The 57358-nt window shown below is 44.1% G+C and carries 44 protein-coding genes and 6 pseudogenes; 26 read left to right on the top strand and 24 right to left on the bottom strand.

Annotated elements, in window-relative coordinates; translation table 11 throughout:
- Positions 1 to 481: 481 nt before the first annotated feature.
- Positions 482 to 754, bottom strand: a pseudogene (locus AC5RDS_RS06080) (AraC family transcriptional regulator); the annotation flags it as partial.
- 8 nt (positions 755 to 762) lie between these two features.
- On the opposite strand from AC5RDS_RS06080, the gene AC5RDS_RS06075 reads away from it, so the two are divergent.
- The 5 genes and pseudogenes from AC5RDS_RS06075 to AC5RDS_RS06055 all read left to right on the top strand — a co-directional run bounded on the left by AC5RDS_RS06075 (position 763) and on the right by AC5RDS_RS06055 (position 4463).
- The gene (locus AC5RDS_RS06075; RefSeq protein WP_049782840.1) at positions 763 to 963 is read left to right on the top strand and encodes a nitroreductase family protein; all 201 of its coding nucleotides are present in this window, start codon (positions 763 to 765) and stop codon (positions 961 to 963) included.
- A 170-nt stretch (positions 964 to 1133) separates the two neighbouring features.
- Positions 1134 to 1736, top strand: a pseudogene (locus AC5RDS_RS06070) (maltose acetyltransferase domain-containing protein).
- A 77-nt stretch (positions 1737 to 1813) separates the two neighbouring features.
- On the top strand, positions 1814 to 2410 hold the full coding sequence (locus AC5RDS_RS06065) for a GNAT family N-acetyltransferase (RefSeq protein WP_013611550.1): 597 nt from the start codon (positions 1814 to 1816) through the stop codon (positions 2408 to 2410).
- A gap of 468 nt (positions 2411 to 2878) precedes the next feature.
- The gene (locus AC5RDS_RS06060; RefSeq protein WP_013611549.1) at positions 2879 to 3517 is read left to right on the top strand and encodes a hypothetical protein; all 639 of its coding nucleotides are present in this window, start codon (positions 2879 to 2881) and stop codon (positions 3515 to 3517) included.
- A gap of 193 nt (positions 3518 to 3710) precedes the next feature.
- Positions 3711 to 4463, top strand: coding sequence for a hypothetical protein (locus AC5RDS_RS06055; protein ID WP_013611548.1), 753 nt, complete (start codon positions 3711 to 3713; stop codon positions 4461 to 4463).
- A 406-nt stretch (positions 4464 to 4869) separates the two neighbouring features.
- On the opposite strand, the gene AC5RDS_RS06050 is transcribed toward AC5RDS_RS06055, so the two are convergent.
- The 9 genes and pseudogenes from AC5RDS_RS06050 to AC5RDS_RS06010 all read right to left on the bottom strand — a co-directional run.
- Positions 4870 to 7242 carry a DNA/RNA helicase domain-containing protein gene (locus AC5RDS_RS06050; protein ID WP_013611547.1) on the bottom strand — a complete coding sequence of 791 codons (2373 nt, stop codon included), beginning with the start codon at positions 7240 to 7242 and terminating at the stop codon, positions 4870 to 4872.
- Entirely contained in the window at positions 7239 to 7577 is a 339-nt protein-coding gene (locus tag AC5RDS_RS06045) for a MazG-like family protein (RefSeq protein WP_013611546.1), read from the bottom strand. Before AC5RDS_RS06045 ends, AC5RDS_RS06050 begins: the two co-directional genes overlap by 4 nt.
- Positions 7578 to 8014: 437 nt before the next feature.
- Complete coding sequence (locus AC5RDS_RS06040) at positions 8015 to 9334, bottom strand: hypothetical protein (protein WP_087384280.1); 1320 nt, start codon at positions 9332 to 9334, stop codon at positions 8015 to 8017.
- A gap of 4 nt (positions 9335 to 9338) precedes the next feature.
- On the bottom strand, positions 9339 to 11480 hold the full coding sequence (locus tag AC5RDS_RS06035; RefSeq protein ID WP_087384277.1) for a DUF262 domain-containing protein: 2142 nt from the start codon (positions 11478 to 11480) through the stop codon (positions 9339 to 9341).
- Between the two features lie 4 nt (positions 11481 to 11484).
- Complete coding sequence (locus tag AC5RDS_RS06030; RefSeq protein ID WP_306445167.1) at positions 11485 to 13353, bottom strand: DUF262 domain-containing protein; 1869 nt, start codon at positions 13351 to 13353, stop codon at positions 11485 to 11487.
- 524 nt (positions 13354 to 13877) lie between these two features.
- Positions 13878 to 14102, bottom strand: a complete 225-nt coding sequence (locus AC5RDS_RS06025) for a hypothetical protein (protein WP_140398595.1) — start codon at positions 14100 to 14102, stop codon at positions 13878 to 13880.
- A gap of 230 nt (positions 14103 to 14332) precedes the next feature.
- Complete coding sequence (locus AC5RDS_RS06020) at positions 14333 to 14494, bottom strand: hypothetical protein (protein WP_229032425.1); 162 nt, start codon at positions 14492 to 14494, stop codon at positions 14333 to 14335.
- Positions 14491 to 14937, bottom strand: coding sequence for a DUF4143 domain-containing protein (locus AC5RDS_RS06015; RefSeq protein WP_228026174.1), 447 nt, complete (start codon positions 14935 to 14937; stop codon positions 14491 to 14493). Before AC5RDS_RS06015 ends, AC5RDS_RS06020 begins: the two co-directional genes overlap by 4 nt.
- 214 nt (positions 14938 to 15151) lie before the next feature.
- Positions 15152 to 15301 (bottom strand): annotated as a pseudogene (locus AC5RDS_RS06010) (AAA family ATPase); the annotation flags it as partial.
- On the opposite strand from AC5RDS_RS06010, the gene AC5RDS_RS06005 reads away from it, so the two are divergent.
- On the top strand, positions 15257 to 15421 hold the full coding sequence (locus tag AC5RDS_RS06005; protein ID WP_228026175.1) for a hypothetical protein: 165 nt from the start codon (positions 15257 to 15259) through the stop codon (positions 15419 to 15421). The pseudogene AC5RDS_RS06010 and the gene AC5RDS_RS06005 sit on opposite strands and share 45 nt — an antisense overlap.
- Positions 15422 to 15780: 359 nt before the next feature.
- On the opposite strand, the gene AC5RDS_RS06000 is transcribed toward AC5RDS_RS06005, so the two are convergent.
- On the bottom strand, positions 15781 to 16356 hold the full coding sequence (locus AC5RDS_RS06000) for an ORF6N domain-containing protein (protein ID WP_087384270.1): 576 nt from the start codon (positions 16354 to 16356) through the stop codon (positions 15781 to 15783).
- A gap of 246 nt (positions 16357 to 16602) precedes the next feature.
- On the opposite strand from AC5RDS_RS06000, the pseudogene AC5RDS_RS05995 reads away from it, so the two are divergent.
- Positions 16603 to 17527: pseudogene (locus tag AC5RDS_RS05995) on the top strand (BRO-N domain-containing protein).
- 177 nt (positions 17528 to 17704) lie between these two features.
- Here the strand turns inward: AC5RDS_RS05995 and AC5RDS_RS05990 are convergent.
- Together AC5RDS_RS05990 and AC5RDS_RS05985 are read right to left on the bottom strand one after the other, a co-directional pair.
- Complete coding sequence (locus tag AC5RDS_RS05990; protein WP_229041821.1) at positions 17705 to 17959, bottom strand: DUF1016 N-terminal domain-containing protein; 255 nt, start codon at positions 17957 to 17959, stop codon at positions 17705 to 17707.
- A pseudogene (locus tag AC5RDS_RS05985) lies at positions 17960 to 18079 on the bottom strand (integrase); the annotation flags it as partial. It abuts the gene before it with no gap.
- Between the two features lie 256 nt (positions 18080 to 18335).
- Here AC5RDS_RS05985 and AC5RDS_RS05980 point away from each other — a divergent pair.
- Positions 18336 to 18851 (top strand): hypothetical protein, encoded by a 516-nt coding sequence (locus AC5RDS_RS05980; RefSeq protein ID WP_195305668.1) that lies wholly within the window; start codon positions 18336 to 18338, stop codon positions 18849 to 18851.
- 467 nt (positions 18852 to 19318) lie between these two features.
- Positions 19319 to 21016 carry a hypothetical protein gene (locus tag AC5RDS_RS05975; RefSeq protein WP_195305667.1) on the top strand — a complete coding sequence of 566 codons (1698 nt, stop codon included), beginning with the start codon at positions 19319 to 19321 and terminating at the stop codon, positions 21014 to 21016.
- 585 nt (positions 21017 to 21601) lie between these two features.
- Here the strand turns inward: AC5RDS_RS05975 and AC5RDS_RS05970 are convergent.
- Entirely contained in the window at positions 21602 to 21829 is a 228-nt protein-coding gene (locus AC5RDS_RS05970; protein WP_087381393.1) for a helix-turn-helix domain-containing protein, read from the bottom strand.
- A 197-nt stretch (positions 21830 to 22026) separates the two neighbouring features.
- Here AC5RDS_RS05970 and AC5RDS_RS05965 point away from each other — a divergent pair, with 197 nt between their 5' ends.
- The 9 genes and pseudogenes from AC5RDS_RS05965 to AC5RDS_RS05925 all read left to right on the top strand — a co-directional run bounded on the left by AC5RDS_RS05965 (position 22027) and on the right by AC5RDS_RS05925 (position 34151).
- A complete protein-coding gene (locus AC5RDS_RS05965; protein WP_262893862.1) occupies positions 22027 to 22155 on the top strand; it encodes a hypothetical protein in 129 nt (42 codons plus the stop codon).
- 60 nt (positions 22156 to 22215) lie between these two features.
- Positions 22216 to 22779: a hypothetical protein gene (locus AC5RDS_RS05960; RefSeq protein WP_306450697.1), complete on the top strand. Its 564-nt coding sequence runs from the start codon at positions 22216 to 22218 to the stop codon at positions 22777 to 22779.
- A gap of 147 nt (positions 22780 to 22926) precedes the next feature.
- The gene (locus AC5RDS_RS05955; protein WP_306450698.1) at positions 22927 to 26199 is read left to right on the top strand and encodes a SusC/RagA family TonB-linked outer membrane protein; all 3273 of its coding nucleotides are present in this window, start codon (positions 22927 to 22929) and stop codon (positions 26197 to 26199) included.
- Positions 26200 to 26202: 3 nt separating this feature from the next.
- On the top strand, positions 26203 to 27708 hold the full coding sequence (locus AC5RDS_RS05950) for a RagB/SusD family nutrient uptake outer membrane protein (protein ID WP_306450699.1): 1506 nt from the start codon (positions 26203 to 26205) through the stop codon (positions 27706 to 27708).
- Between the two features lie 76 nt (positions 27709 to 27784).
- The gene (locus AC5RDS_RS05945; protein ID WP_306450700.1) at positions 27785 to 28450 is read left to right on the top strand and encodes a hypothetical protein; all 666 of its coding nucleotides are present in this window, start codon (positions 27785 to 27787) and stop codon (positions 28448 to 28450) included.
- A 41-nt stretch (positions 28451 to 28491) separates the two neighbouring features.
- The gene (locus AC5RDS_RS05940) at positions 28492 to 28941 is read left to right on the top strand and encodes a hypothetical protein (protein WP_146752587.1); all 450 of its coding nucleotides are present in this window, start codon (positions 28492 to 28494) and stop codon (positions 28939 to 28941) included.
- Positions 28942 to 29142: 201 nt separating this feature from the next.
- Positions 29143 to 29961, top strand: a pseudogene (locus AC5RDS_RS05935) (ATP-binding protein).
- 77 nt (positions 29962 to 30038) lie between these two features.
- Positions 30039 to 31913: an MrcB family domain-containing protein gene (locus tag AC5RDS_RS05930; protein WP_113028399.1), complete on the top strand. Its 1875-nt coding sequence runs from the start codon at positions 30039 to 30041 to the stop codon at positions 31911 to 31913.
- A gap of 3 nt (positions 31914 to 31916) precedes the next feature.
- Positions 31917 to 34151 (top strand): DUF2357 domain-containing protein, encoded by a 2235-nt coding sequence (locus AC5RDS_RS05925; RefSeq protein ID WP_306450701.1) that lies wholly within the window; start codon positions 31917 to 31919, stop codon positions 34149 to 34151.
- Between the two features lies 1 nt (position 34152).
- Here AC5RDS_RS05925 and AC5RDS_RS05920 read toward each other — a convergent pair whose 3' ends face one another.
- The 4 genes from AC5RDS_RS05920 to AC5RDS_RS05905 are packed head-to-tail and all read right to left on the bottom strand — an operon-like array spanning position 34153 to position 40319.
- Positions 34153 to 35103, bottom strand: coding sequence for a hypothetical protein (locus AC5RDS_RS05920; protein WP_140398513.1), 951 nt, complete (start codon positions 35101 to 35103; stop codon positions 34153 to 34155).
- On the bottom strand, positions 35090 to 38356 hold the full coding sequence (locus AC5RDS_RS05915; RefSeq protein WP_306450702.1) for an ATP-binding protein: 3267 nt from the start codon (positions 38354 to 38356) through the stop codon (positions 35090 to 35092). Before AC5RDS_RS05915 ends, AC5RDS_RS05920 begins: the two co-directional genes overlap by 14 nt.
- Positions 38353 to 39003 (bottom strand): condensin complex protein MksE, encoded by a 651-nt coding sequence (locus AC5RDS_RS05910; RefSeq protein ID WP_195360376.1) that lies wholly within the window; start codon positions 39001 to 39003, stop codon positions 38353 to 38355. The genes AC5RDS_RS05915 and AC5RDS_RS05910 overlap by 4 nt, the downstream gene beginning before the upstream one ends.
- Positions 38985 to 40319 (bottom strand): hypothetical protein, encoded by a 1335-nt coding sequence (locus tag AC5RDS_RS05905; RefSeq protein ID WP_087381402.1) that lies wholly within the window; start codon positions 40317 to 40319, stop codon positions 38985 to 38987. The genes AC5RDS_RS05910 and AC5RDS_RS05905 overlap by 19 nt, the downstream gene beginning before the upstream one ends.
- A gap of 569 nt (positions 40320 to 40888) precedes the next feature.
- Here AC5RDS_RS05905 and cas6 point away from each other — a divergent pair.
- From cas6 to AC5RDS_RS05880, 5 genes are all read left to right on the top strand, one after another.
- Positions 40889 to 41551 carry a CRISPR-associated endoribonuclease Cas6 gene (cas6, locus tag AC5RDS_RS05900; RefSeq protein ID WP_087381403.1) on the top strand — a complete coding sequence of 221 codons (663 nt, stop codon included), beginning with the start codon at positions 40889 to 40891 and terminating at the stop codon, positions 41549 to 41551.
- A 2-nt stretch (positions 41552 to 41553) separates the two neighbouring features.
- Positions 41554 to 42102: a hypothetical protein gene (locus AC5RDS_RS05895; RefSeq protein ID WP_022159674.1), complete on the top strand. Its 549-nt coding sequence runs from the start codon at positions 41554 to 41556 to the stop codon at positions 42100 to 42102.
- Positions 42063 to 44228: a CRISPR-associated helicase Cas3' gene (cas3, locus tag AC5RDS_RS05890; protein ID WP_229032378.1), complete on the top strand. Its 2166-nt coding sequence runs from the start codon at positions 42063 to 42065 to the stop codon at positions 44226 to 44228. Before AC5RDS_RS05895 ends, cas3 begins: the two co-directional genes overlap by 40 nt.
- Positions 44229 to 44309: 81 nt before the next feature.
- Complete coding sequence (locus AC5RDS_RS05885; RefSeq protein WP_022159672.1) at positions 44310 to 45590, top strand: hypothetical protein; 1281 nt, start codon at positions 44310 to 44312, stop codon at positions 45588 to 45590.
- 12 nt (positions 45591 to 45602) lie between these two features.
- Positions 45603 to 46664 carry a CRISPR-associated protein Cas7/Cst2/DevR, subtype I-B/TNEAP gene (locus tag AC5RDS_RS05880; protein ID WP_046403487.1) on the top strand — a complete coding sequence of 354 codons (1062 nt, stop codon included), beginning with the start codon at positions 45603 to 45605 and terminating at the stop codon, positions 46662 to 46664.
- Positions 46665 to 46862: 198 nt separating this feature from the next.
- Here AC5RDS_RS05880 and AC5RDS_RS05875 read toward each other — a convergent pair whose 3' ends face one another.
- Entirely contained in the window at positions 46863 to 48158 is a 1296-nt protein-coding gene (locus AC5RDS_RS05875; protein ID WP_087381404.1) for an HNH endonuclease, read from the bottom strand.
- A gap of 361 nt (positions 48159 to 48519) precedes the next feature.
- Entirely contained in the window at positions 48520 to 49212 is a 693-nt protein-coding gene (locus tag AC5RDS_RS05870; RefSeq protein ID WP_087381405.1) for a YczE/YyaS/YitT family protein, read from the bottom strand.
- Between the two features lie 259 nt (positions 49213 to 49471).
- Between AC5RDS_RS05870 and AC5RDS_RS05865 the strand changes: the two genes are divergently transcribed.
- Positions 49472 to 50746 carry a uracil-xanthine permease family protein gene (locus AC5RDS_RS05865; protein ID WP_175315869.1) on the top strand — a complete coding sequence of 425 codons (1275 nt, stop codon included), beginning with the start codon at positions 49472 to 49474 and terminating at the stop codon, positions 50744 to 50746.
- Here the strand turns inward: AC5RDS_RS05865 and AC5RDS_RS05860 are convergent.
- The 4 genes from AC5RDS_RS05860 to AC5RDS_RS05845 form a co-directional block, all read right to left on the bottom strand.
- Positions 50733 to 51065: an MGMT family protein gene (locus tag AC5RDS_RS05860; protein ID WP_118122251.1), complete on the bottom strand. Its 333-nt coding sequence runs from the start codon at positions 51063 to 51065 to the stop codon at positions 50733 to 50735. The genes AC5RDS_RS05865 and AC5RDS_RS05860 overlap by 14 nt on opposite strands.
- The gene (locus tag AC5RDS_RS05855; RefSeq protein WP_022159666.1) at positions 51049 to 52215 is read right to left on the bottom strand and encodes a DUF4468 domain-containing protein; all 1167 of its coding nucleotides are present in this window, start codon (positions 52213 to 52215) and stop codon (positions 51049 to 51051) included. Before AC5RDS_RS05855 ends, AC5RDS_RS05860 begins: the two co-directional genes overlap by 17 nt.
- A gap of 95 nt (positions 52216 to 52310) precedes the next feature.
- Complete coding sequence (locus tag AC5RDS_RS05850; protein WP_046403495.1) at positions 52311 to 52814, bottom strand: methylated-DNA--[protein]-cysteine S-methyltransferase; 504 nt, start codon at positions 52812 to 52814, stop codon at positions 52311 to 52313.
- Between the two features lie 147 nt (positions 52815 to 52961).
- Positions 52962 to 54368, bottom strand: a complete 1407-nt coding sequence (locus AC5RDS_RS05845; protein ID WP_118108353.1) for an MFS transporter — start codon at positions 54366 to 54368, stop codon at positions 52962 to 52964.
- Positions 54369 to 54598: 230 nt separating this feature from the next.
- On the opposite strand from AC5RDS_RS05845, the gene AC5RDS_RS05840 reads away from it, so the two are divergent.
- Both AC5RDS_RS05840 and AC5RDS_RS05835 read left to right on the top strand, forming a co-directional pair.
- Positions 54599 to 56839: an inorganic phosphate transporter gene (locus AC5RDS_RS05840; RefSeq protein ID WP_046403497.1), complete on the top strand. Its 2241-nt coding sequence runs from the start codon at positions 54599 to 54601 to the stop codon at positions 56837 to 56839.
- 165 nt (positions 56840 to 57004) lie between these two features.
- Positions 57005 to 57358, top strand: a 354-nt coding sequence (locus AC5RDS_RS05835; RefSeq protein ID WP_494222259.1) for a transposase, incomplete at its 3' end; no start/stop codon positions are given.

Below are 57358 nucleotides of genomic sequence, written 5' to 3'. Positions count from 1 at the left end.
TTGAACTAAGGTAGAATTGAAACCCGTAAACTCCAAATACAACCCCTTTATAGAGCATCTTTTAATTGAACTAAGGTAGAATTGAAACATGTCTTTTCCATATTTTTCTTTTAAAGAATGAGTCTTTTAATTGAACTAAGGTAGAATTGAAACTCCATACCGATAGCTAAACGCCATTCTGCAATACTCCTTTTAATTGAACTAAGGTAGAATTGAAACTGCCAGATCGGTTAGTTCATTGATACCTTCAATCCCCTTTTAATTGAACTAAGGTAGAATTGAAACTGGGTTGGGGTAACAACGGATGGGGAAATGGTGGCTTCTTTTAATTGAACTAAGGTAGAATTGAAACTGGAGAATGTCCCAGAAAAATAAGCTTGTGGAAATCCCTTTTAATTGAACTAAGGTAGAATTGAAACTGGACTCAACCTGGCATGTTTTTATTAACCGTCCCGGATAAGGGTGAGATTCCGAAATGTCAGTTTGTCGCCGGGGTATTGATCTTCTCGGAACGATGAATATTGGATTGAATATATTGCAGGATATTCAAAGCTCTTTCTTCCGGACATTTATTCATTTGCCGGGGAAGAAACAGGGCGATATTGCGGGCGACAACAATGATGGTGGTATTGATTACCTGGGCGATAATCTTTTTACTGTAGAGATTCCGGTTTACGTACTTCCGGATGATCGTTTCTACCAGCGATTTATCCGTTTTATGGCGTAAAATACAGCCGGGTTGATGATTGGCATGTTATAAAAGTGAAGCACGAAAACAGCAAGTACGGCAATGCTACGATCGGTAATGGTTTGCCGGCGCTCCGGTGTATATTGTCATTTTGTATCGATAAAGTGGTTGGCTGGGTACGGAACCCGGATAAGAAGAACCATGCAGATATCGGTGCGGCGATAGCGGCCGAACATATTTGTTTGGCTGTAGCGGTACAGGGATTAGGGAGTTGATGGGGTTATAATTTCGATCCGGACGGGTGAAATCTCGATTGTAGTTACCGGATGGCAGGAGCCTGTCGTGATCATCTCCCTGGGGTATGTAAACGCTTCCCGGCATGTGTTTCTGTCAGGAAACCGGTGAATGAGATAGTGACTGTACTGTAAACCGGATAGTTTGGCTTATGAAAACAGAACTGGAAAAATGTCTGGCCGGTGAGTGGTATGATTGTCATGTTCCCGTTTTTCCTGAGCTGAAAAGAAAAACACATTGTTTTATTGATGAAGTATAATTTCTTACCTTATGAAAGGAAAGAGGAAAAAAGGTTTTGTTGTGCGGGATGTTCGGAAGTATCGGTACAGGGGGGAGCGGTCGGGCATGCTTTTAGTTGAGGTTATGGTTGTAATATTCATATAGGTGATCGGGTGGTGGTAAACACTGGTTGTACCTTTGTCGGTTTTAACCGGATCGCACTCGGGAAGCGGGGGCTCATCGCTTCCGACGTACGGATTTATACGGCTAGGTATCCTGTCGGCTTGGACGAACGCCTGACTCCTGTCGGGATACCGGAAGGTAGCGAATATATCCGTCATACTTTTGCCTTGCCGGTGACGATAGAGGATGGTGGCTGGATCGGAGGAGGTGCAATAATCCTGCCGGGAGTCACTATCGGTGAAGGTGGTGTTATCGGGGCCGGAAGTGTCGTTGCCGAAAATATTCAGGCCAATAGTCTTGTTCCTGCCGGATGATACGTGAAATCAACAGAGGCAAGATGAGAGGGGATTAAATACTCGGGAAACCGGTTAGGCTGAATCTGAAATTAATCTATATCTTTGTTGGGTTAATCCTGACTATTGAATTTATATGAAAAAACAATCTTCATGTCCGTCAGCCTTGAATAGGGAAGAAACAGGCTATTCTGCACAGATAGGACCGGATTTTTTTATCCGTGAAGCTACTTTGGCCGATGCCGCTATCATCTGGCAGACGATATATGATAATCGGGTATATTTGCGTACGTGGCTTCCTTTTGTCGATGGATTGAAGGAGGTGGCTGACGAAGAAGCGTTTTTAAATGAACAGCTGGCTCTTCCCTATGCTGATCGGAACATCGTCTTTGTTATCGGCCAGGGCCACGAATTGTGCGGACTGGTGGGGTTTGTCATCACCGATAATATTAATCATCGCACCGAGATCGGTTATTGGTTGATCCCCGAATATCAGGGCCGTGGTATAATGACCCGTTGTGTTCGCCATCTCTGTGAATGGGCGGTCAGCGAACGGGGAATGAACAGTATTCGTATCCGTTGTGCAGCCGGAAATGCACCTAGCAATGCCATCCCCCGCCGCCTGGGTTTTACCCTTGAAGGCGTTGAGCGCGAAGGGGAATTGATGGCTGACGGGCAATATGTGGATTTGAACGTTTATAGCATTCTGAAGAGAGAAATAGAAAATTGGTAATCTCGTTTATTTTTGTTATCTTAGTACTTCAAATATAAAGGATTATTGGCTGATTTCATTAAACAAATAGTCTTATAATCAAAATGTAGATTTATCTGGATTAGCGTTATTTCGTTCCTGATCAGTGTCACCTTGCAGATTCCGGATAGGTGAAATCCTTCGGATTTCTGATTGGCGAACCTTTGGTGCTGGAGTGGCATTTTTATCAGGAACGAAGTTCCGCCAAGTAGCATCGGAGATGTGCCGATCAGCGAAGTACTAATCAGAAACCGTAGGTTTCCGGGTACAATGGTATATAAACGCCATGACCTTTTAGAAAAATCTCCGGGTACTACCGATCCATTGGTGATCATAAAAAAACGACTGTGGGGTGTCGACTTAATAAATTTTAGTTTATAAATGGTGATTAAGGAGGGTTATTGGGAGAGAGATTTCAATAAATGTAATTTTTTATAAATTCAAGGGGTTATGAGAATTGCGAAAAATGAACTGTTAGCAGGAATTCCGGTTTTGAAAATCAGGGATTATTTTCGGCTTTTATATTCCGGTTTGATGACAAGGGATGGCTTGGCAGAACGTTTCAATTTGAATGAAAAAGAGACGGAAGGTTTAGTTGGTGAATTGCTGTCTAAGGGATATATCGAACCAGCAGACAACGGCATGTATCGTTTGACATTGAAAGGAAATGCTTTAAGCATAGCCCGTTGTATGGCTCCCATTAACCGTGAAAAAGCAGATCGGATCATGCAAGAATTTCTGAAACGGGTAGAAGAAGTAAACCGGGATGATTTTTATCCATATCGGGTGAGCAAACTGGTATTGTTCGGTAGTTATCTGAATCCGGAACAAATGGATTTGGGGGATATAGATATCGCCTTTGAATTGGAACCGAAGATTAAAGATTACGATGAACTTATGCGTTATAATGATCAATTGGTGGATAAAGCCCGTAAAGAGGGCAAATCTTTCTCTTCTCTGATCGATATCCTCGGCTATTCTGAAAAGCTGGTCATATTGAAGTTACGGAATAAAGAAAAATACATCAGTCTCCACCGAATGACCGACGGGATCTTGCAAATAACGGCATGTCGGCAAATTTTTCCTTAGATGCGGGTAGGATACATCGATCGCTCATATTGAAGCCGTTCTTTTTTCAGGGGAATCGGTTTCATGTTTTTTTCCTTTCAGAATGAGGTTGTGGTTGTTAATGGTTTATAACGGAGAAACAGAAGATGATATGGAGAGATATCGTTAAAATAAAGATGTTTGGAACTGTGGGGCCATTTTTATAAATTGAAGTATGAAAAATTTTATCGGAAAATACCAACAACAAGAACAGGAAAATCAGGTATTTCTAGGGAAAAAATTAGAAATACAGGTTAATTTATTCATACAGGGCTTTAATTGCCAGGAACAAATGACATTTTATTATCTCAATGCTTTAGGCATGTGGGAATATAACGAACGAAATTTTGATAAGGTACTGATGCAGGCTTGTGTAAAGATTTCTTATTTGTTGTACAACGCTCATCAGCTTCTTTTAAGAGGAGAATATGGTGTTGCGAATATTTTGTTGCGTCAGGTCTTTGAATATCTGGTTATCGGTAAATATTTCTATAAGCAACAGAATGAAATATGGGCAGAAAAATGGTTGGAAGACAGGAAATATGAGGTGTATGATAAAATTTTGCGGCTTTTGAAAATACCTGATAAAAAGCATCTGTGCGATTTCTGGAAAGTATTATGTAGTCTGGCTCATGCTACTCCTTCTTCACAGCAGATAAGCTTGGACGGTCAGTTTAATGAAATAGATATTGAATTGAGTTATAATGTAGTGCTTATTTTACTCTGTTGTAAACATGTATTGGTAAATTATTTCTATTCGAATAGGAAATTAATGCGGTTAATAAAATTAAGTCCTGAAGTAGCTAAGGAAATGGTGGATTTGAGACAAAAGTCCGCCGCTTGGATTAAAGAGACGACATCTCTATTTTCAGAAGATGGCATAAAGGTTTTGAAAGATTATAAGAGGTATTGGGTATTTAAAAAATAGGATCGAATTGTGATCCTGGCTTTATAATATTGGCCCTGTTCATAATTTTGTGTAAATGGCGACAGGATTCAGTTGTAAGTTCTTTTATAGCTGTATTCTGTATCGGTTATCATTCCTTTCCGAATCCCTTCGGTTACATCGAAAATGACATAGGATTGATGGACGGCTTTTACGGACCAGAATAATATCGATGAGGATACCCGGATGCAAATTGAATTAGTTGATCAGGCTTTGACGGAATTGCAGGTAAAATATAAGCTGCAGGAAGAAATAAAACGTCCGGGGATTGGCCTTTATTAAGCCGGAAGGTTGAAGTTTAATAATCGAACTGATCTCAATTACTGATGTTGGAATAGAAACTTAAAAAACTCAAACCGGACGAAAGGTCCGTCCCGGAATCCCTTTTTTATTTTACAATCCCGATAAATTCCCCGACGACGATAAATCCTTCTTCATTCCTGATTTCAATAGGCTGATAATCCGGATTCAGAGGGTAAAGGATTATTCTTTCATGCATCCATTCACCGGTTTCCGGATCCTGTTTTTTCTCACTGCTGTATTTTTTGATCGAATAGCTGCCACCATTTTCAAAATCGTAATGTTCCGGATGTTGGACCAGGACAATTTTACCGATCCGGGAACCCACAATATTTGCACGGAATACGCAAAAATCCCCGTCCATGATTCGTGGCTCCATAGAGTGGCCGTTTGCCTGGATGATAAACATGCCTGAAGTCAATTTGCCCATGCCTTCTGTTTTGATCCAGCCTTCTTCTTCTGCCTGCTGCCATTCACCGAATTTACCGCAGGCGGCTTTCAGGGTGTAGAGCGGCAGGTAATCGATGTATTTGACGTCGTCATTGACTTCACGTTCAATGCGGGGGCCCTGGGGTTCCGGCAATGAAACTACCTTCGCTTTTTCTTGAGGAAGTTCAAGTTGTTGCCTGAAGTAATTTTCCAGTGGTTTGTCACAGAAATAGACGTAACAGCCCTTCATTCCCCGGGTAAGTAGGGTTCGGTAGGTATTTTTTATCAATTCTTCTGCAAGCTGTGCGGCTTGTGCCGGGGTACGCCCCACCTTGATCCCTTTCACGGAACTGTCCATCCGGGAGCGTTTCGTTACGTCTGTGACCACTTTACCGTTTTCATAGCGCAGGTCATTGCCGATAATCACGCCGGCATAATCCAGTTCGAGGCCCTGGCAGGTATGTATGCAGCCGATTTCATGAATAGAGTTTTCCCCGATAATCCAGGTACTCCCGTCTTTTTCGAGATTCCATTTCATGGCGAACCCGAAGTCAGGAATGTTCACATCAGTGGCTTCCGGGTTTCTTTTACTTTTCCAGTCCCAGCAATAACCTGCCACCATCCGCGATTTGTTGTTTGTTTTGTTTTTGTCTTCGATGGTTTTTCTCAGTTCATTCGGGTCACTGAATATCCGGAAATCGAAATCATCCTGCGATAAGCGGATGTTGGCCGTATCGTTGATTTGCAGGGTATTGTCCAGCCAGGCAAGATAACCGTCCGAACCGTTGCAACGGAATTGGGAAGATAGTTCGAGTTTCTTTATGGATGCATGGCAGGAGCGTGCTGTTTTTTCAATATAGGCAGAGTCTCCGATGTCCTTGATGTGTACCCTTTGATGGTCATCGACAAAGAAAATAACACATTTGGCTGCCCCGATAATTTCGCGGACCTGGTCTTCTCCCTGATTTTGAAACAATCCGCTCTTTTGGTTGAGGCGGTGGGCTTCGTCGACGATAAGCACGTCGAAAGTGTTGGCTGGCGTGTTGTAGAAAGTGCCGGATCCCCCGAACATATTGTAAATCTGGTTTTTTCGTAACGTTCCGGCCAACTTTGCCGCATACACAGCCCGGGGTGCTGCGTTTTTGGATACGTAGCGGGAGACCAGCCTGTTTCGGGTGGTCTCCACCAGCAGGTTGATTGCCACTACGCTTTTTCCGGTTCCCGGTCCGCCTTTGACAATCAGTACCTGTTTTTTGTCGGCACTTGCTTTCCGGATCATGCTCAGGGCTGTCTCATACACCACTTTCTGGTCATCCAGCATGATAAATTCCTGGTTCCCCTTGAGCATGGAAACCAGGTTGTCTGCAAGTTGCTTGGAAGGACGGAGGCGTCCATTTTCTATTTTGTACAGGATATCCTTTGAGTCACCGTATTTGACGTACTTTTTAATAAATTCCCTTAATTTTCCTGCGTCAGATTGGAAAAAAGGAGGGGCTTCGGTAATATAAGGTTCGTAGCGGGGATTCGTGATGATTTGGTCCTTCGGGTAATTATGGAGATAAGCGCAGGGGGTCAGCGTGATTTGCTCGTCCCGGACGGTCTGGTTATAATCCTTGATCAGCGTGGCATATGACCATGCCTGATAGGAAGGGTGTGCCGTCTCTGAGACACCATGCTGGAAACGGGTTTTTACCAATGCATCTTTATCCGTTAATTCAGCCGATGACCATTGCTTTAGTTCAATGATAACGACTTGTTCCTGTTGTACTTCATTTAGCCCGGTAATGATGAAATCAATCCGTTTGGAAGTCAGGGGAATCTGAAATTCAATGGAAATACCGGCATCTGCTGGGATGTCAGGATCTTCCATGATCCTGTCCATATACGACATCGAGTTTTTCCACGATAAGGTTTCATTGGCAGAAGTACTCCGGCCCAGATGGATTTTATATGCTTCCAGAATTTTTTTATCGATCTCATTGCTGAAAACATCATCCCGGAAACCTTGTTTGGTCGATTGGTATACAATCATAGTTCCGTATATTTTTTAGCTGTCCCTTTTGCTTTTTCTACCGGATATTTCTCCCCGTTCTTCCGGATTTTTTCCAGCACAATGTCGAAGATGTCCAGATGGTGCTTCTCGGCCAGCAGTAATGAATAAGTCAGTACGTCCGCCAATTCCTCTTTCAGCCGTTCCGGGTTTACCTCTTCGGCCTGGCTTTCTTTTTTCCACAAAAACAACTCGTTCAATTCCGATGCCTCCAGCAGTAGCGCCAGTGCCAGATTTTTCGAATCATGAAACTGTGCCCAGTCCCGTTCATCCCTGAACCGGATCAGGGCCTCCACCACTTCCTTGTATTTATCCATATCCCTATTGCCAAATAATTTTAACCAAAAATAAGGAAATGTTTTGAGTTGGGGAAAATTATAAAATGAAATGTTATATTTAAAAGAGAATATTCTGTATTAATCGAAGATTATGGATAGAAATTTTGGTGTTTTTACACCTTGGTAATCAGTTGACGGGATTAGATCGTCGGAAATTTATTGGGATATCCGGGAAACCGGACGAATTATCGATTGTTTTATTCTAATGATCATCCCGGGGAAAATGGACTTTAGAATTCAAAACAGTTATGACATCTTCATCCGGTTTGGTAAATGAAATCACCTCGGTTGTCGGTACCCTGGCGGTTTCGTTTAAAGAGAAAAAAACAGATCGAAGCTGATTTCCCGTTTCGATCGGATTAATAATAAACTTTGAAAATCTAACCGGACAAAAGGTCTGCCCCGGAATTTTTACATCATCCATCATCACAGTCCGGTTCGTCGCCGTGCTTGCTCTTTTCCAGATAATGGAAGCCATGCATATCTGCATCGAAGGCAATAAACAGAAACCGGGATCGTACCGGTAAGTTTGCACATTGCTCGATGGCACGGTCAAAATAGTCATATAGCTCTTCCAGACGGTGAGTTGACTTTTTCTGCAGAATCATAAGCCGCAGGCTGGCATTGGCTAAGAGTAATTTCTGGAAATCGTATTTTATTCCGGAATAGGGAGTCGGGCTGTCTTTTTTCCGCTTAGATTTCCATTCACATTCGGCAATCAGGGGACAGGAGGTGATGACATACCTGTCGTCAGGGGCTCGGGTGTACCACATGAAATCATATAATAATTCGGATTCTTTTGGGGCGTCCTGCGTTTCCAGCCCATTGCAATGGAAAAGATAGCCTTTGCTGTTACCTAGCCGTGCCAGTGTGTCTTTGATTAACCGGGTTCGCCGGGTCCGGTCTTTATCCTGAAAGAATTCAGGCAGGCATTCCGTTATTCCGTTGAGGATTAATGTGCAGTCTGCGTGGCGGGCAGTCTGTACCGGATTTGCTGCATTATAGGTTTTCCATAATACAGTCTTCCGTGACGAAAGGTTGTTCAATGCCTCTGCCAGGGATTTTGATTTATACCCCAGCCACTCTTTTATCTGTTCCTCCGGATTTTCACCTTCCCATTTTTCCAATGAATGAATATGAGAAAGGAGGACATTTTCTTTGTCTTTAAATTTGTATTCTTTCAGTCCGGTCAGGGAACGCAGGTTTAGCTTCCTGTATCTTCCGGCATTTTTGCCCGGTCTGATCCGTTCGCCGTGAAAAATGGGGCCTGATGTCCATTCATTTTCCGGAGATACCTCCAATACTTCCTTGTTTTCTAATTCTGAGTGGGGTGTTGGGGGCTGGTTAAGTATTTTTTTTGCCACGCGGTGAGGGCCGATGATAACCTGATCGTTTATTTTAGCACTTCGGATCAGAATGCTGTAGCACAGGCCGTTCCGGGTAGAGAGGCAGAGATCTGTTCCGCCCCGGTTTTTGTCGATGGTGTCGGTTGCTCCGAGGCGGTGGAAATATAGTTTGCCGAACCGGTCATACTGCAACGCATGGCAGTGGCAGGAGCTGTCTTCAAATTGATCCCCGTCATTGTAATAAGCCTCCACTTCAAGGGGATAAAGAAAAATACCCTCTGTAATTTTCAGTCTGAATCTGGAGAGCAGTTGGCTGTTGATTTCCTGCAATAGCTTTACTTTTTGCGGGCTTGCTTGGAGGGTTTGGATGAGTTTGTGCAGTTTTTCCATGATGTCAGAGGATTTGGGTCATTTTTTCAAGAATACCTATTCCGGCTTCAATCAAATCTTCTTTCAGGTCGACAGGAATAAAAAATAGTTTCTCTTCCCGGTTTGGTTTCAGGGGATACCCTTTAAATTGTTCCTCCACAAATTCAGTTTTAACTTTATCGGAATATTTGATACACCATCCATGCTGTTCCGCACAATCCAGCGTCAGACCATTCTTTAACTCTAACCATTGATTGAAATCTTTGGTAAGTGGGTAATATTTGTAAACCAGATACCTGAATAGGTTGATGTGATAAGAGCTCATCCGGTCTTTATTGATGACATCAATCCAATAGTTATCCCATCCTGCTTCGAAGAAGATAATGTTATGTCCGTCATGCATGGCTTGCAGGGAATCCGGATATTTTGCGATATAATAGCGGGAATCTTTTTTGTTCAGGTCATAGTTGGTAAGGTAGTTGTCTATGATCTTCCGGAGTTTGTCATATAGGGAGACAGGACTGTCATCTTCGGATAGTTGATCGATTAATCCGGAAACTACAGGGTAGGATTTGGGGGTATTCATGATGTCTTTCCATCTGTCGCTAAATCCGAAGCACCAGTTACGTCCTCCGGTATTTATGGTATAGTCGTTGATGGTAGTTAATGCCCTTGCAATCAGTGAATTGTCGATAATATTCTGCTGTGGAGGGGTGGACAAGGGGATCCGGATATGTTCCGGTTTAAACAATTCCTGGAACAAGCCGAACCGCTTCCTGAATGTATTTTTGTCGGCAGTTGTCCAGGGCTGACGAATGGCGTCGTTGTCTGAGAATTTTTCATACCAGATGCATTTTAACGAACCGTTCGTGACGGGATGTGCCTCTGCCTGCCAGAATAGCTCTTCAAGTTCCGGGTCGCCGGTTTGCCTGTAAATGTTGATCTTATTCAGTTCGTGCTGGTCAAAGACATTTTGTAATTCTTCCGGAGCCTCCTCTTGCTGGGTGTGGATGAAATCGTAGAACGGCAAATTTGAATTTCTGAATTTCCGCAGGAATTTTAGTAAAGGTACATTGTTGACCAGTTTTCTGCGGCAACCGTTTTCAAGGGTTTTGTATATCCGTAGCGGATCGCGTTCATCCCTGTTTTCTTTTACGTATACGGTTAACAGGCCTTTTAGCACGTATAGGTCCCCTTTTTCGAATAGTTGCTTGACTTGTTCCGGGTATTGCCCTTTTATTTTTTCCAGGGCTTGGTAGTAATCTGAAATGGAGGAAAGGGTGAGGGATACTTCAAGGATATCTTCTGCCGGTTTGATTTTGTCGTGCTCTTTGCAGGAGAGGAGCTCTATAACCGTACGCAAAAAATTATTCATCCCGGTATCCACCTGCCTGATATCTTCCCCTTCATTCAGGGAATAGAAAAATTCTTCCCAGGTATCCCATTGTTTGCCATATGCATGATAGGCTGATTTTAAACCCGATTCGCAGAGCTTCTCAAAAAGCAAGGGTTTTATATTTTCGTAGGGTTGTAATATTTCTCCCCGGCTGTTCATGGTGATGTAGAGTTCTTCCCCCTGGGAGGTGTCCTTTACGTTAAAGTACCAGAACCGGACCTTCCCGGCTATCGTATCATATAAAGGCCCGGAATTCTCTCTCAGTTTTTCATCGATGATTTGGAGGGATTTTAGGATGGTTTGGATGGAAGGATCGTTGTCGTAGATGGTGGTATACCATCCTTTGTTTTTTATTTGTTTTTCGATGCCTGTTCCTGTAAACCATGTGTTATCGGAAAACAATTTCCGGAGGAAATCGTCTGTGGTCGACCTGACCCGGTAGGAAAAGCTCATGTGCGTTCCGGAACATTTCAGCAGGCCGTTAAAATCAGCTTGCCTCTTTTCTTTTATAGATAAATAATAGAGGATCAGTACTAAAGTGGTAAACCGTTGCTGTCCATCGATCAGAAAACAGGTGGAATGTGATGCCTGTTCCGGCATATAGGAATACAGGAAACCGACGTTTATATCCGTTCCGGCCGTTGTGATATCCCGGATGAATTGTTCCAGCAATTGTTTGTTGTTACCCCAGACATATTCACGTTGGATTTCGGGGATGACGATGTCTTGTGTGCTTAAAATATCCCTGACACTTAAGGCTTCCATTTTCATGATCTTAATTGTTTTGAGTTAACCATGCATTGAAATTCTTTCCTATTTCTTTGGCGATTTTATCCGTATTCCGTTTAATATCTTCCAGTGTCCACCGGTTTAGCGGGATGCCGGTGGCTTCCCTGGCATCGATATCCCCTTTCATAAATACGGCGAGGGTATGGGGACGTACATATTTTTGGTTCATATATTCCTGGAAAATTATAGTCCGTTTGTGGGCATAATCGGCATTCCCGTAGCTCCGGTTGATCCTGAGGTCCAGTAAAACCATATTGCCGATGGAATTCAGGCCGGCAGAATTCAGGAGGTTTTGCAGCTGGGTGAGTTCCTGTTCGGTCAATTCTGCATCGGAATGATTCAGGATTTCCTGCATCTGGGACCGGATATCCTTGAAATCTTCGGACTGGGCAAATTTTTCCCAGTCTGTTTTGATCGTGGCAATTTCCCCGTTATCCTTGCGTGGGGTTTGGGAAAGGATATGCTCTTTGTCTTCCCCGTCTTTCTGTCCGGATTTGCGGGTAAAATAGTCTGTCGGTAATTTTTTTATGGACTTGGAATCCAGTATCCGGAAAATATCCAGCAGGATCAGGATTTGGTATAGTTCCTTGTCATTATTGTACCAGTTCTCCCTGAAGTCAGAAATTGCTTCTGTCATTGTCTTCAGGCATTTCTGGTAGTCCGGAGCTGCTTTTTCTGTTTCCTCCAGATACCTGTCCAGCATTCTGGTGGCTATTGTATGTTGTATGTCTTTCAGGAATTTATCCCTTGAATTCAATGTTTTCCATTGGGTGTAAATGTCGCGGAATGGAGTCTGTGCTTTGAAATTGAAGAACAGGAAACCCAGGTAATGGTACAGTTCCTTGTCATTATACCAGCGTTGCAGGATGGCATACATTTCCTGTAGTTCGAGGTACATTTCCCAGCGGTCGTCATCCGGGTTGCCGTTCGAGTTTTTGCCATATTCAAAGAAGCTGAAATTCAGCGATTCCTTTTCGTTTCTCCGGTATTCGTAATAGAGCAGGTAGAGCAGGTTTATAGGCAATGTGGTAAAATCAAAGCGGTTGATGCGTGCCATCCCGATGGTTTGGTCTGAGATGAATTGCTTGAAATAATCTGCTGTTTTTCCGAACCAAAGGTTCATCAGGTCGAGTTCCATGCCCATGCGTATGCGGAATTCACGGACTTCGCTGGTGGCGGAGGTGCCGTGGTATTTTTCTTTGGCTGCCCGGGTCATCAGGATTACCCTTAACAGATCGGCACCGTCCAGGTTAACTTTTCCGCCATTCAGGCTGGAAAATATTTTCTCCTCTTTGTCGTCGACGACATTGACAATTAGTTTGACCCGGGATAGCAGGATTTCCAGAAATTTACCTTTGTCTGTTGCGGTGTTTTCTTTAAACCATGCCTGGATGCTCCGGGCAACTTCCCTGATATAATACTGGTCTTTTCGTTCGGGGACCGTCTCCTTTTCCCAGATGTGGCCTGTGAGAACCTGTTTTGTTATGAATTCGTGTGTCTCCGGCCGGATAGAATATTGTAGCTTATTTTCCAGGAGAAGAGGAGTGCTGTCGGTTTCATGTTGTAGAAAAGAGAGCAGGATCAGTAATGTGGTCAGGCGTTGTTGCCCGTCTACGACATGGAAACAGTTTGCGTTTGTATTTTTTACCAGGGTAATGTTTTGCAGGCAATAAAATGTAGCTTCAGCGTTTCCGGTTTCCTGCCGGAATTTCTCAATATCGTTTAATAAAGCCACTATATTGGCTTCGTTCCATTTATATCCTCTTTGGTATTCCGGGATGTTGTAATATCCGGTCAGTTCTTTACGCAGGAAGTCGGAGAATACTTCCTTTACGCTATAAATTAATTCGTCCATAGATTTGAAAATAAATTAGTTATCGTTTAAACAACTCCGGATTAACCTTTTTGTCAGGTTTTCCGGTAATGATATCACACCAACCCTTTTGCATCATGAAATTGTAACTTTTCCTTTCATCTCCGGAATGGATTGGAATTACCATCATGTCCCAATATTTATTTTAATTTTCTTTGCTAAATAATTTTAACCAAAAATAAGGAAATGTTTTGAGTTGGGGAAGGGATCGTATAGGAAATTGAAACAGGACTTTTGCAAATGTTTATTTGCCAGAGTATAATAGCTTGGTTATGCCGGAATTAATGATTAGGTCGGTTATTCCCTGGCAGTTGTTTTAACGGATCTTTAGTTCGCTGGCGGCAAATTCCGGCATATCTGAATACGTGTTGTCGTGGGGTAGATTTGCAGGTTATATAAAGTAAGATATTGAATAACGATGACATAAAAAGAAACTATAAAAACCTTTTAAGAAAATTTATTATCAAAAACATATTTCAACCTGTATATGAACGTTGTATAAGGCATTAAGCGATAGTAACCAAATTGATTTTACTGATGTGATTCTTCAAGCCACAGAGATATGTCGTACGTATATATTCTCGTTGTTTTTTCCTCTTAGGAATTCGGCCGTGCGCTGCTGTATACGGGCATCGGCAAGCTGTTTGTCGGACACCGGCCTGTATTCCGGCCGATCGATGAACCGGTAGTTGTTGGGGACAGGCAACTACCGGTTCAAATGTTTTTTCCATACTCATGGAGATTTTATTCAAAGATGGTGAAAAAAACTGGACCTGTAGCGTTGGTTTACAGGCTTTTATGGGTTCGCCATCTGCGAAAAGGCGGCCGGAGACTTTTCTGCCGGAAATATCATTTTACGTTTCTTCGAGTCCATCATAGGAGGTTTATTGTTATATGCGAAAGACCGTTTTGCATGTGTTTCTGAACCGCCACTCGTAGAGAGAAAGCCGGCGATAGAAAATCATTCCGGCACATCATCCAGATGGGCATAATTCAACAGTTTGATCTCTCCTGCGGTATTTTCGAGTGTCCCCGCATACACGACGGTTTTGCCCGCTACCGGTTCCTTGATCCAGTTGTCCATCTGTTTCAGCGCCTTCTCGAAATCTGTGCGGTAGGTCATGGCCGACTTGATCTCGATACCGTACAACCCCGAACTTTTTTCAGCACGAGATCGACCTCGTTTTGGTTCGAGTCCCGGTAGAAATAGAGGTTGCTTTCCTTGCCCATGTTATACCGCTGTTTCAATGCCTCCGTCACGATGAAGTTTTCGAACAGTGCTCCCCGCATCTTGTCCCGTGCGAGCTGCTCCGGCGATTCGATGCCGAGCAGATGGCAGGTAAGCTCCGTATCCATGAAATAGAGCTTGGGCGTTTTGGTCAGCCGCTTGCGTGTATTCTCGAAATACGGGGGCAGCAGGGTTACGGTATAGGGCGCTTGCAGTACGGGCAGCCAGGCCGTTATCGTGTGGGAACTGACACCGATCTCGTTGGCCAGTTCCGAGGCTTTGAATAACGAGCCGATGCGCTCGGCACAAAGCCGGATAAATGTATGAAACTGCATCATATCCTTGATTTGCAGCAAATCGCGTACCCTTGTCCAGGTAGGTTTTCACATACGCCGGATAGAGGAATTTAGGCATGTTGCGTCCCGAGCAGATTGCCGGATAGAATCCGCTGAACAATAGATCGTCGAGCGGCGTACCGGTGGCTGTTTTCCGTATTTCGGCGCAGGACATGGGGAGCAGCTCGAATACGGCGGTACGCCTCGCCAGCGACTGCGTAATCTTCTTCAGCATGGCGAACTGCGAACTACCCGAAAGGACAAAACGCCGGTTGGTATCCTCGTCTACCATACCCTGAATATACGACAATAAATTCGGGGCATGGTGTACTTCGTCGAGGAGCATGCCTTCCGCGTACTGGTTCAGAAAAGCGATCGGGTCGTTTTCGGTAAAGCTCCTCACGTCGAGGTTTTTTCCTTTGATTGTATTGAGAATGATACGGAATTGATGGAAGGCTTTTCGGATAGCTCGATGGGGTGGTTTTGAATCTGGAGCATATTAAAAATACCTGCCTTTATTACCTGATAAACTCGCCGGATGCTAAGAGGGAAAAAGGAGGAAACCGGGAAAGAGCTGAACAGGTTGGACGCATTTTGCCGTGACTTTGCCTGGCATAAACAATTTATTGCAGAGAAAGCATTTGATTTTGAAAGTTTTTTGAATCGTTGCACAGAGAATCAGAAAGTGCAAAAAACGGGAATTACTAACCCCTAAAGGAAGGAGGTGTAAATACAAAAATAGATGCGAGGATTCTGCTACAAAACTTATACGACAATAGAGTTGTCAGTTATAAAAAAGAAAAGGGATATAATTTTTCAGAATATTCAGATAATATAAAAACTCAATTAATCTTCTTCCGGGCGGATAAAACCGATAGGGCGGTGCGGTTTGTCTGACAATTTCTGATGTACCTGCAATTCTGCCAGTGTCTGATTGATGAGTTCAAGTTGCATGCGGGTGTCTTCGTTGATGTCGTTCTGGTCGGTGAATATTTCTTCGATATATTGCTTTAACTCCTTTACTTCTTTTTGAAGCAGGGAATGTTTATCTGGCGGGGGATTGGCTATCAATTGACGAATAGCAACAAAAGCACGCATAATACCTTTGTTTATTTCAATGGCTGTTTCAGAGTTAAGTACGCTGCTTAGCATAGCAATTCCCAACTCTGTAAAAGCAAAGGGCAGATATTTGATATTACTCCCACGGCTCTTGTTCAAGGTGCCAATTTGGCATCTTGAAAGTTCATCACGCGTAACCTCAAACATAAAATCTTCACCGTCAAAACGTTTCTTATTTCGTCGGACAGCACGTTTTAATTGTGCGGTTTCCGTTCCATACATTTGTGCGAGATCAAAATCCAGCATTACCCGCTGTCCGCGGATTTCATATATTTTGCTCTGTATGAGTTGTAAGTCTACCATAAGCACATAGTTTCCGGATTGAATCCTATAAATTTATGAAAAATACTTTATTTATCAAAGAGGGGAGTTTCTGGGAGAGACTACTGAATTACAAGAAAGAAGTGGATGACTGGATAAAAATAATTTGAAAAATGGAAAAGGTTGATTTTGACATGTTTAGTTTTTTTTATATTTAGGTGTATATACTAGGGAATCGTGGTCATGGGGTAGATTTGCAGGTTATACGAAGTAAGATACTGAATAACGATGACACACAAAGAAGCTATAAAAATCTTTCAAGAAAAGAAAGTTCGTACTATCTGGGATAGTGAGCAGGAAAAATGGTATTTTTCTATAGTTGACGTTATCTCTGTACTGACGGACAGTGCTGATGGACGTAAATACTGGAATAAGCTGAAACAGAGGCTAAAAGAAGAAGGAAATGAAACGGTGACAAATTGTCACCAGTTGAAAATGCGTGCCGCTGATGGGAAGATGAGAATGACTGATGTTGCTGATACCGGGCAGTTATTCCGATTGATTCAATCCATTCCATCTCCCAAAGCCGAACCGTTCAAATTATGGATGGCGCAGGTTGTCCGGGAACGGTTGGATGAGATGCAGGATCCGGAACTGACGATTGACCGGGCGATGATGGAATATAAGAGATTAGGGTATTCTGACAATTGGATCAACCAACGTCTGAAAAGTATTGAAGTACGAAAAGATCTGACAGACGAACCACTGACAAACCGAGAGCAGAACTGTGTTTACACAAGTTTTGCCGAGGTGCGAAAGAGGAAAGCGAAGCCAATGGAAAAGGAGAGGATTGAAAGAAGGCATACAATTTGCCACCCTCACAGATATTATCACTCAGGCATGGGCTGGCATGACTACAAAAGAATACAAGGATTTTAAAGGGTTGAAAAAAGAAAACCTCCGGGACAATATGTCAAATATAGAACTGATCCTGAATATGCTTGCAGAAGCTACCACTTCCGAGATTTCAAAGGAAAAGAAGCCCGCTACTTTTATTGAAAGTAAAGTTATTGCCAAACAAGGCGGGCAGGTGGCCGGAAATGCACGAAAGGAAATAGAATCCCGTACCGGAAAGGACGTTATTACGCCGTTGAATGCAAAAGATTATTTGGAACTCGATAAACAATCTGAAAAGGAGATTCAAGAGGAGTAAAATTATGCCGGGAAGTTAAAATTTAAAAATTAAATTCATTACAATTGCTAGGGTTGGAATGGAAACTTTAAAGATTCAAACCGGACGAAAGGTCCGTCCCGGAATTCCTACACGGCAATTCGGCAAGTGAGGCTTTCCGAATTGGCAACTGTTCTAATTTGGCAAGCGGCTTACACCCTAACCGCTCTCCTTTTGCTTGATTAAAATGTCGCTACCGATTTTCCAATAAAGAGCAAGCAATTCTGCATTGACGCCAAGGATAGCTTTCAATTTGGATTGCTCAATCAATGAGATAATTTCTTTCCTCCAATTATTGTAATCTTCGGAAAGCATATCTTGTTTTTCAGTCGTTTGCGGTACTATTATATCGTTGCTGATTGTCCATGCGTTTAGACTATAAAGGTACTGAAAGTTAGCCAATTTTCTATTCAATTAAGTTAGGTATTTTCTGTGTGCCAATTTTATGTTGGTCTGATTGACCATAGCATAGCGCAAGGTGGTGTCAATCTTGATATGACCGGGTAAGCGTTGTACTTGCTCTATCGGCATTCCATTTGGAAAATGGGAAAGATGAATTTTGAGAAATATAGGAGAATGTGTACCTTTGTAAAAGAACATAAAAGATGCGAAAGAGTTCGCACACAAATATAGTAAACATCATGATCACTTAGACTAAATTCGGGAGGGAGATTTATGTTTAATAAATACAAAGAACAACGCAGATTGTTTGAAAACTTTAACCGGATGAAAGGTCCGTCCCAGAATTCCCTAAATTAAAGTAAATAATGTTTCGAAAATTAAAGGTGATATGAAAGTTCTGATATATAAAAGGACACATAAGGGTGATCCTGATTTAGATGGAGTCTTTGGTACGCAAGATTGTATGGGAAGAATTCGAAATTGGAATTATGATGCTGTGATCGGGATAGGTGGTATTGCACCTTGGAAAAAGGATGTCGATATAAAATGTAAAATTAATTGGATCGGATTGGGGCCTAAAAAGATCGCTTCTACAGAACGAGGAAATATGATTGCTTTTGCTCACTTTGAGTTATATGAAGGGCAAGGAAAAAATATAAAAGACAATTATCCCCATCTTTTTGAATATATGTATGGAAAGCGGAAAAGATTTTCTATGTCTTCTGATTTACCTAAGAATGTATTTAAAGAAGTTGAAGAGATTTTGGATTCAATTAAAAATAGTCCTCCTTCAAGAATTTATGAGGTTGAAAATAGGAATAAGTTAGTCGTAAAGAATCTTGATCTGTCGAAATGTACAGGGTGTAGTGGAAGTAAGAGAATTAAAGGTGTAGTTCAAGAATAATATATGATTATAAAATGAAGAAACATTATCGGGAATATTTAAGGTTTAGATGAAAATCTGTTGGACTACTTCAATACAGGTAAAAATAGGAGGGATTGTAAAGACGTTCAGTCGATTGGCTTTATAATGTCGGGCAGTTGAAGTTTAAAAATAAAACTTATTACAATTGCTGATGTTGGAATGGGAACTTTAAAAACTCAAACCAGGCAAAGGTCAGTCCTGGAATTTCTATAGGCTTTAATCCGTTGATTTAAAAAGCTGACGATGCATTACACCATATGTCATCACGTTATATCGGAAAGAGGTGATTAAGTGATAAAAGAGTGTGGTGGCACAACACATCATATATGAGAAATGCCCCTATGATTTCCCATTGCATTATAGTATGATAATGCCATAAAAAACTATAAATAATGGTGTATTTACTGTTATTTGAATAAAAATTTTTTCTTTGTAGAAAAAACGCTATGAACGAATATATTAGATTGGAATATAAAGATTGTTTTTCCGAACGGCCGGATGAAATTTTGCATTATCTTAATGGAATTTCTAAAGAAGTTTTACTCAAATTATGTAGCCTATTCCTTTCAAGGGGAGAGGAAACAGTAGAAGGTTTCTTCTCAAGCTATTTTAATGCAGAAAATAATGAATACATAAACGAGATATGGAGAAAATTATATCAGGAAAAATCTGATATTAATAGATATATAATAACCAATATAGAAAGTACGCTTCGCTTATATGAATTTGTATTTGACAATATTACCTATACGGAAATCACTCTTTCTGAGGCGGAAATTGAAATTAATATACTAAAAGTATATCTTCTATTTAACGAACAAGAAAATAGAGGAGATGATATAGCTAGTGAAAGTACAAAAGACATTAAGCAGAATCGAGTAAAAGCACTTTTGTTAACCCAAATGTTTCAATATTTTGATATAACTAATTATAGTTATAAGCAAGAATTATTAGTGCAAACAGAGAAAGCTATTTATTTATATAACTATTTAGCTGAAGAATTACCAATATTATATAATAAATACATTGAATATCATGATTGTAAAAATTGGCAGGAATTAATGTCCCATATTACTGCGTTTGCATATATTTATTATGGACGAAAAGATAAAAACTCATATGTCAATTTAATAATAGATCCCAATGATGATTCCTATGAGTGGAAGTGTACTTTTATTGAACGTTTAACAGCAGAAAATGAGATAGAAGATATAGATTTTCGTATTTTACGCAGCCATCCTTTCTATAAAATTGAAGCTGGTGAATTTTGCGTTGTATATGGGTATTTTTTGCTGGAACTTATCTATAAGGGAGTTTATTTCAAATTGAACGAATTAAATAATCAACTATCCAAAGAGGATAAGATTAAAGGTTTTAGAGCTTTTTATTGTGATCACTTTTCAGAACGAACTTTATTGTATAACGTTCTTTTTGATGTTTATGCAAAAAAATATATTCAAAAATCTGGAGAAGAAATTAAAAATACTTACAATATTGATGCTGAGCCAGATTATTATATTCGTAATGGTAACAAAATCTACTTATTTGAATCAAAAGATATTCTTATTCCATCAGAAGTTAAAATTTCAAATGATTATACTAAAATTACAGCAGAATTGAAAAAACGCCTTTATTATGAAGAAAAAGGAGATGGAAGTATAAGTAAAAAGGCTATTCTCCAATTATTATATAATATCAAGAAATTGTTAAAAAAGAATGCAGAATGGGATTCATGCTATAAAGAAAATAGAGTCAAAATTTATCCTATAATTATCCTCCATGATAATATATATAATTGTCCTGGAATTAATGATTTGGTCAACCAATGGTTTGTTGGAGAATTAGAAAAAATGAAGGATGAATATAATATATCTCAGATAGAAAAAATTACAATCATCAATATAGATGTATTTATTGCATATCGAGATTTCCTACAAAGACCAGAAGGAGCTTTAGATAAACTTATAACTTCTTATCATTCTTATATTTCTGATGACATATTGAAGAAGGCAATTTCAGAAGAAGATGCTATCAAAAAATATAAAGATAGAAATGGATCCTTTGAGTATTATTTATCTACTCTATTTACTCCAGACTACAAAAAATTATTGATGATGGCAGGGGAAAAATATCTTGTAGAATAAATTGGGTCAATATGATTGTAAAATATCCGAAGACTTATTTTAGAATAATCAAGATTTGTTCTGACAGTTTTTTGTCCAATAGTAAACTGACTGTTAGACCAAGTCTTGACTATTACACCTCCTTCTTTGGGGAGGTGTAATACAAAAACAGATGTGAAGTTTCTGCTTCGAATTGCTCGCTGTAAAACTTGTACAATAGCAGGGGGGCAGTCATCAAGAAAGAAAGGGAATATAAAAATAATTTGAAAAATAAGAAAGATTTATTTTGATATGTCTATAGAAATTTATATGTTTGTTACGACTAACATTATCGTTCATGGCGGGAAAACCTGCCATTCTATGACAGGCATTTTTTATGCCTGTAACTTCGATATACGGCGGTTTTCGTACCCCTGTGTCGGAGTGTTAATGCACCCGCAGCCGTGAGCGGTGTTAGTCAACAGGAAAGGCGAGAACTGTCCGTATTTATTTTGCTTTTCCTTTTGCTTGACAAAAAAGCATTATTTGTAACACGTATGAGTCTGAGATATATACAAAAAAATGTAATGATAAAGACAATAAGTGAATTATTTTTATATCAAATAGTTAAAGGTATTTTTCTGGAAAAAAGTCACGTATTGAACAGTCAAAAATTTTTGCAATTTCATTAAGATGGTCAATATTATAAGCAGTATCATCATTTTCGTTCTCAATATTCCTTATGAAACTTTGAGATACATTTAAACAATCTGCAAGATAGCGTTGACTCATTTTTCTCTTTTTACGCTGCTCTTTAACTTTTTGTACGATATACAGTTCTATCGCCGATTTCATGTTCTATATTTTGTTTTATAACACAGTAAAGAAAGGGCGTTTTATTAAATAATAAGAGCATGTATAGGTGCTTAATACAAGAAGCCGTTATTTAAATCAATAGATAAGGGTACAACAAATCCTGATTTTAAATCAAAAAAGAGGAGAATATGGCAAACACGGCATGATTGAGAGTAATAAAATTAAAATAATGGTGTATGCAAGAAAACAAGAATTTACATGAGAAGGAAAACAGACAACGCTGCATTAAAAATACCTGGCGGTGTGGAATTTATATCAACGCCCTGTTAAATAAAAGGTATGGAACCTCCTGCCTGACTTATTAACCCAATTTGAATAGAGAGTTTTTAATCATTTTTAGTTATAAACCGAATAAAACTTTAATTATGGAAAACGAACAACACCCTGACATTTTTCAACCGACAGTAAATCAGTATTCAGTTTCAGAAGAAGAAACCTTCCGGCGGGGAAACTCCGGTATGACCGGGTCCGGTCTGCCCAAAGGCTTTATTTCAACGGATAATGAACCATTGAAACACTTTTACCTGCAAATGTCGCGGATGATGTGTCCTTCGGTTACCGCCGACTCAACGGAATGTGAAATATTACACATTCTTTATACCCGCGTAAAAAAGAGCTGCAAGCTATTAAAATTACTCGACACCCATCCGTGGAGCGATATCGATCCCTTCCTGATCAAGGCCTGCAGCTTTTATCTGTTCACGGATTTGTCGGATTCCCAGAAGGAGAAACGGCGCCTGAACAATATCCTTTACCGTCAGAGCATTTTTACGGGAAAGATTTCGGAACTGCATGACCTGATCGCCCATGACCTGATCTTTTTCTGCCGGGTAAAAACGGACCTGGAGGAAATGTTGCGTATCGATCCTTCCGATCCGGCCTGTATAGATCCGGTTCTGTCCGGAAAGGATACAGGGACGATAAAATAAACGAAACAATGCAAACAGGGAAGGAGGTGAACCGGAAAAAAATGAAGATTCCATAAAAAAACAGCGGGGGACTGGGTGACATTGGCGTGCCCGTCCAGTCCTCCCGCCTCAATTAACATTATTACTAATATTAACACCGACAAAGTTATGCAAAAAAACGCATGCAGCGTTGGCCTGAGCTTACGAAAGCAACGGCTGACCGCCATTATTTTCTGTTTATTGTCTGCTTTTACCCTGCCCGTCCCTTTGCAGGCAGGAGTGCCGCAGCAACAATCCACTTATCCGGTCAAAGGTCTGGTGACCGATGCTAAGGGCGTTCCCCTGCCGGGCGTGACCGTCCGTTACGGAATTACGGGCGGGGTGACCGACAACGGTGGACGTTTTTCACTCCGCCTGCCCGAAGAGCGCGGCAGGCTGACCTTTTCGTGTGTGGGCTATAAGACGGTGACGGTGGGTTACCGTGCCGGAGAAACGCTCCGTGTGCGGCTGGAAGAGAGCCGTGAATCGCTGGAGGAGGTGACGGTGGTCGCCTACGGGGAGCAGCGGCGCGGACAGGTGTCGGGCTCGGTGGCGACGGTGGATGCCGCCCGGCTGCAGAACAAGCCCGCATCCAACGTGCTGACGCTGGCCAAGGGCCAGATGGCGGGGGTGTATATCGCGAGCCAGTCGGGTGATCCGGGCGGCAACGATGTGAGCATCATTGTCCGCGGTGCGAACGACCTGGCAATTGCCGGCAACCGTAACCCGCTGTTCGTGATCGATGGGGTGATCGCCTCGGACGACGCCAGCCTCAAGGTGGGCGGCAACCCGCTCACCTCGCTCAACCCGGACGACATCGAAACGTTCACCGTATTGAAGGATGCCGCAGCGGCAGCCATCTACGGCTCGCGGGCAGCCAACGGGGTGGTGATCATCACGACGAAAAAGGGCCGCTACAACCAGCACCCCCTGCTCTCGGCCAATGTCAGCCACACCTTTATCCTGCAGCCCCTGCTGCCGGAGCGGATCGGCGGGAATGCCGAGCGGCGCGCCCGTCTGGAGGCGATGAAAAATTATGCGGGAGTGTACTACGACCGGGAAACGGATTCCTACCGCTATCCGGAAGGTTACGCCCTGGGCAAGCCTTACGATTATTTCTGGAACGAGGGCAACGGCGCGGACATGACCGTGTATCAGGACAGCCTGAACCCTTTCTATAACAATTCCACCGACCTGATGGCATATTACCTGCGCCCCGCCCATGCCACGAATGCGAATATCCAGGTCCGGGGCGGGGCCGAGGGAATCGCCTATTCCGTCGGCCTGGGCTTCTACGATGAGGCGGGAACGCTGCGGGGTACGGGCAACCGCCGCTTTTCGGCCTTTTCGAACCTGACCTTCAAGCCTGCGCACCACCTTTACGGCAATTTCCGCTTCTACCTGGCCTATACCGACAACAACCGCTCGCGCAAAGGGGTGGATGCCTTCAATCCGGCGCCGACGGCTTATTCCACGCTGCCGGACTTCCTTTTCACCTCGACGGTGCTGCCCGGTCCCGGAACGCCTTATTTCGGCGAGCTGACCCGCCGCTATGAGAGCACCAGGGAGAAGAACGACAGCTACAAGCTGCGCACTTCCTTCGATCTGACGTACGAGATCGCCGACGGCCTGGCACTGAAATCGGGCGTGGCGGTCGATTATCTCCAGAACAACCAGAACGTTTTCCTGCCGAAGGAGGTGAACGAATACGGTAAAACCTATAGCAGCGGCACGATCGCCCGCCATCTGATGGTGCTCAACGAGAACCTGCTGACCTACCGCCGGACGCTGGGCGGCAGCCACCATGCCGATCTGCTGCTCGGTTTTTCCGTTCAGCAGGACGAGATGAACAATAACACGGGCAAGGCGCTCGGGGCTGCCTCGAACACCATTCATTACGCCCCTTGGTACTCGCAGGTGTACGATGCGGAGGCCCGGCTCGACCTGAAGGATTATTATTCGGATTATGAGAAAAAGACGATGGTGGGCCTGTTCGGCCGCCTGAACTACAATTACAGGGAGCGGTATTATGCGGGCTTCACCCTGCGGCGCGATGCTTCGTCGACCTTCGGCGAGGATGTGCGTTGGGGCTGGTTCCCTTCGTATTTTGTGGGGTGGACGTTTACGGAGGAGCCGTTTATGCAGGCGCTGAAACCTTGGCTGAATTACGGTAAGCTGCGCTTCTCGCAAGGGCGTACGGGCCGTATCTTCGAATATCCCTATCTGGCACAGGGCGAACTGGATCAGGGCGCTCCCTATTTGGGGCATCCGACTGTGGTCCCCGAATGGTGGGCAGGTGTCTCGAACAGCGGCCTGACCTGGGAAAAGACAACGGAATACGATGCGGGGCTGGACCTCGGGTTGCTGGACAACCGCATCGGCCTCACTTTTGATTATTACCTGAAACGGACGCGCGGGTTGCTGTACAATCCCCCGACTCCCGGCACGCATACGGGTTTCCTGGCCCCGTGGCGGAATATGTACGGCATCGACAACGAGGGCGTGGAGCTGGAGGTGAAGGGTGAACTGGTGCGCGGGAGGACCTGGCAGTGGAACCTGTCGTTCAATGTAAGCAGGAACCGGAACCGGCTGGCTAAGAGTTTGAACGGGCGCGATTTCCAGAATACGGCGGCCCGCTTTGCGAACAACCTTTCGGTGATCGGGCTGCCGCTTTACGGGATTTATGCCTTCGACGACCGGGGGATTTACGGCCGCCGGAGCGACGTGCCTTCTTATTATGAGGACGGGGTGAAGAAATACCTCCGCGGAGAGGGGAGCGCCTACTACCGGGCGGGCGACCGGATCATCACGGACGTGGACGGCAATGGTCAGATTTATAATTACGGTACGCTGGCGGAGGACCGTATATATATCGGTTCCCCCCTGCCACAGTTTCAGGGCGGTATTTCCACGGATCTGACATGGAAGGGGCTGGATGTGACCGTGCTGTTCAATTTCGTTTGCCGCAAGTGGGTGCTGGATGCTGCCCGGGGGGCTTCGCTGGGGACTTACCTTGCGCTGAACCCGGCCGATATGGCTCGTCCTTATTTGGTGGAGAGTCTCGACGGGCTGTTCTGGGAGCATCCGGGCGACGGTGCGCCTTATCCGGCCAACCGGATGGAGAACGGGCTGTATAATTTCGCCACCAACCTGGCCTCGAACGCTCAGCGGATCAGCTACCTGAAACTGCAGGCGGTGACGGTGGGGTATACGCTGCCGGAAGCGGTGCGGAAAGCGACGGGTTTCGGTGCGCGGATCTTCATAAGCGGTGAGAACCTTTTTACGCTGACGGATTACCGGGGCGGCGACCCGGAGACGGTGGACCCGTATACGGGAGTGGACAATTACAACGCCTATCCGCTGTCGCGCCGCTTTACAATCGGACTAACCTTAAATTTTTAAACGATGAGAAAACAGATGATCGGATATATCGCAGGACTGGCTTTATTCCTCCTGTCGGGATGTGACAGTTTCCTGACGCAGTTGTCGGAGAATAATACGACGGTAGCGAACCATTTCCGTAGCGAAGCGGATGTGGAAGCAGCGGTTTATGGCATGCACGCCCAGTTCCGTGAGGTACTGGGAAGTTTTACGCAGGACTACCGCGACCGCGGTCTGCTACTGGATAATTTCGGCCTTGCCCGGTGGCGGGAGGCCAATGAGCATAACCTTTCGGGCTATACGGCTACAGCCGTGGAGTTCAGCTGGATGTACGAATACAAAGCCGTGAGCGCGGCCAATCTGGTGATCGGTAATCTTTACCGGGCCGATCTTCCGGAGGAGCGTTACCGTTTTTATATGGGTCAGGCGCTGTGTATCCGTGCCTGCCTGTATTTCCAGATTATCCGGTTGTGGGGGGATGCGCCGCTGGTGCTGGAATACGAGGATATCTCGGAGAAGGGGCGCACGCCCTGGCGGGAGATCGCCGGGCATATCGTGGCGGACCTGCTGCTGGCAGCGGAATACCTGCCTCCTGCGGATCAGTTGAAGGATCCGGAGGGTAAACCACTTACGGCCCGTCAGATCCCGGGGCGGGGGACGGCGTATGCCATATTGGCCGAAGTGTATGCGTGGATAGCGGGCTACGGGCAGGAACCGGAATATTATGCGCTGGGGATCGAAGCTGCCGGGAAGGTGATCGGGGACCCGAATTACCGTCTGGTGGCCAGCCCGGAGGAGGTATGTACGGAGGTGCTTGCCGGAAATTCTGCGGAAGGGATCTTCGAGGTGTGCTATGACGACAGCCGGGGGGAGTATAAGGATTTCGGGAGCTATATCGGGGGGACGGTCGAAAAATGGCCGGTGCTGAAAGGGACGACCCCTGCCTCGCGGCGTAAATTCTTTATCCGCAACGGGACGGTGGAAAGGCTTTACACGCCGGAGGATCTGCGTTTACAGGCCTATTTTGCCGATTTCTTCCGGATGAAGGAAGAGCCGGTGTCTGTGACACAAGGAGCTGCCTATATTCGGATGTGGCGGGAGGTGGAATACTACTCGGGCGGAATTTATGACGGTACGCCGCGTACGCTGTTAGCGAACGATATACTGATCCGCCTGCCGGACATCCTGCTCCTGAGGGCGGAGATGAAGGCGGCGACGGGTGACCGTGAAGGGGCCGTTGCCGACCTGGATGTTGTCCGCCGCCGTGCGGGCGTGGCCGGTTATTCGGAGGCGGAGGGTGACCTCCGGCGGGCGATACAGCTGGAACGCGACAGGGAGTTGCTGTTTCAGACGGGGGTGCGGTATTTCGATTATATGCGCAATCACACTTATAACCTGCTGAAAGGGGGCTTCCGTGATCTGACGGAAACGGATGTGGCGGCCGGGGCTTTGTTCCTGCCGGTATCTCTGGATGCGATGAACAATAACCCGAAGGTGAAACAGACGGCTTACTGGGTAGGAAAGTTTTGAGCCGTCGATTTATAATCTGTGTTTTCCTGCCGGGGGATGCCTTCCCGGCGGGAAAACAATAAAAAATATATGGAATATGAAAAATTATATGATAGGAATAATGTTCGTCATCGCTTGCGGAACAGGCGGTTGTGAAAAAGATACGTTCCACGATACAGGTCTGGCTAACGGGGTTTACGACGGCACGGCCTGGGAATATATGCAGGCGGGGCACGGCAACTGGGACTCGCTGGTGATCATGGTCCGGAAGGCCGGGTTGGCGGACCTGTTCGACGGTAAAGACCCGGATTGTCCGCAGATGACGGTGTTCGGTCTGACGAATCTGAGTATCGTGCAGTTCCTTTTGCGAACGACGGATGAGGAGGGGGAGCTGGTTTACCGCTCGGTGGCGGATATGCCGGATGCATTGTGCCGGGAGATTCTGTTGTCGTATGTGATTGCAGGACGGCATGTGCGGGTGGATTTCCCGTATGAGGTGCAGGGTACGCTGGAAGGGGGAACGGTTTTTGAAACCCTGAACGGTCTGGATTTGCGGGTGTACCGGGTGAAAGGCAGCTGGCAGGGGATGCCGGACATCGGAGCGGACGGCATCGGTTTCCACTTCCTGGAATCGGGTCATACGTGGCACGTGGCCTCGGGGGATATCATGACCGATAATGCTGTGGTGCATTCGTTGTCGACCACCTTTCAGATGGTCGACCCGGTGGTAGACGGTGGTGAGGAGAGGACAGGAGGACGTTGAAGGGAAATTCGGTTAAAATTCAAATGATAAAAGAATATATTATGAAAATAGGAATATTAGGAATGCTGATCCTGGCAGGGATCGGATTTTACAGTTGCGATGATATCACCAAGGGATATCTGGAAACGGGCGAAGCCGGGTATGTCACCGATACGCTCCGGATTGCCGCCGATCCGGGTAGCAGGGATACGATACCCTATCAATCGGAGAAGATACAGGGGGTGATCGGTACTTTCCCTATATACTATGAGTTGGCAGCCTTGCGGGATGACTCGGGCCGGGAAGTGAGGGCCGGGATCGCCTCGCAGGTGGAGGTGGTATTGACCGGGGTGTTCCGGATCGCGAAGGAGCATACGATCCCAGTGGGCACATACAGGGCCGACCTCCGGGTGTGGAACCTGGGACGTAGCTTTGTGTTGCCGGGGATATACACGATAGTGGTGGAGCCTGCTGCCGAAACGGCTGCTTCCGGAAGTAGAGAAGAAGGTTAGCGATAGAGAAAACCTTGCCGCGATGGCTATTAGCGGCCATCGCGGTTTTTCTTTTTGTCGGTTTCTGTGTTTTATTGGATTTTGATTATTGCTTTATAATAATTGTATTTGTATCAATTAATTTTGTGAAGTGTGACCATTCTGATAAATCTTTTCGTAACCAGCGGGCATGTTTCTCCCGAATATTTTTGTGACCGGTAGATGGAAAAGTTGATCCGGGAGATCAGTAATGGTAATAATCTGGCTTTGATTTCCACCCGCAGAATGCGGTAAAAGCGGACTGATAGAACATTGATTCAGAAATGAGTCTATAGTCCGTCCATACTATACTTTTTTTTGTGGATATTTATGCGATAGCTGCGTTGCGGGATTTCGTTTTTCTACTGAGTAAGGTGATTCTCGAAGGTTTAAAGCCAAGGGTAAAAGAGCCTGTTTTATTTTTGCGGGCAGTCGGCGGCATGTCATGGGAAATATGTTCCTGAGTGCCTCCCGTCCTTTTTATCAGCGTGTTTCGATGATGTATCTGGAAAGCATTGCTTTGCCTGAATACACGGCTTTTGCCATCCGGCATTTCGAACAGGGAGGAAAAATGATTGTACCGGAAGTGGTGGAAGCGATCTATCGGCAATTTGAAGGAATCACCTGGTATCTGTAAAAGATGCTGAATGTTTTGTACAGTTCGACTCCTCCGGGAGGGAATTATACGCGGGATATGATTTTTCCGGCCCTCGACAGTGTAATGGATTTTTTTAATATACCTATCTGGAAATGTTGTACCGGATGCCTGGAAAATAGAAGGAATTGCTGATTGCTCTGGCTAAGGAAGGCAAGGTCCGTGCTGTCACTTCCTGCGAGTTTGTCCGGAATTACCGTCTGTCCTATCCAAGTTCCGTACAGTCTGCCCTGCGTGGCCTGCTCGAAAAGGATTTTATCACGCAGGAACAGAGGTGTATATCAGATATACGACCATTTTTGGGAATCTGGCTGAGGGGAGAGTTTTTTTATATATCATATTGGTAAAATATGAATCAAAGTAATAATTTTGAAAATTATATTATCTATCTTTGAAAAATGGAATCAAAACAGAGTCGATTATTATGAAAGAATTTAGTACGATCACTCGTGAGCATATTTTACAAGCTATTCAAAAAATTCGGAAAGAAGGAGTACCTAATCATGCACAGTCGTCGACTTACGACGTTTTATACGAAGGTGAACGATTTCCTCCGAAATTGGTGGTTTCTTATGCTAATGTTTTTGCTAATGGGGAGGAATTGGATCGGAATAATTTTTCTGGAGGGAAGGAATCCAAATGTTTTAAGCTGTTGGAAAATAGAGGTTTTCAAATTGTAGATAAGAAAAAGAAAGTAGTTGTGGATCAGGAGAAAAGTTTTTCGAGCGATTTGAAGAAATTTTTGGCACAGTCACAAGCAGGGGAATTGAGTACAAAAGGATATAGGAAAAGTTTCCAGGGTTTGAAGGTTAAGGTAAGTTTTGGACAGGGAGGTTTTGCACGAATACCTTGGATTTCTTTTTTATATGAAGGACAGACTACTAGTCAAGGAATTTATCCGGTTTATTTATATTACAAAAAATATCAAAAGTTGGTATTGGCTTATGGAGTGAGTGAAACTTATCTGGCTCACCAACAATGGGCTGTACCCAAAGAGGCGGTGACTATAAACACTTATTTTGAAAAATTTGATATTGTTCCTGAGAGATATGGAGAATCTTATGTTTTTAAAGTATATGATACTTCTCAAAAGTTAGATTATGAGAGTATGGAAGACGATTTATTGCAAATTATTGGAGAATACAAACAGCTGATGGAGGGTGGGCCAATGAAAAAAAATGAGAATAAGGAGTTTAAGATAGAACTGTTAAAAACAGCTTTGCTGCAAACGGGTTTGCTCTTTGAAGATAAGTTACTCAACCGTTTTGTGACGGCTCTGTTGGCTAAGCCGTTTGTGATCTTGACGGGATTGGCGGGTTCAGGGAAAACGAAATTAGCTCAGGTGTTTGCTCAATGGATTTGTGAGAAGAAGGAGCAAGTGTGTATGGTGCCGGTGGGGGCGGATTGGACCAACCGGGAACCTTTGCTGGGATATCCGAATGCTTTGAGCGAAGGAGAATATGTAATGCCTGAAAACGGGGCTTTGGAGCTTTTGATTCAGGCCGGTAAGGAGGAGAACCGGAATAAACCTTATTTCCTGATTCTGGACGAAATGAATTTAAGCCATGTGGAACGCTATTTTGCTGATTTCCTCAGTGTGATGGAATCGCAAGAGGCTATTCCTTTACATCCGGATACCGAAATTTGGAAAAAATGCAGGGTTCCTGCTAAAATCAGCTTGCCGTCGAATTTGTTTATTATCGGTACGGTGAACATTGACGAAACGACTTATATGTTTAGTCCGAAAGTACTGGACCGGGCCAATGTGATTGAGTTTCGGGTAACAGCCAGAGAAATGGAGCAATTCTTAAAATACAAAGTCCCGGTTGATTTAAAAAAGATTCAGGGTGAAGGAGCTGTAATGGGGGAGTCTTTTGTGGAGATGGCTGTCCATAAGGGATTGCAACCCAAAGAGAGTGAAAAACTGAATGAAACGTTGCTTCATTTTTTCAGTCGGTTGAAAAATGCAGGGGCGGAGTTTGGATTCCGGAGTGCTAATGAAATCTGTACTTTTGTGGCTATTGCTGATCGGCTTGTTCCGGCGTGGACGGAAGATGAAGTGATTGATGCGGCAATTATGCAGAAATTGTTGCCTAAATTACATGGTTCCCAGCGGAAATTGGAAGGTATTTTGCGTACTCTGGGTGAATTGTGCCTGAATGAGGGGCAGAATGTGGAAGATTACTTTGTAAAGGATAAGCCGATAGCTGGGGTAAAATATCCTTTATCTTTGGATAAATTGGCCAGAATGTACAAAGGGGTAGTGAATAATGGATTTGTCAGTTATGCAGAGGCTTAGGGGATGAACAGGCTGGATATATCCGTAACGTTGAATGATGGTCAGACAGTTTCCCTGGTACTGTTTGGACAAGAGGGGACCTTATTTGAAATATCGCAGGAGGAAGCGCAGGCCTATGGGGAATCGTGTTGTCAATTGGTGGAAGGCAAGAGCTATGAGTATGGGATAGATGCCGGTTATCACCTGGAAGGAGAGGTCGTTTATTCCTCCCGGTTGAACGAATCCACAGGGATTTTACAGACTGGGAACCAGGTGGGGATGTTATCTGTGGCAGTTTGCCGGGGAGAGAAATGGTGCGGAGAAGTTCAGTTGGAAGTTCGCTCTGTTAAAGAGACTTACCGGGAAGATTATCGCCAGATGCTGGAGGAGATCACGGAACATTCCACAGAACTGTTGATGTATTGTAATTCTCCGGTCTGTCAGTATTTTGAACCGAGCCCATCGGGTGATGCGCAAATCTTATATCAACGGTTTGCCTTTATCAAATCGCTCATTGATTCCGCGGAATTTGCCAACGCTATTCATCAGATTTTCTCTTCTCCCGTGACTTGCTGGGATGAAAACAAAGAATTAAGAAGCGTATGCGGAGTAAGAAGATTGGATCGTCAGGCTCTGAAGCAAATAAGGTGTTCTGCCCAGCGTATAGGAATTCCCGAACGACATCCGCTTTACGGAAGGTTCAGTACATTACCTGAAAAGATTGAAACCAGAAGTTTGAGGGAAACGGTGGATACTCCTGAAAATCGTTTTGTGAAATATGCCCTTTCTACTTTCTATACTTTTTGTAATACTTTCGTTTCACATAAAGCGGCGGGTGATCGATTGAAAAAAGAGGGGAAAAGAGTGATTGCTTTCTTGTCGCAGTATTTGAATCATAGTCTGTTGAAACAGGTCGGGATGCCCGATTTGTTACCGCTGAATAGTCCAGTGCTACAGCGTAAAGAAGGGTATCGGGAAGTTTTGCGGGTATGGCTGATGTTTGACCTGGCAGCTAAGTTGGTATGGCAAGGAGGAGATGATGTGTACAAGGCCGGTAAAAAAGATGTCGCTAAATTGTACGAATATTGGTTGTTTTTCAGGTTGCTGCATTTGGTGGAGGAGGTTTTTTACTTGAAGTTGCAAAACGTAGAAAAACTGATTGTTCCTTCGGAGGATGGGTTAGCTTTGCAATTGAAAGAGGGACAGCATGTTGCTCTATCCGGAGTGTATGAATGTGAATCACGGCGGTTGAATATTGAATTTAGCTATAACCGGCGTTTTAAAGGGGGTACGACCTATCCGGAAGGAGGAAGCTGGACGTTGGAGATGCGGCCTGATTATACGTTAACGATCTGGCCTGTGGGGATTACGCAGGAGCAGGCCGAACGGGAAGAACTGATTGTTCATTTGCATTTTGATGCAAAATATCGTTTGGGTAAAGCAACTCAATTGTTTGATGTGAAGCAGAAAACGGGTGACGATCCTCAGTATTGCCGAAAGGAAGATATCTGGAAAATGCATGCCTACCATGATGCTATCCGGCGCAGTGCAGGAGCCTATATTTTATATCCTGGGAGTGGTTCTTTTGAAAAAAGAGGCTTTCATGAAATCTTGCCGGGTGTCGGGGCATTTGCCATTAATCCTTCCAAATATAGTCAGGGAGTAGAAGACTTGAAAGATTTCCTGAAAGAGGTGGTGGAACATTTCCTTAACCGGACCTCCCAGCGTGAAAAAATGGCCTGGCGTACTTATGAAATCTATAAAGAAAATCAACCAGCGATAGTAAAGGAACCGTATCCGGAGTATATTGGTGCCAACCGGGGATTATTCCCGGATGAGACGAGGGTGTTGGTTGGGTTTTACAAGAGTGAAGAGCATTTGAACTGGATTTTAAAGCATCGGTTATACAACGTCCGGACAGGGACACGGACAGGTTCTCTTCAGTTGGATACTGCTTTAATTGCTGCAAGATATTTATTATTGCATACAACCGGGGGATTGCATATGGCGCGGTTGTATCGTATTGTTCCCGGTGGTCCTCGGCTGTATAGTCAGCATGATTTGCTGAAAAAACATTATCCGGCATCAGAAAAGGAAACCGTGAAAGAGCATTTTTATCTGGTATATTCCATCAGTGAGGTAGAAGAACCGGAATTGAGGGACAGGACGTGGGATGTGGCGCATTTGTCCGGATATGAAGGAGGGAGAATGTCAGCCCGGCCGTTTGTGGTGACATTAGAGGAGTTGATGAAAGGGTGAGTTAAGTCAGCTTCACCATTTCGATCAACTCACAGGTCTCTTCTTCCACCCATTCGTCCTGGGCGATCAAATCCTGGATGAGCGAAATGGCTTCCTGGCTGTAGGCGGATCGGATCAGGCCGGAAAAGGGCTGGTCGTGTTTCCAGCGGCTGTTGTGTTCCGGGGAATCGACGGATTTGCGCAGGATGGGGGAAGGGTAGAGTAGGGTGATGGATTTCGATTTCCGGGCGAAACGGTCTTGCAGGCGTTCGTAGATTTTCAGGCCGTCGTAATCCCAGTCGCAAGAGTAGTAAAGGGGGAGGGTGAGTTTATGGTCGGGGATATAATCGATGTTACTGATGTTGTTACCACCGACGTACCAGAGTTCGATGTGGTTGTCGCGGGCGATACGGGGTGTTTTCAGAAAGTTGAGGTTTTCGCAGAGGACAATGTGCCGGGCGTCGGGACAGTCGACTACAAAGCGCCATTGCAGGATTTTAGGGTCCTCTGCCGGAAATTGCTCGATTTCCAATAGTTGATAGACGGCTTCGAGCAGGCTCCGGTGAGTTTCCAGGTATTTGGAACCACCGTAGGTGAAAACCCGGGATGAGAAAGTCCGGAGAGTGGTGAGGGATTGCTGCAATTCGGATTTGTTTGCGGCAATGAATTGCAGGGTGTTGATGTCGTTGAGCGTGTAGGATCGGCGGGCATCGTGTTCCAGGCCTGCTGCGCTCAGGAATTGTTCGGCATTTTGAAAATCGGTTTTAAAATTCTTTTCGTAGTATGCGGCGAAACCGTTACAAGGTTCCAGATAATTGGCATTGCTGAGCTTTCGCCGGAGCAAGCGGCGGGTGTGCGTCAAATAATCTACAAAACCATCTGAAAGGATCGTAGAAGGGGTTTTCCTGTTTTCGTACAGGGCATTCAGGGCTTTGAGAATGCGCCATTTGATCTGACTGTTATTCATAGGCATCGAACCAAGTGATTAAATCTTCCTGGATATCTTCCCGGCTGAAAATGGCCATCGGGGAATAGTTGACTTTGTCGTCGGTGTCCGGATTTTCGTGCAGGATATAGATGAAACGTTCGTTTTCCTGATAACGCCCGATCGGGTTGATGGAAAAGCTGATGATCTGGTAATCGAATTCCTGGGCGATGTCGTAGAGCAGGTCGAAATTGGTCCCGAGTCCTTCTGCCTCATCGATGGGCATAAAACGGAGACCTGTATTGGCTTTCCCTTGTTTCTGGTTACCGATGATCGTCAGCCGGGCGATACAGAGGAGGGCGATGGCTGCATAGGTCTGTCCGGTGCTACCTTTGTTCGACTTGCCTTTGTCGTTGTGCATGATTAATTTGAGTTCCAGATAATTGTTCGGATTGAGCAGGTCGTCGACCCGGACTTTTTCCTTCTTGCTGTGCGTCAATTCCTGGAAGGCATGGATCAGTTTTTCGCCGATGGAAATATCGTCTACCAGTTTGTCTTTGATACTGGGATTAAAAAGGTCGAACTGAGTACCGGTGCTGTCCTGGAATTTGTTGAGCCATTCGGGTGGAAACAGGGTGGAGTTGGTACATTCCAGGTTCAGACGGTTGTTTCCGGTGATGGTTTTTTCGCCCGAATGGAAAAAACGGTTGATCCGGCGGACTAGCTCGCGTTGCTGGCTGATCTGATTCCATACATCTTCGAGAATGCGGCTGATTTTTTCTATTTTCTTGTCGTTGAGTTCCCGGTTTTTGTCGTTGATCCGTTTCAATTGTTTTTCAATGGCTTCGATGACTTCGTTTTCCAAGGGTTCTTCGCCCTGGAAGATTTCGGGTAACAGGTTCATACTGAGTTCCCGGAAATCCCGGAAAGTCTGAAATTTATAGCTCTGTGAAGACAAATAGGTATCGACAATGAAATCAAACTGGGTAATATAGACGGTATCCGCTTTATGAAATGCCTCCTTTTTTTCGGCTGTCCGGGCAGGTGCAGTCCGGGAAATATCCCAGTCGGGTAACGGCGGAAAATCAGCTGGGTAGGCGTTCTGTTTGACTTTTAGTTCTTCTTCTATTCTTTGTAAACTTTCCCAGTCGGTTAAGATTCGGGGATATAAGAGGAGGTTTTCCCGGAATGTCAGGTTGTATTCGTCCTGAAAGCATTCATTTTTATCGTCGGCGTCCAAATAGAAACTAAGCTCATATTCTTCCGGGCTGGCTGTCGCGGAGAGTTTTCGTGCAATTTGAGGTATAGTAGTGCCTGATTCTGAATTTTTTAACTCTTCTCTGAATCTTTCAACTTTGGGAGCCAGTTTATTTAATAGCGTTTTGATTTCAGTTTGTCTGCTTTCGTAATCTTTGTAAAGCCGGCAGGCTTGCTGATACTCTTTTTTGATACTGGATTGCCGTTGCAGATTCCGGATATAATGGTCGAATTCGTTTTGGGGAATATGAAGGGCCGGGATTTCCCGGAATTCATTTTGGGGCTCGGCAGACTGATAAAGCGTCAGGATTTCATTCAGATTGGATAAGGAAGAAAGATGCTCTTTCAATCGCGTTTGCTGGCGTAGTTCCTGGGTAATACGCTCCATGCGTTTTTTCAAATCCGTGGAATATTGCCTGAAATAATCTTCAATCCGGCTCTGGTCGTCCGTATTGAAAACCGGATGAGAGGAGTAACTGACAAATTCGCGGACACCCTGGAGATTGATCCAGAAGCCGTGCTCTTCCTGTTCCAAGGTTGGATGATTGAATAATTCCTCCGGATGAGGCAAGTAACGGTTGCGGGCTTTAGGAGAAATGGGTTTATGCCGCTTCAGGTCCTGAAAGTGGATAATCAGACTTTCTTCGGCACGGTTTAGCGGACGATGAAGGGATAATGCCCATCGGGCCAGGGAATCCGGATTATCCAGGTCACTGAATTGCTGAAGCGATTGCCCGATTTCAAGTTCATTCCGCAGAGCTTCGGTATGTTGGAGAAAAGCTTGTAATCCCGCCTCGTATCCTTTTGTCCATTCGGAATGCAGAAAACTGTCGAGCAAATCCTTTTGTTGCAGCTCTTTCTCAAAGGTGGTTAACAGGGTATGGCGTTTCCAGGACTGCTGATATTGAGTGTAAAAGCGGGTTAACTCGCGAAGGTCGGTCAGTCCGGTTTGTTTTTGCAGGGTGATGGCTTTCTCCAGTATTTTATTTTCATAGCCTTGAAGGGTGTAATCTTCCAGTGCCCGTTTTGTTTGTTGTTCGATAAGGGGTTCCTCCTCCCGGGCTTTAGCAATGTCTTTGTCAGCCTGCTCCATTAGTTTACCGAAATTTTGCCGGGCAGTCAGATAGTGGGTCAGATTGTCGTGCAACTGTTTGCTCAGTTGGGACGTTTGTTGGCGGAGGTCCAGAATTTCTTCCTGACGGTATTCCTGTTCGGTGATTTGCCGGTTTTTCAGATGTCCGTATAGAGTAGAAAGGGCTTTTTCTTTGTCGGTCAGGATTTTGATGGTATTCAGGTTTTGATTATAATTGAAGATCGTGTCCGTAAAGTCTTTCAGGGCATCTTCGTATTTCTTCCGGTTTTCCTTTATCTTTTCTGTTCCGAAAATAAACTGTTTCAGGTTATTGCTGTTGGAGGTGTCTATGGTTTTGCCCCTTGAAAATGAACGGATCACGCTGGCATAGTCCTTCAGCGTTTTTTCATTGGAAGCCAGATCGAGCGGTAAAATATCGTGAGTGTAAAGAATCCGGTGATAGGGTTTAACCGTCTCCCAATAGGACAGAAACAATCCTTTTTCTTCCATCTGGCTTAGCAAATCATCCAAAGGGCAAATATTGCCTTCCCGTTTAAAATCTTTGGTTTGCAAAGGCTGGCCGATGGGCAACAGATTGGCCTTGGGATCGCTGCTTCCCTGTATGATGAAAGGTTTGGTGCGTTTGCTGTTGCTTTCCAGGTAACAACCGATGACGATGTAGTGCCGGGACTGGATTTCAATGTTCAGGAAAGTATAGCCGATGTCGATTCCCTTATGGGGAGTACGCAGCACCAGTCCGTCCAGTTCCCTTTTTTCGTCCATCGTCCGGGTAGCTGATTCAAACATTTCGGAGCCGACAAAAATGAGTTGCAGCAGATCGGCAATGATGCTCTTGCCGGAGCCGCTGTCACCGACGAAATCCGTCCGCATATTGTGGAACAGGTAATCATTCTCGTAATGGTGGATCAATCCCAGGGTAGACAGGCTATAAATGCGTGGATAATTTTTCATTTTTCGAGTGCTTGTTTGAGCAGGTTATCGATGTCGTTGATCTGGTCGCTATAAATCAGGGCAAGCCGCTGGAAGGCGGGGAGGATTTCAAAACGGTCCCCTTCGAGTTCTATCCAGCCGATGCGGTTGAATTCGGCAAAGGCACTTTGGATGCACTGGTCGATTTTCTCGTCATTGCGCTGAGTGGCTTTCATCTGTTTCGTTTTGGCTAAAGTCAGGTTCAGACCTGCCTTAAAATCGGGATATTCCACCCTTACCAGCCGTTTGAACTGTTCCAGCGAGGTGAGCTCGATGTTATAGTCTGTAAAATAAAGGGTATAGAGCAGAAATCCGACGATGATAAATTCGTTGGGCATGGTTTTACGGTGGTCCGGGGGAATCCCTATACGGGCTTCCGGATAAAAATTCAGGTAAAAATACTTTCCGAATCCGCCGTCCCCGCTTTCCAGGGAAAGACCGAAAAAATCCTGATAATACTGTTTCAGGGTATCCTCGTATTGGCAGAGGTAATAATACCATTCGCTTTGTTTCGTCCGGTTTTGTATGTGCATGCCGTCTTTCAGGGCAAAATCGATCCGGGCAAATAGTTCTTTGCCTTCCGGTGCTTCGAGGAAATCGAATCGGTTGTTTATTTCTGTTTCAGCCATATGTCGTGTATTACAAATGAATGTCCGGGCATGGAAACCAACTCATCGGGATGGATTTCTACCCGCCAGTTTTCGTCTTTGTCAAATGCTTTGATGAGCTGATAGATGACAATCAGCCCCAGTTGTATATCTTCCTGATTTTCGTCGAGAATCCGGAAAAACAATTTCGATAAATGGATATCTTTCCGGTATTTCCTTTGGTCCCGGATGCGCGAAATCCACAGACCTGCCAGGTTTTGCTGTTTCAGTTTTATACGCTCGGCATTGAATGCCTTGTCTCTTTTTTGCGGATCTTCGGTGTAGGTGTTGCTTTGGCTGGTATGCACCGGAAACAGTTCTGTCTGCCGCTGAATGACCGTGAAAGTGGTGGTTGGAATATGCGTGACAAAAGGGTGTACCGGTTCCGGTAGAACGAGTTGGTTGTTCTGTATGAAAGAACGGTTCAGCAGGAAGCTCAGGAACTTGCTCACCCGGGTATTGAACAACGGGCGGTTGAGAGCATTGAAAAACTGTTTGATTTTGGGTTGCAAGCGGTCGATGCGGGAATCTACCATATCGAGCGACACCCGGATTTCTTCGAAATAGTCGATTGCTTCAGCGGTCTTTTCGTCTGTTTCGTCACTGCTGTCCCGGAAAGGATGGTCCAGCAGGCCGTTTTTAATCTTCTTGGTTTCGCGGAAAGCTCCTCTCAGTTCCTTGTTTTGTTGCCGGATTTTATCCAGGTCCTCTTCCACCTGTTTCAGGGTATCGGTCAAAGTGCAATCCTTGAGTTTGGCTTTATCCCGGAGAGCCTGTATGGTGGTGTCGATCTGTTGCTGGAGAAAATCGATCTGCTCTTTTAATACAAATTTGGACTTATCTAAGTGGACATCCAGCCAGTTTTGCAGGTCTGTCGGACTGCCAATGCTATTCAATTTGGCGGCCAGATCCATACAAGTGATCTCGATGATTGTCGGATTAAACCGGTTGGAGAGAATGGTATATATCTTTTTGCAGATGTGTTCCGCATAATCCCGGAGCTTGTAGGTCTGGTCCTCCTCGTTGTAGATCAGGAAAAATTCCTGTAAAGCCATGATGTGGCTGTTGTAGTGATCCCAGGGATTCCTTTCAATTTTTTCCCTGCTCAGCAAACTGATTTCCTGAAAAGCCTGCTGAATATCTGCCTCTTTGAATATCCCGTTGGGAAAAGTCTTGTTTTTGATTTTTTCATACAGCCAGATAATTACCAGTCCTTGTTCCTTTTTAGGAAAGAACAATTCGTAGGTATTATCGATCTTTAACTGATCAAAAAAGTTCAATAAAGGATGTTCCGGCATAATGAACGCAATTTAGGATCTTGTTCCGGCAAGTTAAGATAATTTTTGTGAAAATGGAAGAGGAAAGGAAAAAATTAGATGGAATTATTTGTACGGGTAGAGAGAAATTGGTAAGATGTTTTAATGAATGTTTTTTTATAGGGAAAATTTTATTCTATTTAGTGCGATTCAATCTTAGCGTTTCAAGGAGAAGCAGATTATTCCTATGGTATTTCAATTCTATAACAGTTCAATTTAAACTATTTTGACCCAGGGACAAAATTAGTGTATGCGATCTTTCAATTTTATTGAATTCTATTAAAATAATCCAGATCGTCAGAAAATATAGGGCGCTGCGCTATTTCAATTCTATAAGAGTACAATTTAAGACATAATAAACCTGTCACATACATTTTTCAATTCTGTGTCAGTACAATTAAGAGGACTCAAAAGTAATGGTTAGACTTTAAAAGAACAAGTGTTCATTTCATAACTTCATTTATTTAAATTGTCTATAATTTTTTTGCATAATAAAACTAACACTCACATTGGAAGTTTTTTATATATTTGTCCATTAAAATTCTGAAATTATGAGAATAAATCTTAAAACAACTCCTTCACAAATGTGCATTCCCTTTAATTATCAACCGAAGTTAGTGGGGACATTGCATAAATGGCTCGGGCCGAATGATATTCATGGAAAGCTTGCAATGCACTCTTTTTCGTGGCTGATGGGAGGAAGTACGACTACTAACGGAATCGTTTTCGATAACGGGGCAAGGTTTTTTATCAGTTTTCATGATCCCGACCGGATCAGGCAGATTGTACGGACGATTCTGGAGGATCCGGTTATGTTCGAAGGTTTGATCGTGACGGATGTCAGTATTCAGCCAGATCCTGATCTTTCAAATTGTGAGTTTTTTAAAATAGGGAGTCCGGTTTTTATTCAAAGACGGTTGGAAGACGGGAGCAATAAACATTACACTTATGAGGATACTGTTGCAGGAAATTTATTGGAGGAAACGCTGAGGCATAAAATGCAGGTTGCCGGTCTGCCTGATGACCGAACGCTGAAGATTTCTTTTGCTATGGAATATCCTAAGAAAAAAATAAAAACCATTTATTATAACGGAATCGGTAACCGGACAAGCTGGTGCCCTGTGCGTATTCAGGGGAAGCCGGAAACTAAAGTATTTGCATGGGCGACCGGGATTGGAAATAGTACCGGAGCCGGTTTTGGATCGATTTATTGAGTATGGGTTATTATATAGTAAGATATAGGGGGCCTTTCGGATTTATCAAACCCTGGTGTGCGGTCCGGGATAGCAAAACCTTTAGTCAGCAATTTCTGACCCCTTCGATTATCGAGGGGATTCGCCAGAAGCTGGAAGTAGCTGTGGTTTTGCGTCATAAGCTGACTTATGATGCAATTAGTGTGCAGCAGGAACGTACGCAAACGAGGGGCTGGAAGATCAAGAAGACACAGAAATTGATGGTCCGTGAACAGTCGATTCTGGATCGGGGAGTGATGGTTAATCCGGTTTTGACACTGGCATTTCCAACAAAGGAAGAGGCCGGAAGGGCAGCAGAACAACATATCTGTCTTTGCCGGAATGAGGATTTGTTGTTACCGGATGAGAAGGTGGAAGAGCTGAGTGAAGCAGAATTTGGTCGGTTACCGGGTTTTGAGCTTCGTTTTGGTCAAACGGAACATTCTTTTTTGGTCGGTTTTAATCGTTTCGCCGAAAGTGAGCCGATGTACGGATGGCTGGAAGTCAGTGGGAAACCTGTAATTGCCGGATGATGGGTAGCTATGATCATATATGGGCAAAAAGTGAAATGCGGGGGGCTGTTTCCTTGGCTATGCATCTGAGACAAACGGCTATCTGTGCGGTGTATATTGCCGGATGGATGGGTTTGGATCCGAGGATTGCGCGGTTGGGGGCATTATTGCACGATATTGGGAAAGCAAGCATCTTGTTTCAAAACTTTCTACGGCAAAATGCAACCTATCCTTTTCCTTTCAGATTCCGGCATGAGATTGCCTCTTTGTTTTTCCTTTCGCTGGTGGAGAAAGCAGAACGTCCGTTTGTGCTGGAGATGGTTATTGCCCATCATAAATCGCTTTCCGGGGATAAGCGGAATTTGGGCTTATTGGATATGGAAGATTGGGAAGACAATAATTTTGAGCTACATGCCCGGGGATTCGAACAGTGGAGTGAAGATGCTTTGGGTATTTTGCAGGAGTTAGGTCTTGTCGTTCATAAGATCGGGCTTGAAGAAGCCAGGAGAAATTATGAAGAGGCGGTTGCTTATTGCCGGAAACGGAAGTTGGGATGTTCTGAATGGAAAGGGCTTATGCTGGCAGCCGACTGGCTGGGTTCGGCTTATGGTGAAGACGTGGAAGCCGTTTTACCCAGACTGTTTGTGATCCCCGATTTATCGTGCTATGATAACCCTGATCCACTTTATCCGTTGTCTTTAAGGGATGCGCGGGATGGACGCCGGCATACGATGGTTGTAGCATCCACCGGATCAGGAAAGACCTCTTTCCTTTTCAGACGTTGCAGGGGAAGGGTATTTTATATTTTGCCTTTCCAGGCTTCCATCAATGCGATGTATGAGCGGGTAAGGCAGGATTTGCAGGGGACAGATGCTTTTGTCACTTTGTTGCATGCTGTGTCTTGTATAAAATGGGCGGGGCAGGAACCGGAAGAAAGAATTCTGCAACGGATGACCGGAGCTTCTGTGAAGGTAATGACTCCTCATCAGATCGCGTCTGTTGTATTCGGAGGAAAGGGGTATGAAGCGATGGTCATCGATCTGAAAGGTTGTGATGTCATATTGGATGAAATACATACTTATTCGGACGTGATGCAGGCTATCGTACTGAAACTGGTGGAAGTGCTGGTACATTTGGGATGCCGGGTGCATATCGGGACAGCAACAATGCCTTCGGTATTATATCAGAAAATTATCCAACTTTTAGGTGGGGAAAAGGAAGTGTATGAGGTAAGATTGTCCCCGGAGGAACTGGATAGTTTTGACCGTCATGTGATTTATAAGGTAAAGAGCTTTGAAGAAACGGAGGAGGCGATAAACGAAGCCATTGCAAAAGGTCGGAAGGTTTTGATTGTATGCAATCAGGTGAAAAGGGCTCAGGCATTGTATGGAAGGATTGCCGAAAAATATGCAGGAGTGAGTAAAATGCTGATACATGGCCGGTTTAAACGCGGGTGCAGGGCATTGTTGGAAGCAAAATTATTGAAGGAGATGAACGTTGGCAAAGAAGCCTGTATTGTGGTGTCTACCCAGGTTGTAGAAGTCAGTCTCGACATCAATTTTGACCTGATGGTTACGGAATGTGCGGCACTGGATGCACTGCTTCAGCGCTTGGGAAGAATCAACCGGTTAAGGGTTGAACCGGCTTGCAGGACTTATAAACCGATTTATGTCATACAACCGCTAATAGGGAAGAAGGACGTTTTTCCATATGATGCGGACATTCTGAAAAAGAGTTATGCTGTATTGCCGGATGGGAAATTGTTGAAAGAAAGACAGATACAGGAGTTATTGGATGAAGTTTATCCCCCAAATGGTTGTCATTTTGTAGATATAGAAATGAATGTTGCATTCCGGGAAGGAGCGTGGAAGATTTTTGAGCTGGATCATTATTCGAAATCGGTATTGCTGGAAAGGCTGGAGATCGATTCTGTTGCTTGTATATGTGAATCTGATTGCATGGTTTATGAACAGGGAAACTCTGAGAAACGGTTGGAACTGGAAATCCCGGTCAGTTTTCGGAGTATCCGTTCAAAAGGATTGCGGCAATTAGCAGTTGGGATACATCCGTTTGTGATTCCCGACCGGGCCTATTCGGAAGAATTGGGATTGTTGAGTGACAGGATGGGGAGTGGGTATAGGAAATAAACTGTAATTTAAAGAGATTGGTTTGTCGGCTGATTTATTTGTTTATACGAAATGTGAAATTAATCAGGAAGGATTATTAAAATGATAGCTGCGACTATAGGTAGAAAATTTCTTCTGGCATATAACCGGAAGTTTGGAACTCATTACGATGCAAAAACTTTTTTTACGGAACAGTATTTCCCTTTGTTTTTCGATCATGAAAAGTATATGCAATGGGTGACCAATTCACCTTTTGTACAGGGAATAAAGAAAGGAAAATGTCTTACGGCTGCTGAAAGACGGGAAAAGTTAAGGATTTTGCAGGAAAAGATTGAAAGGGATGAGGCAGATGCCAGTATTGCTATCGGTTTCCCCTCTTTGGATTCGACTGCGACTACTTCCGGACAGATCACGAATCTGAAATTACCCGTATCCCGCGAAGATGTTTATTTGTCCTGGATTGGAAGTGGTTTTGGGGTAGGAGTTCAGGGAGGCTTGTCTATTCTTTTTGAGCAGGAACAGATTTTAATGGCCCTCTTTGAAGGGTGGCGGATTTACCGGGAATATCTGGAACGAATGCAGGGATTAAGGGGAAACCAGATCAATACCTGGAACGGACAGTGGTTGGCTCATTATTTTAGTGATCATTTTATAGAGGATGAACCTTTGATCGGTTTCCAGCCTTTTGCTGCAAAAGAGGACGGTTATGAAGTGGTTACCCGGAGCTGGACCGATGTTCTGATGGCAATTGCACGGGAGATCAAGGATGTACGGATGATGGGGTATGTGTATAGTTTGGGACAAACCAACATCACGGTCGGTTTTATTCCTTTTGTGTTGACTGAAATCCGAAGGACCGTGGAGCTTTATATCAAATTATTCGGTATGAGGAATGCAAAAAAAGCAGAGCATTTGTTCGGTACAGCCTATGGATTTTTACGTTCATGCCAGATGGGGATGATTGGAGTGTCGGCATTAGAACCCAAAGGCCTGAAAGAATATATGATGAAAGGAAAGATTCCGGTATATGACGCTGAAAATGAAGAAAAACGAATTAATTTTTATACTTACATAATTTGGATATTAGCTATGTTGAATAATGAAGATTTGTGGGAAAAATCCCGGGAAATTGCTCAAATGTTACATACCTATGTACTTGGGGATAAAAAAAGTAACATGACAAGGAGGAATCAAGTGAATAAGATATTGGAAACTAATTCCCGAATGATTTTTCTGAATGAATTGCAGCAAATTATTCCTCAAATTCCTGATATAAAATTTGCAGAGGATATCGGAAAACTTATTCATTCAATGCCAGTGGATAATATTCCTTATTTTTTGACTTTAGTCCGGTTTAATTATGCGATAGTTTGTAATCAATAAAATTGTAATCCAATGAAACCATACATTTACATCAGAACACTGAAACATGCAGAACATACTGTATTCTGTGTGCAGGAAGGACAGAAAGCCTATTTTGATCCTTTATTTAACCGGATGGTGCCTTATTCAAGCGGGCAGCAAATAAAACGTTGTATCCTGACAACTTTGACCGATGATCTGAACGTACCGATGGCTCCAATTACTTTTAATTATAATATAACGAAAAAAGATGGTCTGGAAAATAAAGAAACCTGGGCTCCCTGTGATCCCAGGTATATCGACCAGTTGATTGGAGGCTGGATGCGGGCTGGAAAGGATATGGTTGCTTTAAAACGCCGGAGTCCTTTGTCGGTATCTGCGATGCGTCCCATTCATCCTTTATTGGGAGGCCTCGAACGGGATAAAGAGAATATCACCTTTGACCGTAGTGATCGGCCTGAGTGGCATCCGGTTAATGTACGGATAGAGGGTAGTGACCGTTTAATGACAAAGGAAGAAATAGAGGCATATTTGCAGAATAACAACCGTACTTTAACCAAACGGATTTGGATTCCTGACAATACCCGGGCAACAGGTTTGTTTGTTGCTGACATGGCTATTGATTTGAGGGCTTTATTTTGCGTTACCACCAATCAGCATGAACCGGAATTGTCCCCGGAGATGATTACTGCCCTGGAAGCTGAAGGGTGGGTGAAATCGAAAAATGTTTTCGGAGAATGTCTGGTCATGCCGAAGGCTGAAAGAGAAAAGATCATTCCTGTATTGGCAAATGCTTTGATCAATTGGCGGATTACTTCCAATCAGGCCCGTACTTTTAGTCTGATGGAGACATTGGCGCTTGCTGTAAGTGATAATGCAAACCATATTGCCGGGGCCATCCGGACCAAGCTGATTGAAGAAGGCGACAAGCCCAAAGCGAAATTAATCATTGACGAGACAGCAGGGGCCGAAGTGTTTGTGACGTTACCCTGTGCGAGTTATGTGGTTACGGTGAATGAAAGGGCAACTGCTTTGGAAGAAGCGGAGAAGAAGCTGACGGATATGATGATGGCGTTTGATTATGAGAATCAATAAGGCGCATAGAAACAGTTCCTGCCAGGTGATTTTGGTTGCCTGGCAGGGGATTAATGAGAACTGGTAGAATTGAAATAAGCCGCGGCTAACAGGTTTTCCTCCAAGACCATATTCTAAATTGAACTTGATAGAATTGAAATTGTAGTTGGTCATGTACCCCCCTTGTCAAGCGTTTTTTTAATAGGACTTTGGGAATATCTATTTAAAAAAGAAATCCAGCATTTTCCTGAAAAATCTCTGTTTGCCGGGAACGGCTTGATCGGCATCCGGGCTTTCGTCTGTAAATTGCTGAAGTAACTTTTGCAGCCATTCATAAGTCTGCTGTGCAGTCCATACATCTCCTGTTTCGATGGCTTTTCTGCTTCCGGTATCGGGTATTTCCCATAAAATGCATAATTGATCATCGGGGAATAAAAATGAATCTTCGTTTTTGATAGAATTAGCTGGTAAAAGACGGAACTTTATATTGTTTTGTGCTGAAATGGCTAAAAGATGATGATCATTGGAATTGAAACAATATTCTGATGTTGTTCCTTGCTCTGTATCGAATTTCCTGGCGTATTGGATTAACTTACGCCAATTCTCCCGGCTTGTTTCCAATAACATATAATCATTGGTATCTTTGTAAAAAGAAAAATTTTCTGCCCCGATATACTTTTGGAATTTGCTGTATTCTTCCGAATACACTTTTAAATAATCCTGAAGAATATCGAGCAATTCTTCATAAACTGCATTTTCTAAATGGACTGCATTGTTACCTAGTACTACGAATGTCTTCGTGTTCTGATAGGAATGTCCCCGAAGTATAATATCATTCAGAGAATATGTTTCCAGTTTGTTTATGAGTTGAAGAATGGTCTTATGATCCAGAGTGATCATGATTGTCCGGTTACAAAAAGAAATAACACAACTTCCCTCTTCCTTCAATTTCGAGGGCAGGAAACCATTAAGTGCTATATTTTCTGTTGACCGCCAGAAATGATTATGTATTGAAAGCGAGTTTGTAACTTTCCTGCTTGCCTTGTATACCTCCGGAGGTAATAAATTGAATTCCACAAGTTGAGCTTCAGCAAATACTTTCAATTTTGAAAGTTCAAATTGTTTTTTCAAGATTTTATATTCTCGTTCGATTTTCCATTTTCCACGTTGTGCATATTCCAAAAAAAATCGTTCGGCAGGTTCACTGAACGGATGTCGGTTTTTCTGACTGTTATTATGCAAAGATTTGGTTGGTAAAATATTTTCCAGACTATCAATAGTGAAATCGTCTGCTAAATGATATTTCCGTATTTTTTCCTGAAGTACTTCAGGGGCAGTATTCTGTGGTATAATATGATCAAGATGCATGGATGAGTAATCATAAAGAAATTTACCTGTGTATGCACATCGATATTTGTATGCTTTATAAATAGCATATCGCAGAAGGGGATCGTTTTCTTTATATAATATGGCTTCTGCTGTCATTTTTTGATAAGGTATTATATCGGTTTTCATTACAACGGGAATGGCTGTTTTATAATTATTTTTAAATAGCTTATTTTCAGTTTACCTTTAATTGCTTGCTGAATAGAAAGCGCAACTATCGGATTCGCATTTACCGATGCAAAAATAATGTAATTTCTGCTTTAAGATAAAACTTCGTTTATATTGGTTTATAATCTTAGTGAATTGTGATAAGAAAACATTGTATTGACTAAGATGAGGTATGAAAGCTGTATATCTGATGAGGATTGAAAACTGAAAACTAGCTGTGAATGCGAAAAGACGCAAAGTTTCATGTCTGGGAGCTATTGGTCGGAATATACGGAAACTGATGGTCGTTTGAAATGCAGTCTTTCCGAGGGGGGAGGCAGCATCATCCGTTCCGGGAGGTCTTTTTTTGAAGGATGGGCAGCAGATTGTAAAGTGTTTTGCGGGTGATGATCCGGCGGTTGAGGAAAGTGACGATGTAGCCGGTGATGCAGGCGGCGATGAGCGATCCTTCGCGTATGCCCTCGATGCGTTGGCTGAGGAGGAAGGAGAGGACTGCGGCCAGGGTGACTAAAGTGATGTCGAAGCAGACTTTGAATTTTCCGAATTCCCGGTTGTAACGCTGGGAAGCATATTTTACGAAGGCTTCGGCACTCATCATAGCCACCCGGGGCTTGATTTCGAGCACGACGCCGATGGATTGCACGACACATCCGGTCAGGAGCAGGGCGACCGACAGTCCATAACTGCCAGGATGTAACTGTCCGGTGAACATCATATTAAAGTCGATGAAGGCTGCAAACAGGAAAGAGAAAGGAATCTGCAGCAGGATTTCGAGGATGTCCCGGCGGCTGTAGCGGTCCCGGATGAGCCAGAATTGCCCGGCGATCAGCAGCAGGTTGAAAAGAAAGGTCCACGTGCCCAGCGAAAGCGCACTGTTGATGCTGAGGACATAGTTTATACTGGAAATGGGGGTAGTCCCCAGTGCAGAACGTACGATCAGCACAATACCCAGGGACAGGAAATACAGCCCGAGGATGAAGACCGGGTATCTTTTTAGAATAGTCTTTAGTTCCATATTGCTTCTCTGAAAAAACAGTGCAAAGATCGCAATTTTTTCTTTTGTATGTTATGTCTGTTTATTACAGCCCGATTGTTTTTTAGTCCGGCCAATGGCGATGTCCGGGACTTTTTTCCGGTAAATACGGATATACTTCAAAATGAAAATTTCATCTTCTTAATGTTTCCGGGCGATGATACAGAGTGGGGGATACTTTTGTTGTTATTGTGGGTTTTAAATAGTAAATTTACAGACGATAATTTTTATTTTTTGTAGGATGAAATTTAATTTGAACGATAGGCCGGGATTTTTCCCGATGTTGATGTATGGACTGCAATGGTGGATTGTTTCTATTCCTTGTGTGGTGATTATCGGGATTATTGTAGCCCGTTTGCATTACACGGATCAGGTCGAACAGATTTTTTATATGCAGAAGCTGTTCGGAATCATGGGATTGGCTATGATTGTCCAGATGTTGTGGGGACATCGGCTGCCTTTAGTCATCGGACCGGCTTCGGTGTTACTGATCGGGATTCTTTCGACGGTTTCGATAGGGGTCGAAGGTATCTATAGTTCGCTGATGATCGGAGGTGGAATACTCACTTTGCTGGCTTTTTCCGGTTTATTGTCCCGTTTACAAGCCGTATTTACTCCCCGGATCATTGTTGTGATTCTGTGTCTGATTGCTTTTACTCTGTCCCCGGTGATCCTCCGTTTGATTTTTGCAGGAAATTCGTCTGTCTTGTTCCATTTGTTTTTTGCTTTGTTATTGGCTTTGGCAATGATTTTGGCCAATAAATTATTGAAAGGAATTTGGAAATCCATTGTGGTTTTGGGTGGGATTCTGGTTGGAAGTATGGTGTATTATAGTGTGATGGGATTCCCCGAAACAGGAGGGATACAAGCCGGGCATGAGGGGTATTTCGGATTATGGTCCTGGAAATTCGATTTGGGAGCGGTATTGTCTTTCTTTTTTTGTTTTATTGCGCTGATTGTAAACGAATTGGGTTCTATTCAGGCCGTAGGCCGGATGATCGGTGCCGATCATATGGAACGCCGTACTACCCGCGGAGTGGGCATCACGGGTTTGGCTAATGTGGTATCGGGGGCATTAGGGATTGTCGGACCGGTAGATTATTCTATGAGTCCGGGGATTATCGCTGCAACAGGTTGTGCTTCCCGTTTCCCGCTGATACCGGCCGGTATCGGATTGGTTGTCTGTGCATTTTTTCCGGGTTTTATCGAATGTCTGAATGCCATTCCCGGAGTGGTTATGGGGGCGGTTTTGCTTTATCTGATGGCTTCGCAGTTGTCGGCCGGTATGCAAATGATGATCCGGGAAAAGGCGGTCGACGGTTTCGACGGAGGGATTGTGGTCGGGTTTTCATTGATGGTCGCTTTATTATTATCTTTTGCTCCCGACGAAGCATTGAATAGTATTCCTGCTCTGATCCGGCCTATCGTGGGAAATGGATTTGTCATGGGGGTCATTACGGTATTGATATTGGAACACCTGATATTCCGGTCGGGAAAAAAAGCTAAGAAGGAATAGACAACCAGAGATGCCGTTTCAGATCGACACGACCATTCGGTTGAAAAGTGATTCCTTCGGCGGCAAGTAAGCTTTTTTGTCCGGGCCAGTGAGGAGCTGTCCGTCCTTGGCTGTTGACCACCCGATGACAAGGTAGGGCCGCTGTGCCCGGATGGTGTGACAGGATTTTACCCACCCAACGGGAATAATTTGAAAATCCCGCCAGACGGGCAATCTGACCATAGGTCAGTACCTTGCCGGCGGGAATTTGTCGGATAATATCACAGACTTCAACACTGAATTGATGAAGCCGGAATTCGTTGTTATTTAACCCAGACATTCAGAATTTCTCCGATATACATTTTGTGTAATTGCGTTCCCCATTTTTCTTTGGCCTGGGAATCGTGTAATGCTTCAGGGATCAGCGATTGAGAAACCATTTTACGGCATTCGATAATCATCCAGGCTTCTGAGAATGCCTTACTGCCCGAAGGGGTTGTGATAGGTGTCAGGCCGGCTTCTTTCACTTTGTCTTTGTCTCTTCCACTGTTTGTACCGCAATAGTTGAGGATGTCCCGATACGTTTCGGTGTAGAAACTCAAGGTGTAAGTGTCGTTGTTTTCCATCAGCTGATAGGTGTACCGCGTCGGGTTGATAAAGCAGAAAGCAACCGGTTTGTTGTACATATGTCCCAGGCCGCCCCAGCTGGCAGTCATCATATTGTATTGGGCGTCATTACCGGCTGTGATCAGCATCCAGTTTTCCGACAACATTTTATAGATATTTCCGGGGATTTTATCGGGACTGATCTGACGGTAACCTTCCAGGTTGGCCGGCGTAATGGTATTGTCCGGTGCTTGTACGGTAGTCGAAGTGACAGGAACCCGGGGTACGGCCGGTGTTTGGGTGGCGACGGGAGCACTTACCTGTGTCGCTCCGACAGCTGCTGCTGCATCGGCAAATAATTTATCTACCAGATCGATGGTATGGATCCGGAATTTCCCGGTAGACTTGATCAGTTTAGTCTGCGTTTTATTCAGTGTATGCTGATCGGTAATCTGCTCTTCGGCCGGAATTATTTCCTGACCGGCAGTGCCCCGGTTATACTGATAACGGATAGCGGTAACTTTTAATTCGCATTTCCCCGGTTTGCAGGTGATGAACATTTGGTAATTGATTACAGCCCGGTCGAGCGATAGAGCTTTATTGGTGAATACCAGGTATTCCTGTCCCATACAGGCGATTTGTCCTTTATCCTGATCGGAGTAAAGTATCCGGCTTTGCAGCTCTTCGGTGGTTATAAAACGGGTAGTCGCCCATTGTAACAAAGTGGCGAATATGTCATTTTGAGAACGTCCCGGGAGGTTCAGTTCTTCGGTGAAAACAACTCTGTCATCGACAACAGGCACAGCACCGGCTAAATATTTTTTGTCGACCTGTGCAAAAAGTGTCACAGGGATCAAAAGAAATAATAGAAATAAATGTTTCATGATGTGTTTTTTTGTGATTTGAACAAAGATAATGGCTGATTTTGGATTTTTGATAAGAATGAATGTAAAAATATACAAAACAACTGTAAAATATCTCAGTAGTTCGGAGATTCCGGCCATAAAGAAAGGTCGAGCGCTCCTTCGATTTGCAGCAAACCGATTTTTATGTTCAGTCCTCCGGTATATCCGGTCAGCTTACCGCCACTTCCGATCACCCGGTGGCAGGGAATCAGGATTGGCAGGGGATTACGGCTGTTGGCCATACCTACCGCCCGGCTGGCTTTTATATCTCCGCTTCTGCGTGCCAGTTCACCATAGGTGATCGTGGTGCCATAAGGAATCTCCTGTAATAATTTCCAGATTTTGAGTTGAAAAGGTGTTCCTTCCGGCGCAATAGGAAGGTCGAATTGTTTTTGTTCCCGGGCAAAATAGGCGGTTAGCTGTCGGTGGGCCTCTTTTAATAGAGGGGTTTCACTTATTTCGGTCTCTCCGGGAAGCAAGGCCATCCGGTCGCCGAGCCATAGGCGGGTAAGTAATCCGTTTTGCTCTTCCAGGGCGTATGTGCCTAATGGTCCGTCGTATTTGTAAATTGCTTTCATCTTTTTTTCTTTAGGTAGGTGAACAAAGATAGTATTAAAATCATTTTTTGCTTCTTATCGGCTATAAATTTATGTTTGGGTTATTATATACGGTTTACCCTAACTGTACGTTTATAAGTGTAAATATGTATATAACTGCCTATGTTTTTATTCCCGATCGGTGTGTTTCAGGGGCATTTGCTGAGAGAGGCGGAAACAACTCACGACAGCGGCTATTAAGGCGAATATCGCTCCGGCCCACAGGCACACCGTAGTTCCTTTGTCGTGCATAACGAAACTGAACAATAGGGCCACAAGGGTTGCTCCCAGGGTTTGCCCTAAAAGCCGGGCCGTACCGATCATCCCGCTTGCCCCTCCACTGCGCTGGATGGGGGCGGAGGCCATGATTGTACTGTTATTGGGAGTCTGAAAAAGTCCGAAACCGATCCCACAAACGATCATACGCCAGATGATCGCCCCATCGGTAGGAATAGCCGGCAATACAGTCAGCAGGAAAAGACCGGTAGCAAAAATCAGCATCCCGATACTTCCTAAAATTCCGGCATGTATGCGTTCTACCAGATACCCTGCCAGAGGAGCCGTGAACAAAGTCGCTACGGGCCAGGGAGTCAGCAATAAACCGGTAGCTACCTCCGTGCGTCCTAACGTATTTTGTAAGAAGAACGGGAGAGATACCAAAGCCAGCATCTGGGCAGTGAACGAGCAAATCGATGTACATACCGATAGGGAAAAAATAGGTATTTTTAACAAATCTACCGGTAATAACGGAAAGTCCTGGTGTAATTGACGGCGGATATAATAATAACCGACGATAAATAACAAGAAGATTTGGGCTGCAAGTAAATAGGCATTTTCATGATGTGCGAATCCTTCCATCGAGTAAATGAGCAGTCCGAAAGTAAGGGCATTGGCGAGGGCACTGGTTTTATCGAATTTCCGGTTTTGCTTCTTCTCGCGGTGGGGGAGATAGATCAGGCCCATAATCAAAGCCAGCAGGCCGAGGGGGATATTGATCGCAAAAAGCCATTGCCAGCTACCTAACGAAAGGATGATACTCGCAACAGAAGGGCCTGCGACAGCCGATACGGCAACGACCATCGCACTGATCCCCAAGCCGCGTCCTAAGTATTTCCGGGGATAAATAGTCCGGAGTTGTGCCGTATTCACACTTGTGATGGCCGACGCTCCGAACCCCTGGAGCACCCGGGCTACAGTCAGCATCCAAAAAGAAGTCGATAAGACACAGATCAGCGATGTGACACAAAAAACGGCGACTCCCGAAAGAAAAACTTTATGATAGCCGTAGATATCTCCTGGCGAAGAGAAAGACAATAAGGACACCGTAATAGCCAGCTGATAAGCATTCATCACCCAAATCGTGGTCGAGGGAGAAGTCCCGAATTCACGCGAAAGAGTCGGAAGTACTACATTGACAATATTAGCATCCAACACCGACATGATTAACGCCAGCGAAGCTGCTATCACTGCCCATATCCGCCGGGGATTGGGCAATCCGTCTGTCGTATCGGTGATCGCAATATTTTTTGAAAACATCTTCCAATGAATTTACATGCAAAAATAGTAAATCTGTCAGGGATTGTCAGAACAGAAGGATTTTTTGTTTCTTTTTTTACTCCCTCTCCCAGTACCACAATAACCCTTCAATTCAGTGAATCAGCCACTTTTCAACTTCTTTTCTTTTGTCGTAACAATTTTGTAACAATTTTGAAATAAACCTGTAACAACTCCCTTCTATTTTTGCGGCCGTAAGTAAAACCTAAAGAATGGAATCAATTTATCTGGGAATTGTTATTTTCCTTTTTCTCCTCGCGATCTTCGACTTAACTGTAGGGGTCAGTAATGACGCCGTAAACTTCTTGAATTCGGCTATCGGTGCCAAGGCTGCCTCGTTTAAAACGATTATTCTGATTGCTGCTGCCGGTATTTTTTGTGGAGCAACCATGAGTAACGGGATGATGGAAATTGCCCGTCACGGTATATTCCGGCCGGAAGCTTTTCATTTCAATGAACTGATGTGTATCTTTCTGGCGGTCATGGTGACCGATGTGGTGTTGCTGGATATCTTCAATACCTTGGGGATGCCGACATCGACGACTGTCTCGATGGTATTTGAGCTGCTGGGAGGTACTTTTGCTTTGGCTATGCTGAAAATTGCTGCCGGTCCCGAGTCTCTGACTTTTGCCGAATTGCTGAATACCGAGAAAGCATTGACCGTTATTTTAGGTATTTTCCTATCGGTGGCTATCGCTTTCTTTTTCGGAACGCTGGTACAATACCTGTCGCGGATTATCTTTACCTTTAATTATACTACTAAACTAAAATGGACGATTGGCTTGTTCGGCGGGATTGCTGTGACGGCCATTATTTATTTTATGCTGATCAAAGGAATAAAAGATGCTTCTTTTATGACAGATGCTCATAAGTTGTGGGTAAAAGACAATACTTTGACTATTGTCGGTGGGTGTTTTGTTTTCTTCACCGTGCTCATGCAAATCCTGCATTGGTGTAAAGTGAATGTCTTCAAGGTGATCGTTTTGTTGGGTACTTTTGCTTTGGCCATGGCTTTTGCAGGTAACGACCTGGTTAATTTTGTGGGTGTTCCTTTAGCCGGTTTTTCCAGTTATACCGATTTTATGGCAAATGGAAACGGGGTGGCTAATGACTACCTTATGGGAGCTTTAAATGAGCCTGCGAAAACACCGTTTATCTTTTTATTTTTATCCGGAGTGATTATGGTTATTTCTCTGATTACTTCCAAAAAAGCCCAAAATGTAATCAAGACTTCTGTCGATCTTTCGCGTCAGGATGATGGAAACGAGATGTTCGGTTCTTCGGCTATTGCGCGGAGTCTGGTACGTTCGATGACTACTTTAGGGAATAACATTTCGAAGATTATTCCGGAGAAGGTCAAGGTATGGTTGGATAGCCGGTTTAACAAAGATGAGGCGATCCTGGCTAACGGAGCGGCTTTCGATTTGGTCAGGGCTTCGGTAAACCTGGTATTGGCCGGTTTGTTGATCGCATTAGGTACTTCCTTAAAATTGCCTTTGTCAACGACTTATGTCGCTTTTATGGTGGCTATGGGTAGTTCGCTGGCCGATCGGGCCTGGGGAAGGGAGAGTGCCGTATTCCGGGTGACCGGTGTGCTCTCGGTGATCGGTGGTTGGTTTATTACTGCAGGAGCTGCATTTATCATCTGCTTTTTTGTAACTATGATCATGTATTTTGGTGGCATGACGGCCATGGTTATTATGATCGGGGTGGCGGCTTTTATCTTGATCCGCAGTAATAACAAATACCGGAAAAAGATGAAGAGTGAAAAACAGGACGATGTTTTTCAACAGATGCTTTCCTCTAAAGATAAGGCGGTCGTTTGGAATTTGCTCCGTCAGCATGTGAGGGAAAATCTGGTGAAAGTACTGGATTTTGCCGCCAATACTTATGGACAGATGACGGATGGATTTATACGGGAAGATCTGAAAAGCCTGCGAAAGGCCGTTTCTTCTACCAATGACGAAAAAGATATTTTGAAGAAAATACGGCGGAAAGAAACACTCGGTATGCGGCGGATCGATAGGAATGTGGCCATTGAAAAGAATACCTGGTTCCACTTGGGAAGCAATAGTAGCGAGCAGATGATGTATTGCCTTAAACGGATGTGTGAGCCCTGTAAAGAACATGTGGATAACAATTTTAATCCCTTACCGGCAGAGTGTGCCGAAGAATTCGTACCGATCCGGGATATGCTGAAAAGTTTGCTCGAACGGACAAAAGATATTATTGACAAAGGAAATTATGAAGAGGCCGATTTGGTACTTGCCGAAGGGGAAGAGTTGAAAACCTGTTTATCCCGTTTGCATAAAATGCGTATCGAAAGAATGCAGGAAGAGAACAGTAGTGTTAAATTGTCTTTGGTATACCTGAATTTGTTGCAGGAGTCACAGGAGTTAGTCAGCATTATGCGGCATATGCTCCGTGCCAGCCGGAAATTTCAGCATGTCTGATTCTGACTTATTTCCTGAATAAAATTATATGATTATCCGTATAATGTCCGTTAATTTATTTAACATCATACGAATGTTTTAATAATAAATATTTATACAAAAATATTTGCGTATTTTGCTGAAATTCAGTATATTCATAATGTTGTTTTAATCCGAAATATCATTATGAACATACTAAATTTCATGCAACGGTTCCCCGATGAAGCATCTTGCATTGCTTATCTGAAGGAACAGAGGGAACAATCAGGTATTGTCTGCAAACATTGTGGCTGTACGGAACATCGCTGGGATGCCAATAAACTTGTTTTTGAGTGCAAGCACTGCCATCATAGGCAATCATTACGCTCCGGAACTGTTATGGAACATAGCAAGCTGCCTTTCCGTTACTGGATAGCAGCCATGTTCCTGCTAACAAGCACTAAGAAATCCTTTTCAACAGAGGAAATCCGTCGCCAGTTAGGTCACAAACGTTATCAACCCATCTGGGAGATGGTCTGCAAGCTTCGGGATGTCATGGGA

The organism is Odoribacter sp., assembly GCF_985060555.1.
This window is presented reverse-complemented; position numbering and strand designations above follow the sequence as displayed.

Excerpts from the sequence above, each read along its gene's own strand:
- AC5RDS_RS06045 (WP_013611546.1), bottom strand. The coding sequence starts at position 7,577 with ATGGATAAATACAAGGAAGTGGTGGAGGCCCTGATCCGGTTCAGGGAT.
- AC5RDS_RS06040 (WP_087384280.1), bottom strand. The coding sequence starts at position 9,334 with ATGGAAAAACTGCACAAACTCATCCAAACCCTCCAAGCAAGCCCGCAA.
- AC5RDS_RS05855 (WP_022159666.1), bottom strand. The coding sequence starts at position 52,215 with ATGAAACATTTATTTCTATTATTTCTTTTGATCCCTGTGACACTTTTT.
- AC5RDS_RS06030 (WP_306445167.1), bottom strand. The coding sequence starts at position 13,353 with ATGGACGAATTAATTTATAGCGTAAAGGAAGTATTCTCCGACTTCCTG.
- AC5RDS_RS06005 (WP_228026175.1), top strand. The coding sequence starts at position 15,257 with ATGGTGTACTTCGTCGAGGAGCATGCCTTCCGCGTACTGGTTCAGAAA.
- AC5RDS_RS05950 (WP_306450699.1), top strand. The coding sequence starts at position 26,203 with ATGAGAAAACAGATGATCGGATATATCGCAGGACTGGCTTTATTCCTC.
- AC5RDS_RS06020 (WP_229032425.1), bottom strand. The coding sequence starts at position 14,494 with ATGACCTACCGCACAGATTTCGAGAAGGCGCTGAAACAGATGGACAAC.
- AC5RDS_RS06025 (WP_140398595.1), bottom strand. The coding sequence starts at position 14,102 with ATGGAAAAAACATTTGAACCGGTAGTTGCCTGTCCCCAACAACTACCG.
- AC5RDS_RS06065 (WP_013611550.1), top strand. The coding sequence starts at position 1,814 with ATGAAAAAACAATCTTCATGTCCGTCAGCCTTGAATAGGGAAGAAACA.
- AC5RDS_RS05930 (WP_113028399.1), top strand. The coding sequence starts at position 30,039 with ATGAAAGAATTTAGTACGATCACTCGTGAGCATATTTTACAAGCTATT.
- AC5RDS_RS05865 (WP_175315869.1), top strand. The coding sequence starts at position 49,472 with ATGAAATTTAATTTGAACGATAGGCCGGGATTTTTCCCGATGTTGATG.
- AC5RDS_RS05905 (WP_087381402.1), bottom strand. The coding sequence starts at position 40,319 with ATGCCGGAACATCCTTTATTGAACTTTTTTGATCAGTTAAAGATCGAT.
- AC5RDS_RS05885 (WP_022159672.1), top strand. The coding sequence starts at position 44,310 with ATGATAGCTGCGACTATAGGTAGAAAATTTCTTCTGGCATATAACCGG.
- AC5RDS_RS05870 (WP_087381405.1), bottom strand. The coding sequence starts at position 49,212 with ATGGAACTAAAGACTATTCTAAAAAGATACCCGGTCTTCATCCTCGGG.
- AC5RDS_RS05840 (WP_046403497.1), top strand. The coding sequence starts at position 54,599 with ATGGAATCAATTTATCTGGGAATTGTTATTTTCCTTTTTCTCCTCGCG.
- AC5RDS_RS05940 (WP_146752587.1), top strand. The coding sequence starts at position 28,492 with ATGAAAATAGGAATATTAGGAATGCTGATCCTGGCAGGGATCGGATTT.
- AC5RDS_RS06000 (WP_087384270.1), bottom strand. The coding sequence starts at position 16,356 with ATGGTAGACTTACAACTCATACAGAGCAAAATATATGAAATCCGCGGA.
- AC5RDS_RS05860 (WP_118122251.1), bottom strand. The coding sequence starts at position 51,065 with ATGTCTGGGTTAAATAACAACGAATTCCGGCTTCATCAATTCAGTGTT.
- AC5RDS_RS06050 (WP_013611547.1), bottom strand. The coding sequence starts at position 7,242 with ATGATTGTATACCAATCGACCAAACAAGGTTTCCGGGATGATGTTTTC.
- AC5RDS_RS05880 (WP_046403487.1), top strand. The coding sequence starts at position 45,603 with ATGAAACCATACATTTACATCAGAACACTGAAACATGCAGAACATACT.
- cas3 (WP_229032378.1), top strand. The coding sequence starts at position 42,063 with ATGGCTGGAAGTCAGTGGGAAACCTGTAATTGCCGGATGATGGGTAGC.
- AC5RDS_RS05975 (WP_195305667.1), top strand. The coding sequence starts at position 19,319 with ATGAACGAATATATTAGATTGGAATATAAAGATTGTTTTTCCGAACGG.
- AC5RDS_RS05945 (WP_306450700.1), top strand. The coding sequence starts at position 27,785 with ATGAAAAATTATATGATAGGAATAATGTTCGTCATCGCTTGCGGAACA.
- AC5RDS_RS05955 (WP_306450698.1), top strand. The coding sequence starts at position 22,927 with ATGCAAAAAAACGCATGCAGCGTTGGCCTGAGCTTACGAAAGCAACGG.
- AC5RDS_RS06060 (WP_013611549.1), top strand. The coding sequence starts at position 2,879 with ATGAGAATTGCGAAAAATGAACTGTTAGCAGGAATTCCGGTTTTGAAA.
- AC5RDS_RS05960 (WP_306450697.1), top strand. The coding sequence starts at position 22,216 with ATGGAAAACGAACAACACCCTGACATTTTTCAACCGACAGTAAATCAG.
- AC5RDS_RS05970 (WP_087381393.1), bottom strand. The coding sequence starts at position 21,829 with ATGAAATCGGCGATAGAACTGTATATCGTACAAAAAGTTAAAGAGCAG.
- AC5RDS_RS05925 (WP_306450701.1), top strand. The coding sequence starts at position 31,917 with ATGAACAGGCTGGATATATCCGTAACGTTGAATGATGGTCAGACAGTT.
- AC5RDS_RS06035 (WP_087384277.1), bottom strand. The coding sequence starts at position 11,480 with ATGAAAATGGAAGCCTTAAGTGTCAGGGATATTTTAAGCACACAAGAC.
- AC5RDS_RS05915 (WP_306450702.1), bottom strand. The coding sequence starts at position 38,356 with ATGAAAAATTATCCACGCATTTATAGCCTGTCTACCCTGGGATTGATC.
- AC5RDS_RS05875 (WP_087381404.1), bottom strand. The coding sequence starts at position 48,158 with ATGAAAACCGATATAATACCTTATCAAAAAATGACAGCAGAAGCCATA.
- AC5RDS_RS06055 (WP_013611548.1), top strand. The coding sequence starts at position 3,711 with ATGAAAAATTTTATCGGAAAATACCAACAACAAGAACAGGAAAATCAG.
- AC5RDS_RS06015 (WP_228026174.1), bottom strand. The coding sequence starts at position 14,937 with ATGATGCAGTTTCATACATTTATCCGGCTTTGTGCCGAGCGCATCGGC.
- AC5RDS_RS05920 (WP_140398513.1), bottom strand. The coding sequence starts at position 35,103 with ATGCCTATGAATAACAGTCAGATCAAATGGCGCATTCTCAAAGCCCTG.
- AC5RDS_RS05965 (WP_262893862.1), top strand. The coding sequence starts at position 22,027 with ATGCAAGAAAACAAGAATTTACATGAGAAGGAAAACAGACAACGCTGC.
- AC5RDS_RS05895 (WP_022159674.1), top strand. The coding sequence starts at position 41,554 with ATGGGTTATTATATAGTAAGATATAGGGGGCCTTTCGGATTTATCAAA.
- AC5RDS_RS05850 (WP_046403495.1), bottom strand. The coding sequence starts at position 52,814 with ATGAAAGCAATTTACAAATACGACGGACCATTAGGCACATACGCCCTG.
- cas6 (WP_087381403.1), top strand. The coding sequence starts at position 40,889 with ATGAGAATAAATCTTAAAACAACTCCTTCACAAATGTGCATTCCCTTT.
- AC5RDS_RS05910 (WP_195360376.1), bottom strand. The coding sequence starts at position 39,003 with ATGGCTGAAACAGAAATAAACAACCGATTCGATTTCCTCGAAGCACCG.
- AC5RDS_RS05980 (WP_195305668.1), top strand. The coding sequence starts at position 18,336 with ATGAAAGTTCTGATATATAAAAGGACACATAAGGGTGATCCTGATTTA.
- AC5RDS_RS05845 (WP_118108353.1), bottom strand. The coding sequence starts at position 54,368 with ATGTTTTCAAAAAATATTGCGATCACCGATACGACAGACGGATTGCCC.